Here is a 57,671-nt window from a genome sequence, read left to right as displayed (position 1 = left end):
CCGGCACCCTGGTGCAGGCGGGCACCGCGCTCTTCTCGCTGGTCTCGCCGGATGTCTGGGTCGTGGCGAACTTTAAAGAGTCGCAGCTTGAGCGCATGAAGCCGGGCGATAAGGTGACGATGTCGGTGGATGCCTGGCCAGATATGGCGCTGGAGGGTCACGTCGACAGCATCCAGCAGGGCAGTGGCGCACGTTTTTCTGCCTTCCCGGCGGAAAATGCGACCGGCAACTTTGTGAAGATTGTCCAGCGCGTTCCGGTAAAAATCGTCATTGATAAAGGTCTGGATCCGAACAGGCCGATGCCGCTGGGGCTTTCTGTCGCACCGAAGGTCACCGTCGAATGACCGATCACAGCCACGACAACTGGCGACCTGCCAGCAACCCGTGGGCGGTCGCTATCGTTGTGACCCTTGCGGTGTTTATGGAGATCCTCGACACCACCATTGTGAACGTGGCGCTGCCGCACGTCGCGGGTTCGCTCTCGTCAAGCTATGACGAATCGACCTGGGTGCTCACCAGCTATCTGGTGGCGAACGGTATTGTGCTGCCGATTTCGGCGTTTTTAAGCCGGGTGTTTGGCCGCAAGCAGTTTTTCCTGATTTGCATCGTGATGTTTACCGTCTGCTCATTCCTGTGCGGGATCGCCACAGAGCTGTGGCAGATCATTCTTTTCCGCATCATGCAGGGCTTCTTCGGCGGCGGGTTGCAGCCAACGCAACAGTCGGTGCTGCTGGATTACTTCAAACCCGAAGATCGGGGTAAAGCCTTTGGGCTCTCGTCTATCGCCATCATTGTGGCGCCGGTGCTGGGGCCGACACTGGGCGGCTGGATCACCGATAATTACTCCTGGCGCTGGGTCTTCTTTATCAACATTCCGGTCGGCATTGTCACGGTGCTGGCCATTTATCAGCTGCTGGAAGATCCGCCCTGGGAGCGCAAGTCGGAAGAAAAATTGTCTATCGACTGGAGCGGGATCGGCCTGATCGCGCTGGGGCTGGGTTGCCTGCAGGTGATGCTCGATCGCGGCGAAGATGAAGACTGGTTCTACTCAAACTTTATTCGCACCTTCGCGGTTCTGACGTTAATCGGCATCATTGGGGCGATCTACTGGCTGATGTATGCCAAAAAACCGGTGGTCGATCTGCACTGCATGAAGGATCGAAACTTTGCCGTCTCCAGCCTGCTGATGGCCGGTATGGCGATGATTCTGTACGGCAGTTCCGTGGTGATCCCTCAGCTGGCGCAGCAGGATCTGGGCTATACCGCCACCTGGTCCGGTATGGTGCTCTCACCCGGCGCCGTGCTGATCGTGCTGACCATTCCGCTGGTGCTGAAGCTGATGCCTGTGGTGCAAACGCGCTGGATTATCGCTTTTGGCTTTACCTGTCTGGCGGTGTCGTTCTTCTGGTCGCGCAATCTGACCCCGGATATCGATTTTGAAACGCTGGTGCTGTTCCGCAGCGCGCAGTCAATCGGCCTGGGCTTCCTGTTTGTGCCGCTGACGACCATTGCGTTTATCTCGATTCCCCGGCGGCTTAATGGCGATGCCGCCGCGCTGTTCACCATGTTCCGTAACGTGGCCGGATCGATAGGCATTTCCCTCTCCACGGCGGCGATTACCGAACGCGCTCAGGCGCACAGCGCGCATCTGGCTTACCACGCGTCGCCGTTTAACGAACAGTTCCAGCTGGCGATACGCGAGTCCGCGCAGGCGATTCAAAACTTCACGACGCAGGTCGGCGATCCCATGGGCATTGCGACCGGTCGGATGTACCAGACCATGATCGAGCAGTCGCGATTTTTGGCCTACATCGACGTATTTACGATATTGAGTGCGGTGGCGTTACTGCTTATACCGTTTTGTTTGTTGCTTTCGCCGGTGAAGAGTGAAGGCAGTGCAGGAGCACATTGATGATTGACCCTCGTTTGGCATCCCTGATTTTACTCACGACCCTGACAGGGTGTTCAGTGGGACCGGACTATCAGCCCCCCGCGCCGCAAACGCCTACGAACTGGAACGATCCGGGCGATAATGGCGTGGCGTCGAAAGTAAACACCACGGCCATCAATCCTCGCTGGTGGAAATCTTTTGGTTCGCCACAGCTCGACAGCCTGATTGAACGGGCGATTGCCGGCAACCTGTCGCTGCAACAAACCGTGCTGCGTATAGCGGGTGCCCGCGAACAGATTAACCAGGCGGGCGGGGCGTTTTACCCTTCGGTTAACGGTAATCTACAGGCCACACGTCAGCAGCTTGGGCTGGAAGGGGAGCTAAAATCCCATGGGGCGTATGACCAGCTCGATAACGTGGATCCGGAACTCAAAGGGGCGCTTGGCCCGCTCACGCAGCCTGTAAACCTCTATCAGGGCAGCTTTGATGCCCAGTGGGAAATTGACCTGTGGGGCAAGGTTCGTCGGCAGGTTGAAGCCGCCGAAGCGCAGCAAAAGGCCGCCATTGAGCAACGTAACGATGCGCTGGTGTCGCTCGAGGCCGAAGTCGCCCGCGCCTGGCTGCAGCTGCGCGGCGCGCAGAGCATTATCGCCACGCTGAACACGCAAATCGAAAGCGCGCAGCAAACCGTTGAACTGACCGAAAACCGCCAGCGCGGCGGCTTGTCGCCTCAGCTGGACGTGGAAAACGCCCGGGCGCAGCTCGGCAATCTGGAAGCGCAACTGCCGCAGTACCAGGCCCAGGAGCGCCAGGCGATGAACGGCCTGGCGATTTTGTTGGGTAAACCACCGGGGGCGCTCGACAGCGAGTTGCGCGAGGCTAAGCCGCTCCCGCCACTGCCGGATATTGTGCCGACGGGCATCCCGTCTACGCTCGCCAGGCGTCGTCCGGACGTGCGCGAGGCCGAGGCGAATCTTCACGCGGCTACCGCGCAAATTGGCGTGTCGGTGGCGCAACTCTTCCCCAGCCTGACGTTGTCCGGTCAGTTTGGCCTGCGGAACAGTGAAACCAACTGGCTCACAGACTGGAGCAGCCACTTCTACAGCGTAGGTCCCCAGGTCTCTATTCCTATTTTCCAGGGAGGCCGTCTGGTTTCCAGCGTCAAGGTCGCCCGTGCCCAACAGGGGGCGGCGGTGCTGGACTATCGCCAGACCGTGCTGACGGCGCTGGGAGACGTGGAGAACGCGCTGGTCAGTTACCGCACCGATCAGCAACGCGAAGCGGGATTAGGCAAAACCATCGACGCATTGCAAAACGCGTTTGATTTGGCCAGCGACAGCTACCGGCAGGGGATTGCCACCTTCATTGATGTGCTGGATGCCCAGCGCCAGCTTGCGCAGGCCGAGCAGCAGCGCTCTCAGGCAAAAGTGCAGAGTGCGCTCGATCTGGTGGCGCTTTACAAAGCCCTCGGCGGCGGCTGGGAGCCGTATCAACAGGTGCATCTGCCGGATTACAGCGTCTTTGGCGAGGCCCCGCGTGGCTAAGGTTCAGAGGATTGGGCAAGAAACGGACAGGAACAGCCCATTCGCAGAAGAGCGCGTGGGGGTATAACTGTCTGGCACCCAACACGAACATTGCGAGGAACGTCCCATGCGTTATCAAAAATTAGGCAACACCGGTCTGTTTGTTTCTGAGCTGTGCCTCGGCACCATGACCTTTGGCGGGGAAGACGGTATGTGGGGCAAGATTGGCCAGCTCCAGCAACACGACGCCGAGAAGCTGGTGGGGCGGGCGCTGGATGCCGGCATCAACTTTATTGATACCGCCAATGTCTACTCCGAAGGCCGTTCGGAAATCATCACCGGTCAGGCGCTGAAAAATCTGAAGATCCCGCGTGAAAACGTGGTCGTGGCGACCAAAGTGTTTGGCGAGACGGGCACCGCGGGTGTGAACTCACGCGGCAGTTCGCGCTATCACATCATTAACAGCGTGAAAGAGAGCCTGCAGCGCATGCAGCTCGATCATATCGATCTCTACCAGTTACACGGCTTTGATCCGGCAACGCCGATGGAAGAGATGCTCTATGCGCTGGATAATCTCGTGCAGCACGGTCACGTGCGGTATATCGGCGTCTCGAACTGGGCCGCTTGGCAAATCGCCAAAGCGCTGGGCATTTCCGAGCGTCTTGGGCTGGCACGTTTTGCCTCGCTTCAGGCTTATTACACAATTGCCGGGCGCGATCTGGAACGCGAACTGGTGCCGATGCTGCAAAGCGAAAACGTCGGGCTGATGGTCTGGAGCCCGCTGGCGGGCGGACTGCTGAGCGGTAAATATGGCCGCGACGGTCAGGCGGAGGCGGGCGGACGGCGTCTGGAATTTGATTTCCCGCCGGTGAATAAAGATCGCGCGTTCGACTGCGTGGACGTGATGCGGACCATCGCTGACCAAAAAGGCGTCTCGGTCGCGCAAATCGCCCTGGCATGGCTGCTTCACCAGAAGGTGGTCACCAGCGTGATCGTGGGCGCTAAACGCGTGGAGCAGCTCGATGACAACATTAACGCCACCGGCATCAGCTTGACCGACGACGAGCTGAAACAGCTGGATGCGGTCAGCGCCTTGCCGCGCGAATATCCCGGCTGGATGCTGGAGCGTCAGGGCGAATATCGCCGGAATCAACTGTCCTGATTTTCACGTAACACGTTGCGTTAAAGCCGGATCCGCACACAGCGATCCGGCTTTTTTATTTCCACACGCCTCACAAAAAACGATCCCTCTCTTTGCCTGATTTTTCATCTTTCGCTATATGACTAGTCATGAAATTTAAATGACTAGTCATATAGGGGGCAAGCATGAACCAATCATTACCAGCGAATTTTTTATGGGGTAACTCCGTTTCCAGCATGCAGACCGAAGGGGCATGGAACGAGGGCGGAAAAGGGATGTCGGTATACGACATCCGGGAAGCCGGGGAGAATGCCTCTGACTGGATGGTGGCAACGGATTCGTACCATCGCTACAGAGAAGACTTCGACCTGATGCAGGATCTGGGGATGAACTGTTATCGCTTTCAGATTTCCTGGAGCCGCGTTTGTCCTAAGGGCGATGGCGAATTTAACGACGAAGGCATCGCGTTTTACGACCGCTTTATTGACGATCTGATCGCCCGCGGTATCGAACCGATGGTGTGCCTGTATCACTTTGATATGCCGCTGGCTCTGGCGCAGGAATACAACGGCTTTACCGACCGTCGGGTGATGGAGGCGTTTGTCCGCTACGGTAAAAAGATGATCGACTGCTTCGGGGATCGGGTGAAATACTGGCTGACCTTCAACGAGCAGAATATTTTTCATATGCCGGAGGCGTTTCGCGTTTCAGGCTATATGAAAGGTGAGCAAACCCTGCGCGAACTCTACGAAATTCAGCATCACACCATGGTGGCGCATATGGCGCTGACGGAGTATCTGCATCAGGCCAAACCCGGGCAGATGATGGGGGGAATGTTGGCGCATCAGCTGATTTATCCCGCCACCTGCAAACCGCGCGATATCTTCTGTGCCCAACAGTATGACGAATTCCTGAATCAAAACCTGCTCCGCGTCTTTGCAGGACAGGGCTACAGCCCGGCAGTGATGGCGGTGGTTGAACAGCAGGGATTCAGTGATATTTACCGGGCGGAGGATTTAGCGCTGTTGGCCCGCACGCAAAACGACTTTATGGCCTTCAGCTATTACGCCAGCAAAACCCTCGACAGCGATCCGATCCCCGAAGGCACGCCGGTGAATTATTACCTCACTCACGGCGAGAAAAATAACCCCTACCTGAAAGCCACCGAATGGAACTGGCAGATCGATCCGCTGGGCTTTAGAACCATCATCACCCGCTATTACAACGACTGGCGCTTACCGGTCTTCCCGATTGAGAACGGGATTGGCGTGATCGAGTCCTGGGATGGCATAAACCCTGTCGAAGATGATTATCGTATCGACTATCACCGTCAGCATTTTATGGCGATGAAGGCCGCCATCTTTGAAGACGGCGCGCAGGTGATCGGCTACCTCGGATGGGGGTTAATCGACATCCTTAGCTCGCAGGGGGATATGCGTAAACGCTACGGCGTGGTGTATGTCAACCGCGAGAACCACGATCTAAAAGACCTGAAGCGCGTACCGAAAAAAAGCTACGCATGGTTAAAACAGGCTATTCATAGCAACGGGCGCGAGCTGTAAGCCGTACGCTGCCGGACCGTTTTTGTGACTGATTAATGGGAATCTCCGCTATGTCTGATACAAAAATCACACCTGCAATGCAGTCGTTTGTCGATAAATTTGTTGAGTTTTCAGCCCGCCTGGCGAATCAGGTGCACCTGCGTTCCCTGCGCGATGCCTTTGCCACGGTGATGCCCATTTTTATCCTCGCCGGTCTGGCGGTGCTGGTGAACAATGTGGTGTTCCCGTGGATACTGGACGGCGAAACGCTGGTGCGTTTCAAAGTCTGGGGGGATGCGATCATCAACGGCACGCTGAATATTGCGGCGCTGCTGCTGGCACCGATGATCGCCTGGTCACTGGCGCGCAATAAAGCGTTCGACAACCCGGTCTCGGCAGTGGTTATCGCCCTGAGCAGCTTTATCATCATGATGCCGATGCAGCTATCGATCCTGCCCGTCGGTAGCCAGAATCCGGTCAACGTGACGCAGGTTCTGACCTTTGCCAATATCGGTTCGACCGGAATTTTTGCCGGCGTGCTGATTGGTTTAGTGGCAACCGAAGTGTTCATCGCGATCTCTCGCCTGAAGGCGTTACGTATCTCGCTGGGGGAGAATGTCCCCCCGGCGGTAAGCCAATCCTTTACCGCGCTGATCCCAACAATCATCACCCTTTCGCTGTTTGCGATTCTGGCGGCGGTGCTTGCGAACGTCATGCACACGGATCTGATCCATTTGATCACTACCTTTATTCAGCAGCCGTTGCGGTTGATTAACACCAGCCTGCCGGGGACGATCTTTATCTACAGCTTCGGGAATTTCCTGTTTACGCTGGGTATTCACCAGTCGGTGGTCAACAGCGTCATTCTGGAACCGTTCCTGCTGATTAACACCAACGAGAACATGCTGGCGTTTGCCAACGGCCAGCCGATTCCGCATATCATCAATAACATTTTTGTCCCTACCTTCGGAATGGTGGGCGGCACGGGCAGCACGATCTCGCTGCTGATTGCGATTTTCATCTTCTCCCGTCAGCAGTCGGCCAAACAGGTGGCCCGTCTCTCTCTGGCGCCCGGGCTGTTTAATATCAACGAACCGGTGATTTTCGGTCTGCCGATTGTCTTTAACCTGCCGCTGATGATCCCGTTTGTTCTGCTGCCGGCCCTGGGGATTTACTTCGCGTGGCTGTGTACCACGCTGGGGCTGATGTCGCGCTGCGTGGTGATGATCCCCTGGACCACGCCGCCGATCCTGAGCGCCTGGCTGGCGACGGCAGGGGACTGGCGCGCCGTGGTGGTGCAGTTGGCAATCATCGTATTTGGTGTATTCTTCTACCTGCCTTTCCTCAAGATTGCGGAGCGAGTGGCGTTAAAAAACAGTGTGATAGCGGAATAACGATAAGGAACAGGCGATGGCGGCGAAGTACATCACCATAGCGCGGGAAATTAAAAAACGCATTATTAGTCAACAATATGCCGCCAACGAGCCGCTGCCAGACCAGTTTGCGCTGGCGGCGGAGTTCAGTACCAGCCGGATGACCATCCAGCAGGCGATGCGCCAGCTGATTGTCGAAGGGCTGGTCTATACCCGCCAGGGGCAGGGGACCTTTATCCGCAAAAACTTCCTGCAGCTGTCCCAGTGGGATCTCTCCGGCAGTGACTATTTTGGCGCAACCAAAACCTGGCAACATCTGGGCACCGTCAGCAGTCAGGTGGTGCATTTTGAGCTGCGTTTTCCCGACGAGAAAGAGCAGTCCTCATTGATGATCAGCGCCGATACGCCGATTTATGATTTCATCCGCCTGCGCTCCCTGAACGGCGAGCCGATGTCGCTGGATTCGACGGTGATGCCGCTGAATCTGGTGCCGGGCCTCAACAAAACCCACCTTGAAAGCTCGGTGTTCCAGTATGTGCAGGAGACGCTGGGTCTCAAAATTATGGGTTCATATCGCGTGGTGCGGGCCTTAAAACCGAACGCGCTGGATATGCAGCATCTTGTCTGCGAACAAACCGACCCGGTGCTGGAGGTGGAGCAGGTGATCTATCTGGAAGACGGTACGCCGCTGGAGTACGCCCACTGTCATTACCGCTATGACCACGGCGGGATCGTTATCGTGAATAACGGATAAAAAAAAGCGGGCTATCTGGCCCGCTTTTTGGTGGTTCAATGCTTACTATCAGTTCAGACGTACCGGCATACCGGAGCGATTCTGAATTGCCTGGTCAACAACGGTGGTTTCAACGTCAGGCTGGCTGGTGATAGCCTGCACGTTGCTACGCAGCGTAATTGGCACGATTTCGTTGTTGTTGATCTGATCTTCGCTGGTGGACAGCGGGTTGTGCACTTCGATGTAACGGCTGCCATCTGGCTCAGAGGTCGCTTTTACCGGCTCGTTAATGAACTGGACGCGGGTGCCGACCGGCACGTTATCGAACAGGAATTTGATGTCTTCATTACGCAGACGTACGCAGCCGTGGCTGACGCGCAGGCCGATACCGAAGTTAGCATTGGTACCATGAATAGCGTAGAGACGACCGATGTACAGCGCGTACAGGCCCATAGGGTTATCCGGACCGGCAGGGACTACGGCTGGAAGTGGTTCGCCAGCGGCAATGTATTCCGCATGCATTTTAGCGGTTGGCGTCCAGGTTGGACCGGCTTTCTTACGCTCAACTTTCGTCGTCCAGTTCAGCGGCGTGTCTTTACCCAACTGACCAATACCAATAGGCAGCACGATAACGGTGTTGGTGCCTTTCGGATAGTAGTACAGACGCATTTCAGCACTGTTGATCACGATGCCTTCATGAACGGTGTCCGGCAGAATCAGCTGCTGGGGAATGTTCAGCACGGTACCGGCCTTTGGCAGATAGGGATCAACGCCCGGGTTGGCTTCCAGCATGTTGGACAGGCCAAGCTGATACTGCGCGGCAAAATACTCCAGCGGCTGTGAGTTGCCTTCCGGAACAATAACCACCTGGTTTTCACCCACCAGACGGCTACCGTCGGTCGGCAGCGGATACGTCACCGCTGACGCGGTATTGCAAAAACCTACTACGGCTAACGCCGCCGCAAAAAGCGTTGATAATTTCATATTCATATTATGCGAGGTATCTTTGCCACTCTGGCGATTAGTTAATGAGTCTGAATCAGTGATGGGAGCGCATTATATGTGCATTCACCCCAACAAGGAATTCAGATGTGTACGAAATCACATTTTTTTCGATTTTGTTAAAGTTTAGCGGGAAGTCGCAACACGGGATCTCAATTCGGAATTGTGGCATAATGACGTGTTTATCACACTTTTTTGCAGGAATCCCCCGTGCTAGTTACCAGCAACATCACTATGCAGTTTGGCAGTAAGCCGCTGTTCGAAAACATTTCCGTCAAGTTTGGCGGCGGCAACCGTTACGGCCTGATTGGTGCCAACGGTAGCGGAAAATCCACCTTCATGAAGATCCTCGGCGGCGATTTGGAGCCAACGCTTGGCAACGTGTCGCTTGATCCTAACGAGCGCCTCGGCAAGCTGCGTCAGGATCAGTTCGCCTTTGAAGAGTTTACCGTACTGGACACGGTGATCATGGGGCACGGGGAGCTGTGGGAAGTTAAACAGGAACGTGACCGTATTTACAGCCTCGCTGAGATGAGCGAAGAAGACGGCTATAAAGTGGCCGATCTGGAAGTGCTGTACGGTGAAATGGACGGGTATTCTGCCGAATCCCGCGCGGGCGAACTGCTGCTGGGCGTGGGTATTCCGGTTGAGCAGCATTACGGCCTGATGAGCGAAGTGGCGCCGGGCTGGAAGCTGCGTGTGCTTCTGGCACAGGCGCTGTTCTCGAATCCCGAAATTCTGCTGCTCGATGAACCGACGAACAACCTGGACATCGATACCATTCGCTGGCTGGAGCAGGTGCTGAACGAACGTGGCAGCACCATGATCATCATTTCTCACGACCGTCACTTCCTGAACATGGTGTGTACGCACATGGCGGATCTGGACTACGGCGAGCTGCGCGTTTATCCGGGCAACTACGACGAATACATGACGGCAGCCACGCAGGCGCGTGAACGTCTGCTGTCCGATAACGCCAAGAAAAAAGCCCAGATTGCCGATCTGCAATCCTTTGTTAGCCGCTTCAGTGCAAACGCCTCTAAATCCCGCCAGGCAACCTCGCGTGCCCGTCAGATTGATAAGATCAAGCTGGACGAAGTGAAAGCGTCAAGCCGCCAGAACCCCTTCATTCGCTTCGAGCAGGACAAGAAACTGTTCCGTAACGCGCTGGAAGTGGAAGCCCTCACCAAAGGGTTTGATAACGGTCCGCTGTTCAAAAACTTCAATCTGCTGCTGGAAGTGGGTGAGAAGGTTGCCATTCTGGGCGCGAACGGCGTGGGTAAATCGACCCTGCTGAAAACCCTGGTGGGTGAATCTCAGCCGGATAACGGTACCGTTAAATGGTCTGAGAACGCGCAGATTGGCTATTACGCGCAGGATCACGAGTATGAATTCGAAAACGATCTGACCGTCTTCGACTGGATGAGCCAGTGGAAGCAGGAAGGCGATGACGAACAGGTGGTTCGCGGGATCTTAGGCCGTCTGCTGTTCAGCCAGGACGACATCAAAAAGCCTGCTAAGGTGCTGTCTGGTGGTGAAAAAGGTCGCATGCTGTTCGGTAAGCTGATGATGGAAAAACCGAATATTCTGGTGATGGACGAACCGACTAACCACCTGGATATGGAATCAATCGAATCGCTGAACATGGCGCTGGAAATGTATCAGGGCACCCTGATCTTTGTCTCTCACGACCGTGAGTTCGTCAGCTCGCTGGCGACCCGTGTGATCGAAATCACGCCTGAGCGCGTGGTGGACTTCACCGGTAACTACGAAGATTACCTGCGTACCAAAGGTATCGACAACTGATAGCCCGCTGTCTTTCGCGCGGCCGATGCGTTGACCGCACCCGCCGCGCGAAATGCTTAAGGTTAGGGGTCAAAACGATCCCCTCTCCCTGTCGGAAAGTGCTTGGGTCCAGATTGATCCCCTCTCCCTGTGGGAGAGGATTAGGGTCCAGATTGATCCCATCTCCCTGTGGGAGAGGATTAGGGTCCAGATTGATCCCCTCTCCCTGTGGGAGAGGATTAGGGTCCAGATTGATCCCCTCTCCCTGTGGGAGAGGTTAGGGTCCAGGTTGATCCCCTCTCCCTGTGGGAGAGGGTTAGGGTGAGGGCATCAGGCCGCACTACACCACCCATTCACTCCCTTCAATACCATTTACCCGCAGCGTGCGTCTCTCACCCGCCGGTAAGGTCACCTTCAGCGTTTTCCACGCCGGACGATAATCCCCACGCCCGTTAATCTTCAGGTCAATAGTTGCTCCCCCGCACACCATTTCCCATTCCACCCACAGCGCATTCCCGCTCTGGTACCCCCAGCTTTCACCATCGTCTTCAAACAGCAGGCCAGCGGTTGAACCAACCCCCTTCACCGGGAACAGTTTCAGCTCGCGGGTATCGTCCTTTTCGGCGCTGACATGCGTAATACGCTCGCTGAGCGGCAGACCGGCTCCGGCCCTGACCAGCAGCGGCAGTTTTTCCAGAGGTGCATCGCGCACGATCCATTGCCCGCCAGCGAACCACTCGTGAGTGTAAAAATCGTACCAGCCGGTAGGGTTATCCGGCAGCCAGACGCGGCGCTGACGCTGCCCGGCTTCCACCACGCTCGCCACCAGCACATCGCGTCCGAGAAGGAAATCATCGCACTCTTCGAAGGTTTGCGCGTCGTGCTCATGATCGAGGAACGTCGGGCGTAACATCGGCTCGTCGTCGGCATGTGCCTGCCAGAGCAGGGTGTAAAGATAGGGCAGAAGACGGTAGCGAAGCTCAATCGCGCTGCGGATCGCGGGGGTAACGCCCGGATACATCCACGGCTCGTTCACCGTGCGATCGTCATTCCACGAATGGATGGTAAAGCGCGGATGCATTACACCGTTTTGCACCCAGCGGACAAACAGCTCGGCATCGGGCTTATCGCCGGAGAAACCGCCCACGTCATGGCCGACGTTAAACAGTCCGGACAGGCTCATGCCCAGCCCCATGCGGGTGTTATAGCGCAGGGTGTCCCAGTTGGTACGGTTATCGCCGCTCCAGGTCTGCACGTAGCGCTGCATGCCGGCGCAGCCGGAGCGAGAGATCAGATACGGGCGTTTTTCCGGCGCGAAGCGTTGTTGCGCTTCCATGGAGGCGCGCATCATCAGCAGCGGCATCACCGGCCGGATATGCTTAATGGCAATTTCCTGGCCAAAGCCGTGACAGCGTGCTTCACCGTCCCACACTTCGAACTCGTTATTGTCATTCCACGTCGAATCGATCCCCTTTTCCAGCAGTTGGGTCGTTACGCCTTTCTGCCACCACGCCACGGTCTGCGGGTTGGTGAAGTCGAGATGGGACCCTTCATCATCCCAGAAGCTGGAACGTTCTGGCGTATCGGTTTCAGAATCACGTATGAACAACCCTTGTTCTGCCACTTCGCTATAGCGCGGGTGATCCTGTAACAGGCAAGGTTTGATATTGGCCGCCAGCTTCAGCCCCGCATCATGAAACGCCTGGCTCATCGCATTGGGCTGCGGCACTTTGTCGTGATTCCAGTTAAAGACGTAACGTTTGCCGTTGATGGAGGTATAACCCGATGAGAGCTGGAACGAATCGCACGGAATGGCGTGTTCTTCACACAGGCGAATAAAGTTCATCAGCTGGTTTTGCGCATCCGGCGCGTCGGTGTAATGCATCGTCGATCCGCTGTAGCCCAGGCTCCATTTCGGCCCAAACAGCGTTTTACCGGTCAGACGGACAAAGGCCTTTGTCACGTCCAGCACCTGCTTGCCGGTGAAGAGATAGTAATCAATATCACCCGCTTCCGCCTGCCAGCGACGGTAGGCGGTGTGGTAGTTGTCAATCTCGTTACCCAGATCCAGCCAGCTGCTGCTCAGGTTGTCATAGAAAAGACCGTAGCTCACGTCATCGCGACGGGTGAGGGTAAACGGAATATGCTTGTAGAGCGGGTCGGTGCTGACGGCGTTATAGCCCATCGCATCGAGGTTACGCATTTCATAGCGTTTGCCGTTGCGCTGTAAGTCGCCGGCTTTTTCCCCCAGACCATAAAAACGTTCGTCTTTGTGGCGGCTCAGGTAATGCGCCGCACCGTCACCGTGGGCATTCAGCAGATAGGCGCTGGTGGGTCGATCGCTTGCCAGCGCCTGCCAGATACCGGCTTCATCGCGGTGATGCCACTCGAGCCACAGCGGCTGGTGGACGGTCACACGCAGTTTTTCACTGGCGATAACCAGCGTATCGTCCTGCTGCGTGAGCGTCCATGACGGGCAGGTAAAGCCGCTAATGTCGTCGCGGTCACGTCCTTCCCACGGCACATCACTCGTCGGCGCGATGCTCCAGGTTTTGTTCAGCGCCAGCGTGCCTTTGCGCTTAATCAGCACGCGGAAGAGGTTCTCTTCCAGAACGTACAGGAACAGACGGTGCTGATTATCCACCAGCAGTTCGACATGGTGGGCTGACTGCTTATCAAGGGTCCAGTTTTTCAACGTTTTCATATGCGATACATCCACTATCAGGCGCGCTTGGCGCGACGTTCAGCAATAAATGCGACCAGGAAAAAAGCGCCAATCAGGTCAAAGAAACCCATGGCAATGAAAAGAGGGTTAAAGCCAATTTTGTCGGCAGTTACCCCGATCAACAGCGAGAAAAGGAAGCTGGCGATCCAGGCGGCTGAGCCGCGCATGCCGTTGACGGTAGCCATCTGGCCTTTATCAAACGACTCCACAACCAGCGCGCTGAGCATGCAGGAGATGATCTGGTGCCCGAATCCACCAATGGAGATCAGGGCAATGGTGACGTACGGATCGCGGGTGATTGCCACGGCCGCCAGCGAGATCATCAGAAACGCGCCCGTGACGGAACTTGCGACGACAGCGTTGACCCGCGTGCAGCCGAAGAAGCGGGTGTAGACGCGGGTGAGGTAGCCGCTGGCAACGCTGCCCAGATCGGCGGCTAGGAACGGTAGCCAGGCAAACATCGCGATCTGCTTCAGGTCCATACCGTGCTCTTTGGCGAGGTACAGCGGGACCCAGAAGCTCAGCACTGCCCAGGCGGGTTCCGCCATAAAGGCCGGGATGGCAATCCCGTAGAAGCGTTTGTTTTTAGAGACGGTTTTCAGCGCGGTCAGGAAAGGCAGCTTGATGGCCGGGGGTTCGTTGTCCTGCTTGATAAAGGCCAGTTCTTCTTGTCCCAGATTCGGGTGCTGCTCTGGGTTATGGTAAAACGCCCACCATAAAACAACCCACAGCAGCGCCAGCACGCCGGTAAACATAAACGCACCCTGCCAGCCAAACGAGGCGTGCGCGAAGTAGATGATTGGCGGAGCCAGCATTGCCCCAATCGAGAAGCCCACGCCTGCCCATCCGGCCGCGACAGGACGCTCTGATTTCGGGAACCACTCGCCAATCGTTTTGGCGTTTGCCGGCGTGGCGGCAGCTTCCGATGCCCCCATAAAGAAGCGCAGCACGGCGAGATGCAGCCAGCTACCAGCACCCGCGTGCAGGATACACATCAGCGCCCAGATGCCTGCACAAACCATAAAGCCAATCTTCAAACCGATGACATCGATCAGCCATCCGCACAGAGGCTGGAAAAGGGTGTAGGCAATCTGGAATGCCCCGACGATCCAGGAGTATTGCTCGGTGGTGATCCCCATGCTCTCTTTGAGTTCAGGGGCCAGGATGCCGAGCGAGTTACGGGTGATGTAGTTAACGGTGACGCCCAGTAAAAACAGCACCAGCACGTACCAGCGCAGGTTTTTGATGACGCGACGGGTTTTACTCCCCGTGAGGGTGTTATTGATGTCCTGACTCATTTTCAGTCTCCACAAGACGGACGATAAGAGGGTAGTTTCGGTTGTCCCACAGCGCCTTATGCCCTTGATTGATCTGTTTTTATTGCATCAAGTTGGCATACAACTAGTATGGAAGTTGTGTGACAAGTTCACCTTAAGGGAGAAAATGAGCAGGCAATAGCAGATTTTGTGCAAGCTTTCTCATAAATAAGCGACTGGCTTTGGCATGATAGCTTTCAGCACTGTTATCGCCTGATATGCATGCCGTGCAAAATTTTTCATTTAGCAAACGGAGCAAGATCACAAAATGGACAAAAGGCTCAGAATCGCGGAAATCGCCTCCCGCACTCAGCTCTCCATTAGTACCGTTTCACGCGTGCTGGCGGGGAAGGCGAATACCAGTGAAAAAGCGCGTATCAAGGTGCTGGAGTGCGCGCGAGAGCTGGGGGTGATGGAGGGAATTGCGGCGGGGCGATTGCTGCTGAACAGCCTGGTGGTGTTTGCGCCCCAGCGGGCCTTCGATGAGCGGTCCGACATCTTTTACTACCGTGTTATACAAAGTGTGAGTAAGGGACTGGCGTCACATGAGGTCAGGCTACGGTATTGCCCGCTTGAAGAGAACGACAGCGACGCCCAGCTGTTTCTGACGCGCATGAACGAGCCGGACACGCAGGCGGCTATTTTACTGGGCATCGACGACCCGCATATCCACGATCTGGCGGTGGACGTCGGCAAGCCGTGCATGCTCATCAACTGCCGCGACCGGAATATGCGCCTGCCTGCCGTCGCCCCGGATCATCGTTCCATTGGCGAAAGAGCGGCGGAATACCTCTTTGAGATGGGGCATCGTGAGATAATGACCGTGCTCTGTCTGCGGCGCTATACCATGGAGCTACGCCTGTCGGGGATCCGTGATGCGTGGCGGACGCATAACCTCAGGTTCAACGACAAACGCGATTTGCTGGAGGTGCAAAGCTTCAGTGCGAAAGAGACCGAGCGCGCGGTCAGCGAATGGCTCAAGCAGCGGCAGGGCAAAGCGCTTCCCACGGCATTTCTGGTGGGCGGCGATTTTATGGCGGCGGGCACCATCAGCGCGCTGCAAAGCCACGGATTGCGGGTTCCTCAGGACGTCTCGGTGATGAGCATCGACGGCTTTAACCTGGCGGCGATTCAGGATGTGCCGTTAACCGCGGTCCATGTTCCGCGCGATGAGCTGGGTACCGAGGCGGTGCATTTTCTCCAGCAGCGTCTGATGCGACCGGATGCGCCCGTGGGAACGCTGCTGCTCAACGGCACGCTGACGGTAAGGGAGTCGGTACGGCGGATACGTCAGGGAAAACGACGCACCGCCGTGGAACGGGAAGGGCTTTACGACAGTTAAACCATGCCCAGGGCGCGCTTGCCGTGGATGTTCAGATCGTCCAGGGTAAAACGATCCTGCCAGGTGGTTTCATAATCTTCGCGCGGGAAATCCCCCGGCGATGCGCCGGTTTCCAGTGCGGCTTTGACCTTCTTCGCGTAGGCGAGGTTCTTCTCGCACATCGGCGCGGCGGGAATATACATGACGTTACCCCAGCCTTGCTGGTCTTCAACCGGTGCGACAGAGTGGATCACATCGCAGTGCCACCAGACGGAGTCCCCGGCCTCAAGCGCCGGTATACTGGTCAGCGCTTCGGTTAACAGCGGATGCCATTTCTCAGAGATCGGCAGGACGCGTCCCGGCGCGACACCGCACAGTTCATCTTCCGGCACATCGTCCAGCAGCGGGCGCAGCAGGATATACGCCATCGCCTCAGGGATCGGCACCACGTGCAACAAACCCTGACCGGGGATCATATCGGATAACGCCGTCCAGCCCTGGAAGGTGCGGAAGACGGAACATTTGGTGGTGTTATCCACGGTGTACTCTTGCACCTCGGTCCGGTGTGCGGCGTCCCACGGATCGTACTTATCGATATTGCCATCAAAGACCCGGGCAAAGACCTGTTGATAGGCCGGTAACAGCCAGCGCTCCAGCGCGCCGGAATCCGTGTGTGCCCCCAGCCCTTTCGACGTGGTTCCCGGGGGACGACGGCGAATGCGATCCGGATAAATCACGCTGACATCCGGGTCGAACCACTGTTTGCCGTTACTTTCGAATGTCCATAACCGGTTGAGGAACGACTGCACCTGGGCCATCTCTTCGCTCTGACGCGCCTGCATCTGGGCCTGCGACCAGTAGATCGGGAAAATTTCCGGGCGGGAGGCGCTCAGGGTACCGAAGAAGTTATCCCCCGGGCCTTTATAGACGTCATCAAAGCGATTGAGATCGAGATAGTCGAGCATGGAATGATCCCACGCCAGCGCCTGCTCACGCGGGAAGTGACCCTTGATCACCGCACAGCCCCGGCGTTTTATCGCATCGCGCTGGGCAGGGGTGAGGGCACCGTCTTTAATATCCGCGTACGGGATCACTGGCCAGACAGGCTCGCCCTTATTTTTCAGGGCATTTATCTCCGCCACGCGGGTAGCGATTTTGTCACTGAGCGTGTCGAACACTGCCTGAACGTCGCCAATCTGTGCGCGTAACTCGCGTTTTAACTGACGAATTGCCGCTTTTGGATCCGCTGGCAAAGTTTCACTGCTAAACGTCATAACGGCCTCGCATCTTTCATTCGAAAGTAAAATTATCTACAAGTGATACTTTAAGTTAAAAAGAGGTTAATGCAAGTTTAAAAACTTGATGTTCGCCACAGGATGGGAAAAGAGTAGGGTGCCGGAGACGGGCTCCGGCTTAAAAGCGGGATCAGGCGTCGAACGGCGAGTGGCCGTCAAGCACGGCCTGAATGACGTTCAGTGCGCCCTGATGGTTGTTGTCGTCCGTGCCGTAACGGCTGATGGTTTTGATGCTCTCAGCGGCATTGCCCATGGCAAAAGAGTATTTCACCAGCTTGAGCATTTCCGCGTCGTTGCCGCTGTCGCCAATCGCCACGCACGCCTGCGGTGACAGCTCCCAACGCTTCAGCAGGCGGCTTATGCCGTTCGCTTTGTGCAGGCCTGGGATAATCAAATCAACAAAGCCAAACCCGCTGGTCACGGGCTTCATGATGCCGTCGAGCGACACGTGCAGTTGATCGATCAGGGCCGGGATATCGCTATCCGGCAGGTTGAGCGAAAATTTAAACAGCACGTCGTCGATGTCCTGATAGTCACTAATGCGTTTCAGGCGGTGGTAGTGTTTTGACATCAGCGCCACAAAGTCATCAGGGGCATTTTCGCTGACATAGGCGCTTTCCAGCCCACAGGCGACAAAGTTGAGCTGTTTGTCTTTCAGCAGTTCACCAATGACAATTTGCGATTCGTGGCGCGTCAGTTCCCCATGGAAAACCTGTTCCCCGTGATCGAACACCAGCGCGCCGTTCTCTGCGACGAAGGAGATCTGCTCTTTCAGCTCCGGGAAGAAGGAGATGAGCTGGTAATACTGATTGCCGCTGGCAACCACGAATTCAATATTGCGGGCCTTGAGTTGCTCGAATTGTGCCTGAAAGCGGTCGCGATCGTACTGCTTGGCATCATCAAGAAAAGTTCCGTCCATATCGGTGACGATAACTTTAACGGTCATACATTGCGCTCCTGGAGTCACTGCATTTTGAAACATTCTAATAACAAGGTGACGGGGAGCACAAATTTAATTTCATTCGAAAGTAAAACAAAACGGCAACCGAGGCTGCCGCTAAGTGGTTTCACCTTCTCCCCGTGGGAGAGGCGGGCATTAATGTTTTCTCCCTCTCCCCGTGGGAGAGGGTTGGGTCAGGGTATCGGTGTGTTCCCCCTCTCCCTGTGGGAGAGGGCTGGGGTGAGGGCATCGGTGTGTTCCCCCTCTCCCTGTGGGAGAGGGGTGGGGTGAGGGTATCGGTGTGTTCCCCCTCTCCCTGTGGAAGAGGGTCGGGGTGAGGGTATCGGTGTGTTCCCCCTCTCCCCGTGGAAGAGGGGCGGGGTAAGGGTATCGGTGTGTTCCCCCTCTCCCCGTGGAAGAGGGGCGGGGTGAGGGTATCGGTGTGTTCCCCCTCTCCCCGTGGAAGAGGGGTGGGGTGAGGCATCGGTGTGTTCCCCCTCTCCCCGTGGGAGAGGGCCGGGGTGAGGCATCGGTGTGTTCCCCCTCTCCCTGTGGGAGAGGGTTGGGGTGAGGGCACCAGCGCGCACATCCCCCCGACACGCCGCCTTACAGCGTATGCTCGGTACGCGCAATAATATCGTCCTGCGCGTCCGGCGACAGAGCGGTAAAGAACGCGGAGTATCCCGCGACACGCACCACCAGGTCGCGATACTGGTCGGGGTGTTTCTTCGCCTCGAGCAAGGTATCACGCGAGACGATGTTGTACTGAATATGCCAGCCTTTATGCACCTCGAAGAAGGTCCGCAGCAGGATCATCAGCTTCTGGCGGTCGCTGTCGTTTTCCAGCGTCGCCGGATTCAGCTTCTGATTGAGCAACACGCCGCCCAGAATCGCTTCGGTCGGCAGCTTACCGACAGAGCCAATCACCGCCGTCGGCCCGAGGTGGTCAGTTCCGGAGGCCGGGCTTGCCCCTTCCGCCAGCGGCGTATGCGCTTTACGCCCATCCGGCGTTGCCATGGTGGCTGCCCCGAACGGCACGTTTGCAGAAATAGACGACGTCCCCGCGTAATAATTCCCCCCAAACGGGCCGCGACCGTAGCGCGGGTTGTGATACTGCTTCAGCTCCTCGATATAGGTCTGGTAGGCCCGGGTCAGCAGCAGGTCAACGCTGTCGTCATCGTTACCGTATTTCGGTGCGCCGTTGATCAGACGCTGGCGCAGCTGCTCGTGGGTCAGCCCGTCGAAATCATCCGCCAGCGCGGCGGCCAGCTGCTGTTGACCGATGATCCCCTGATCAAACACCAGTTTTTTCACCGCGGCCAGGCTGTTGCCCAGATTAGCAATACCCACCTGCAGGCCTGATACCCAGTCATACTTCGCGCCGCCTTGTTTGATGCTTTTCGCGCGTTCTATGCAGTCATCCACCAGCGCGGAGCAGAGGATATCGTGGACGTTCTCTTCCAGCATGGTGTCGACCACGTACTCGATCTCGATAGATTTACGGGTGTAGTAGCGGATCTGCGTATCCCACGCCGCCATCACCTCCTCAAAGTTATCGAAGTTACCGGCAGAGAGCGCTTTTTCCTGCGGCAGGAACACCCTACCGCTGGTGGCGTCACGGCCGCCCTCCAGCGCTGCCAGCATCACGCGGGCAAAGTTGATAAAGCTCATCCCGGTGCAGCGATAGCCCCATTTGCCGCCGACGGCGGTTTCGATGCAGCCGATGGCGGCGTAGTCGTAGGCGTCTTCTTTCTCAACGCCGAGCTTGATGAATTCCGCAATCACGATCTCATCGTTGTTAAATGCGGGCATACCAAAGCCGCAGCGGATCACCTGCACGCAGGCGTCGAGGAAGTCATTGCTCATCCCCGCATGGTAACGCACGCTCAGGTTTGGCTGCGTGGAGCGCAGACGACCGCAGGATTCCAGAATCGCATAGCTGAGCGGGTTGACCGCGTCCATGGGCTCACCGTTCACCAGCGTCTGTCCGCCAATGGTGACGTTCTGATACAGCGGGCTGCCCGCAGAAGCTTTGGAGTGCGAGCCGGAGCGGATTTTGTTCACCTCTAGCAGCTTCAGCCAGCAGCTGTGCAGCAGTTCGATAGCCTGTTCGCGATCCAGGCTCTGATTCAGCTCCACGTCACGGCGGTAGTACGGATAGAGATACTGGTCCATGCGGGCAAACGACACGGAGTGACCGTTGGACTCAATCTGCAGAATCAGCTGGATGAAGTAGCACAGCTGCAGCGCCTGCCAGAAGGTTTTTGGCGGCTGGTGGGCAATCACATCACAGTTTTCGGCCATTGCCAGCAGCTCATCGCGGCGGCTTTCACGGGATTCAGTAGACGCCATTTCACGCGCCAGGGTGGCGAAACGCTCGATATGCAGGCTGACGGCTTCCAGCACAATATCGATCGCTTTCAGGAACTGTTCTCCGTGAAGGTCGTCGAGCACCGTCAGGTTAATACGCGAACGACGTTCGGCCACTTTGTCACGCATCCCGTCCAGGCCCTTCTCCAGCAGCAGCGGGAAGTTGACCGCCAGGTGCGCGTCGCCGGAGGTCATGTTGCCTTCCGCTTTAATAATACCGGTTTCCAGCAGGCCTTTTTGCTCATCGGTAAACATGCCGTAGCAGCGATCCTGCACCGTCTGGCCGCGCCACCACGGACAGAGTTCATGCAGTACGCGCTTGTTCTCTTCGCTCACCGCAAAGCCTGCACCCGGACGATCGGCCAGATCGTCGATCTCTTTTTCAATCCAGGAGACGGTGTATTCCGGGAAGATTGGCGCAGCGCGGACTTCACTGGCCTGATTACCGACGATCAGCTCATCATGTTTGATCCAGATGGTGCGTTGCGCCAGGTGATGCGCCAGGGCCAGTGCCCGACGCACCGGGATCGGTTTGTCCATATGCTGCTGGTACATTTCGGTGTAGTGACGGGCGCGCTCGGTGCAGACCGGCGGCTTAACAATGTGCACCAGAGCCGTTTTATGCGCTTTAATACGGTCGCTGAGGGTATTAAGATTCAGGGTCGTCATAGGTTTATCCTCGTAAGGTCGCGGTTAACCCTTTCTGGCGCGCGTAATGCTGGGCAAAGTCCAGAATCGCAGGATTATCCAGCGGTTTGTCAGGGGCAGAGTAGGGTTGGCCGAGCAGGGTGTATTTGTTCATGCCCAGCGTGTGATACGGCAGAAAATGAATGTCGTGAACTTTGAGTTCATCGGCGGCAAAATTGGTAATGGCAGTAATCGACGCTTCATCGGCGTTAAAGCCCTGAATCAGCGGGACGCGGATGGTGATCTGTTTCCCGGCAGCCGCCAGACGTTTCAGGTTATCCAGCACGCGTTTGGCCGAACCGTCGGTCCACTGTTTAAAGATGTCACTGTCGACGTGTTTCAGGTCGGCGAGGAACAGATCAACATAGGGTAAAGCGGGTTCGATATAATGCCACGGTACGTGCAGACAGGTTTCGACGGCAGTATGAATCCCTTGCTCGTGGCTGGCTTTGAAGAGGGCGAGGGCCAGCGTCGGGTTCATAAAAGGTTCGCCGCCGGACAGGGTAATGCCGCCGCCGCTGCGATCGTAGAAAGGTTTGTCGCGCAATACGGTCGTCATGATATCGGCGACCTGCTGCTCCTGCCCACAAACGGTCAGCGCCTGCGTCGGGCAGCAGTCGGTGAGGGCATCCAGCGTTTTTTCGCTCAGCTTTTCCCGATGGATAAGCAGCCCATTCTGCGCACGTTCGATGATGCCGTGCGCCGACTGCTGGCACAGGCCGCAGCCTTCCAGACAAAGGCGTGCGTCAAACAGCACATCCCGGGTGCGGGAGCGGCTTTCAGGATTCTGGCACCAGCGACAGCCCAGCGAGCAGCCTTTCAGGAACACCACGGTACGGATACCGGGGCCGTCGTGGGTGGAATAACGCTGAATATTGAAAATCATTTTTTCGCCCTCTTATTGCATATGAAGATTAAATGACTTTCGAATGAAAGTTATCTTGACGCAGGTCAACTCTTAAGCGGGTTTTACCGTGGTAGGGTATTTGCAGGCTAAATTTGAGGGCGACATCATGGAACTTTATCTCGACACATCTGACGTTGCGGCAGTAAAAAAGCTGGCGCGTATCTTCCCGCTGGCGGGCGTGACAACTAACCCCAGTATCGTGGCGGCAGGCAAAACGCCGCTGGACGTGCTGCTGCCCGCGCTGCACGATGCGCTTGACGGGAAAGGCCGCCTGTTTGCACAGGTTATGGCACCGACCGCTGAAGGCATGGTGGAAGAGGCGCGTAAACTGCGCACCATTATCAACGACCTGGTGGTAAAAGTGCCGGTCACGGCGGAAGGTCTGGCGGCAATCAAAATGCTGAAAGCGGAAGGAATTCCGACGCTGGGAACGGCGGTATACGGTGCAGCGCAAGGGTTGTTTTCCGCGCTGGCGGGGGCGGATTATGTGGCCCCTTACGTTAACCGCGTCGACGCGCAGGGCGGGGATGGCATCAAGACCGTGACGGAGCTTCAAACGTTACTGACGCTGCATGCTCCCCAGTCGAAAGTGCTGGCGGCAAGCTTTAAAACGCCACGTCAGGCGCTGGACTGTATGCTGGCGGGCTGCGAATCGATCACCCTGCCACTGGACGTTGCGCAGCAGTTTATTCACTCACCGGCGGTAGAGGCGGCGATAGTGAAGTTTGAGCAGGACTGGCAGGGGGCGTTCGGCAGGGCGTCTGTTTGATGGGTGCGGCCTGATGCCCTCACCCCGACCCTCTCCCACGGGAGAGGGAGAATTACAAATACCTCACCACGGGGTGCGGTCTGATGCCCTCACCCCGGCCCTCTCCCACGGGAGAGGGGGAAAGACGAATGCCCTCACCACGGGGTGCGGCCTGATGCCCTCACCCCGGCCCTCTCCCACGGGAGAGGGGGAAAGACGAATGCCCTCACCACGGGGTGCGGCCTGATGCCCTCACCCCGGCCCTCTCCCACGGGAGAGGGAGAATTACGAATAACCTCACCACGGGGTGCGGCCTGATGCCCTCACCCCCAACCCTCTCCCACGGGAGAGGGGGAAAGACGAATGCCCTCACCACGGGGTGCGGCCTGATGCCCTCACCCCGACCCTCTCCCACGGGAGAGGGGGAAAAGACGAATGCCCACACCACGGGAAGAGGGATTTACCCTCCGCACACCTCGCACCCGGGGTGACGCATCAGCTTCATCTCCCGGAACTGGCAGGTCATCGCGTCATACATAACGATTTTTCCCGCAGCGGGCGTGCCGTAGTGCGTTAGCACTTTAATCGCCTCCATCGCCTGCAACGAACCGATGACGCCAACGAGCGGGGCCATTACGCCAGCTTCCACGCAGGTGAGCGCGTTCTCACCAAACAGACGGCTCAGGCAGCGATAGCAGGGTTCGCCTTCGGCCCAGGTAAAGACGCTGATTTGGCCTTCCATACGAATGGCAGCACCGGACACCAGCGGCGTTTTATGAATAAAGCAGCCTGCATTGAGTTGATTGCGAATCGCCACGTTATCGGTGCAGTCCAGCACCAGATCGTGCTGTGCGATCAGCGCGGAGAGCGCAGCGTCATCCAGCAGGGCGTTGACCAGGGTAAACTGAACGTTGGGATTGATACGCGACAGCGCCGCGTGCGCGGATTCCACCTTAGGCTGACCGAGTGTCGCCTCGCTGTGCAGCGTCTGACGCTGTAAATTCGACACCGAAACGGTATCAAAATCGAGTAACGTCATATGACCGACACCAGCGGCCGCCAGATATTGCGCTGCCGCACAGCCTAACCCGCCCAGGCCCACAACCAGTACTCTGGCAGCCTTCAGCGCTTCCTGACCGTCGAAATCAAAGCCGCGCAGCACAATCTGGCGATTGTAGCGCATCATCTCCTGATCGCTCAGTTCAACCGTCATCATCAGCCTCCGAACAGGTGGTTGAACGCTTCGACCTCAACCCATTCACCTGCTTCAACGTTCCCGCGTTCACGTTCGAGCACAATGAAGCAGTTACCCTGGCTAAACGAGCTGAAAATATGCGAGCCCTGATGGCCGGTGGTGCTCACTTCAAGTGCGCCTTGCGCATTACGGGTGAGGATGCCGCGCTGGAAATCGAGGCGTCCAGGGGATTTCTTCAGGCGCGTAGCGGCACGTACGCGCTGGCGAACCGGCATAACGTTCGCCGTATTGCCAGAAAGTTTTGCCAGCAGCGGAATCACCAGCTGATAGAAGGTCAGGGCGGCGGAAACCGGGTTACCCGGCAGGCCGCAGAACCAGCTGTGCTGAAGCTTGCCAAAGGCGAAGGGTTTACCGGGTTTAATCGCCAGCTTCCAGAAGCCGATTTCGCCCAGCTCTTCCAGCATGGTTTTGGTGTAATCCGCTTCGCCCACGGAGACGCCGCCGGAGCTAATAACCACATCCGCAGACTGGTCTGCTTCAATAAACGCGGCGCGCAGTTTTTCCGGGTCGTCAGGAATGATACCGAGGTTGATCACCTCGCAGCCCAGCTGTTCCAGCATCAGATGCACGGCCAGACGGTTGGTGTCATAAATTTGACCTTCCCCAAGCGGCTGGCCCGGCAACTGAAGTTCGTCACCGGTCGAGAAGACCGCCACGCGGACTTTACGCACCACATCTACGCTGGCGATGCCGAGCGAGGCCAGGACCGGCAGCTCAGCCACGGTCAGTTGCTTACCGGCAGCGAACACGGTTGCGCCCCGCGCAATATCTTCTCCGGCGCGACGAATGTTCTGGTTCGCTTTAACGCTGGCGGTAAAACGCACGCCCGCATCCGTTTGTTCGGTCTCTTCCTGCATCTCCACCGCCTCGCAGCCTGCGGGAACCGGCGCGCCGGTCATAATGCGAATGCAGGTTCCCTGCGGCCACTCGCCCTGATAAGGCTGGCCCGCGAAGGCTTTGCCCGCGACCGGCAGCGGCTGACCCGCATGGATATCCGCAAGACGCACGGCGTAACCGTCCATCGCCGAATTATCAAACCCAGGAACATTTAGCGGAGAGATGATGTCGGTGGCAATCACGCGACCAAAACAGCGCAACAGCGGTAACGTTTCGCGATCGGTGAGCGGGGAAATGCGGTCGAGCATCTGCGTGAGTGCCGTCTCAAGCGGCATCAGTCCGGCGGTAAAATCCATGGGTTACTCCTGCGCGATAACAACGAAAGCGCCCATTATGGCAGAAAAGTGCCGCTAACTGTATGACCCGATGGGCTTACCCTTTACATCACCGTTGCGTCTTTCTATAGTCAAAAATCATCTGAAGTTCCGTCGACGATAATGATATTTATAGAAAAAGCAGCGCGCTTACGCTGATGGGTGATGGAAATGGGCAAGGCAGTTATCGCAATACATGGCGGGGCAGGGGCAATCACCCGTGCGTTATTAAACCCGGAGCAGGAAAAACGTTATATCGACGCGTTGTCTTCCATCGTGGAAAAGGGCCAGCAGATGCTGGAGAGCGGGGAGAGTGCGCTGGACGTCGTGACCGAGGCGGTGCGTCTTCTGGAAGAGTGTCCGCTGTTTAACGCAGGTATTGGCGCGGTGTTTACCCGCGACGAAACGCACGAGCTGGATGCCTGCGTGATGGACGGGAATACCCTGAAGGCGGGAGCCGTAGCGGGCGTGAGCCGTCTGCGTAATCCGATACTGGCGGCACGTCTGGTAATGGAACAAAGCCCGCACGTGTTGCTGGTGGGTAAGGGGGCCGAGCAGTTTGCCTTCGCACAGGGTGTTGAACCTGTTTCGCCCGATACCTTTTCTACGCCTGAGCGTCTCCAGCAGTTGCTGGATGCCAGAGCGGGAGGGGTAACGCAGTTAGATCACGCAGCGCCGCTGGACGAGCGCGCTAAAATGGGCACCGTTGGCGCCGTGGCGCTCGACAAAGAGGGTAACCTGGCGGCCGCCACCTCGACCGGGGGCATGACCAATAAGCTGCCGGGTCGCGTGGGTGACAGCCCGTTACCCGGCGCGGGCTGCTATGCCAATAACGCCAGCGCGGCGGTCTCCTGCACCGGAACGGGGGAAGTGTTTATCCGTACGCTGGCGGCGTATGACATTGCCGCCCTGATGGATTATGGCAATTTAAGCCTCGCGGAAGCCTGCGAGCGCGTGGTGATGGAAAAATTGCCCGCGCTGGGGGGAAGCGGCGGTTTGATTGCCGTGGATCGCGAGGGGAATGTTGCTTTGCCCTTTAACAGTGAAGGCATGTACCGCGCCTGGGGCTATGCGGGCGACGCGCCAACCACCGGAATTTATCGTGAATAAGGGGAGTGCGGGTGCCGCAACATAACGAACTGGATAGCCGGGAAGTCCTGGCGGTTCAAAACCTGAATATTGCGTTTCAGGAAGAGCGGCAACAGGTCCCGGCAGTCAAAAATCTGTCATTTTCGCTACAACGTGGCGAAACGCTGGCGATTGTCGGCGAATCGGGGTCCGGCAAATCGGTCACCGCGTTATCGCTGATGCGTCTTCTGGAGCAGGCGGGTGGAACGGTCGCGTGCGACAGCATGTTGCTGTGGCGGCACAACCAGGCTGCGATCGATCTGACCACGCTCAGCCAGTCGCAAATGCAAAAGGTGCGTGGCGCAGACATTGCGATGATTTTTCAGGAGCCGATGACCTCGCTGAATCCGGTCTTTCCGGTGGGCGAGCAGATCGCCGAGTCGATTCGTCTGCACCAGAAGTTAAACCATGAAGATGCGCTGGAAGAGGCCCGGCGCATGCTTGAACGGGTGCGCATTCCTGAGGCCCAGGCCATTTTGTCCCGCTTTCCGCACCAGCTGTCAGGCGGCATGCGTCAGCGCGTAATGATTGCCATGGCGCTCTCCTGTCGTCCGGCGGTGCTCATTGCGGATGAACCGACCACCGCCCTGGACGTCACTATTCAGGCGCAGATCCTGCAGCTGATTAAGGTCCTGCAGCAGGAGATGGAGATGGGGGTGATTTTTATCACCCACGATATGGGCGTCGTTGCCGATATTGCCGATCGCGTGCTGGTGATGTATCAGGGCGAGGCCGTGGAGACCGGCACCGTGGAGCAGATTTTTCATGCTCCTGCTCATCCTTATACCAAAGCGCTGCTGGCGGCCGTGCCGCGTCTGGGGTCGATGAGTGGCAGCGATCTGCCGCGCCGTTTTCCGCTGATTTCACTGAACGATCCCGGTCAGCAGGAGGCGGAAACGGAACAAGATACCGTGATCCCCGGCGAGCCTATTTTGCAGGTGCGCGATCTGGTCACCCGCTTTGCTTTGCGGGGCGGCATCCTTAACCGCGTAAAGCGCGAAGTGCATGCGGTTGAAAACGTGAGCTTCGATTTGTGGCCCGGCGAGACGCTCGCGCTGGTGGGCGAGTCGGGCTGCGGTAAATCCACCACCGGGCGTGCGTTGCTGCGGTTAGTGGAGTCACAGGAAGGGAGCATCATCTTTAACGGAGAGCGTATCGATACGCTGGCGCCCGGCCAGCTGCAACCGCTGCGCCGGGATATACAGATTATTTTTCAGGACCCTTACGCCTCGCTCGACCCGCGACAAACCGTGGGGTATTCGATTATGGAGCCGCTGCGGGTCCATGGTCTGCTGAACGGGGACGACGCGCAGCGCCGTGTCGCCTGGCTGCTGGAGCGAGTCGGACTCAAGCCTGAACACGCGTGGCGTTATCCACACGAATTTTCCGGCGGCCAGCGGCAACGCATCTGCATCGCCCGGGCGCTGGCGCTGAACCCGAAGGTGGTTATCGCCGATGAGTCGGTCTCCGCGCTGGATGTCTCGATACGGGCGCAAATCATCAATTTGCTGCTCGATTTACAGCGGGAAATGGGCATCGCCTTTTTGTTTATCTCACACGATATGGCGGTCGTTGAACGTATTAGCCATCGCGTGGCGGTGATGTATATGGGGCAGATTGTGGAGATCGGCCCGCGGCGGGCGGTGTTTGAAAATCCCCAGCATCCTTACACCCGCAAACTGATGGCCGCCGTCCCGGTCGCCGATCCGGCACATCGACATGGACAGCGCGTGCTGTTGCAGGACGAGATGCCAAGCAATATCCGTAAACGGGGTGAGTCAATGGAGCGCGTGGTTTTGCGCGAGGTTGGCCCGGGTCATTTCGTCGCCCCACCGCCGCAGGCTAATGCCTTTTCGCGGTTATAACAATTAACAGGCAGGAGAACACAATGACTCAATTTGTTGCTCGTCGATGGCTTCTCGCCGCGAGCGTCACCGCTGCCCTGGCGGCCACGCCCGCGTTTGCTGCCAAAGATGTGGTGGTGGCGGTTGCGTCCAATTTCACCACGCTCGACCCGTATGATGCGAATGATACCCTGTCGCAGGCGGTGGCGAAGTCGTTCTATCAGGGGCTGTTTGGCCTTGATAAAGACATGAAACTGCAGAATGTGCTGGCAGAAAGTTACACCGTGTCGGATGACGGACTGGTCTATACCCTGAAACTGCGCAGTGGCGTGAAGTTCCAGGACGGCACCGATTTCAATGCCGGGGCGGTGAAGGTTAACCTCGATCGCGCCAGCAATCCGGCCAATAGCCTGAAGCGCTACAACCTGTATAAAAACATTGCCAGCACCGAGGCTGTCGATCCGACGACGGTGAAAATCACCCTGAAAGAGCCGTTCTCGGCGTTTATTAATATTCTCGCGCACCCGGCGACGGCGATGATCTCTCCGGCGGCGCTGAAAAAGTACGGTAAAGAGATCGGCTTCCATCCGGTGGGCACGGGGCCGTACGCGCTGGACACCTGGAACCAGACCGATTTTGTGAAGGTGAAGAAGTTTGCGGGCTACTGGCAAAAAGGGTTGCCGAAGCTGGATACCATCACCTGGCGTCCGGTCGTGGATAACAATACCCGTGCGGCGATGTTACAAACCGGCGAAGCGCAGTTTGCTTTCCCGATCCCGTACGAGCAGGCGGCGATTCTGCAAAAAAACAGCAAGCTTGAACTGGTGGCGAGCCCTTCCATCATGCAGCGCTACATCAGTATGAATGTGACGCAAAAGCCGTTCGATAATCCGAAGGTCCGCGAAGCCATTAACTATGCCATCAATCGTCAGGCACTGGTGAAAGTGGCCTTTGCGGGCTATGCCACGCCGGCAACCGGTGTGGTCCCGCCGTCCATTCAGTATGCTCAGACGTATCAGCCGTGGCCGTACGATCCCGCCCGCGCGCGTGAGCTGTTAAAAGAAGCGGGCTTCCCGAACGGATTCAGCACCACGCTCTGGTCATCGCATAATCACAGTACGGCGCAGAAGGTGTTGCAATTTACCCAGCAGCAGCTGGCACAGGTGGGCATCAAGGTTCAGTTGACGGCGATGGATGCCGGGCAGCGTGCGGCAGAGGTGGAAGGCAAAGGGCAGAAAGAGAGCGGTGTACGGATGTTCTATACCGGCTGGACGGCGTCAACGGGTGAAGCGGACTGGGCGCTGTCGCCGCTGTTTGCCTCTCAGAACTGGCCGCCGACGCAGTTTAACACGGCGTTTTACAGCAATCCTCAGGTGGATAAGGATCTGACCGATGCCCTGAAAACGACCAAACCCGATGAGAAAGCGCGGCTGTATAAAGAGGCGCAGGATACGCTCTGGAAAGAGTCGCCGTGGGTACCGCTGGTGGTAGAAAAACTGGTCTCAGCGCATAACAAAGCGCTGACCGGGTTCTATATCATGCCGGATACGGGCTTCAGCTTTGATGATGCAGATTTAAAATAAGACTCATTCCCGCAGGTGTGATTCTGCGGGATGAGAGGGAAAGGCATGCTGAATTATGTGATTAAACGCCTTCTGGGGTTGATCCCGACGCTGTTCATTGTGGCAGTGCTGGTGTTTTTATTTGTCCATATGCTCCCGGGCGATCCGGCGCGACTCATTGCCGGCCCGGAGGCTGACGCCACCGTGATCGACATGGTGCGTAAGCAGTTAGGTCTCGATCGGCCGTTATATGTGCAGTTCTGGCACTATATGACCGATGTCCTGCAGGGCGATTTTGGGACCTCTATGGTCTCACGTCGCCCGGTTTCGGAAGAGATTGCCAGCCGCTTCATGCCCACCTTCTGGCTGACCATCGCCAGCATGACCTGGGCAATGCTGTTTGGGCTGGGGGCAGGAATTATCGCGGCCGTCTGGCGTAACCGCTGGCCGGACCGGCTGGGTATGGCGCTGGCCGTTACCGGGATTTCGTTCCCCGCCTTTGCGCTGGGGATGCTGCTGATGCAGATTTTCTCCGTTGAGCTGGGCTGGTTGCCCACGGTTGGGGCAGACACCTGGAAGCACTATGTGCTGCCGTCGATAACCCTGGGTGCCGCTGTGGCGGCGGTGATGGCGCGCTTTACGCGCGCGTCATTCGTCGACGTATTGAGCGAAGACTATATGCGAACGGCGCGGGCGAAAGGGGTCAGCGAAAAATGGGTCATCCTCAAGCATGGCCTGCGAAACGCCATGATCCCCGTCGTCACCATGATGGGGCTGCAATTTGGCTTCTTGCTCGGCGGGTCGATTGTCGTCGAGAAAGTCTTTAACTGGCCGGGGTTAGGTCGCCTGCTGGTCGACTCTGTCGACATGCGCGACTATCCGGTGATTCAGGCGGAAGTATTGCTGTTTTCACTGGAATTTATTCTTATCAACCTGGTGGTGGATGTGCTTTACGCCGCCATTAACCCGGCAATCAGGTACAAGTAAATGCGACTGTTTAACTGGCGCCGTCAGGCCATATTAAACGCAATGCCGGGGCTAAAACCGGACCATATCCGCACGCCGTGGATGGAGTTCTGGCGGCGATTTCGCCGCCAGCCAATCGCGATGACGGCGGGGCTTTTTGTCTTGCTCTTGATCATTGTGGCGGTTCTTGCGCCGTGGATTACCCCCTTCGATGCCGAGAATTATTTCGATTATGACCGGCTGAACGATGGCCCCTCCATGCTGCACTGGTTCGGCGTGGACTCTCTGGGGCGTGACATTTTTAGCCGCGTGCTTTTAGGCGCGCAAATATCGCTGACGGCGGGCGTATTCGCCGTTCTGATTGGGGCAATCATTGGCACCGTGTTGGGGCTGATTGCCGGGTTTTACGAAGGGTGGTGGGATCGCATTATCATGCGTATTTGCGATGTGCTGTTTGCCTTCCCCGGTATTCTTCTGGCGATTGCCGTCGTGGCGATAATGGGCAGCGGCATGGCGAACGTGATTATCGCCGTGGCGGTCTTTTCTATACCGGCCTTTGCCCGTCTGGTCCGCGGGAATACGCTGGTGTTAAAACAACAAACCTTTATTGAATCGGCGCGCAGCATTGGCGCCAGTGATGCGACCCTGCTCTTTAGCCACATCCTGCCGGGGACGGTCTCGTCGATTGTGGTGTACTTTACCATGCGCATTGGGGTGTCGATTATCTCCGCGGCCAGCCTGTCGTTTCTGGGATTGGGCGCGCAGCCGCCGACGCCGGAGTGGGGGGCGATGCTTAACGAGGCAAGGGCTGATATGGTCATTGCACCGCACGTGGCGATATTTCCGAGCCTGGCCATTTTTCTGACCGTACTGGCGTTTAACCTGTTAGGAGATGGGTTGCGCGACGCGCTGGATCCAAGAATTAAGGGATAATCAGGTCAAACCCTCTCCCGGCGGGAGAGGGTAAAAGGGAGGGCAAAACGTATTTACACCCGGCTTCCCCACAAATCATATTCGTCGGCGTTTTCGACTTTCACGCGAAGGATATCACCCGGCTTAACGCTGGTTTCGCCGTTCAGATACACTGCGCCATCGATTTCCGGCGCATCCGCCATGCTGCGGCCAATCGCGCCTTCTTCGTCCACTTCATCGATAATGACCAGAATTTCGCGGCCCACTTTCTCCTGCAGACGTTCAGCAGAGATCTGCTGTTGCAGCTGCATGAAGCGGTTCCAGCGCTCTTCTTTGACCTCCTCCGGCACCTGATCGGCCAGTTCGTTCGCCGTGGCGCCATCGACCGGGCTGTATTTGAAGCAGCCGACGCGATCCAGGCGGGCTTCTTTCAGGAAGTCGAGCAGCATCTGGAAATCTTCTTCGGTTTCACCCGGGAAGCCCACGATAAAGGTTGAACGCAGGGTCAGGTCCGGGCAGATTTCACGCCACTGCTTAATGCGTGCCAGCTGACGGTCGACGGAGCCTGGACGCTTCATCAACTTCAGAATGCGCGGGCTGGCGTGCTGCAGCGGGATATCCAGGTAGGGCAGGATCTTGCCTTCCGCCATCAATGGGATGACGTCGTCAACGTGCGGATACGGGTATACGTAGTGCAGACGCGTCCAGATACCCAGTTTCGCAAGCTGCTCACACAGGCCGACCATGCTGGTTTTCACCGGCTCACCGTTGTGGAAGCCAGCGCGGTGCTTCACGTCCACACCGTACGCCGACGTATCCTGGGAGATAACCAGCAGCTCTTTTACGCCTGCGTCCGCCAGACGTTTGGCTTCTGCCAGCACTTCACCAATCGGGCGGCTGACCAGATCGCCACGCATAGACGGGATAATGCAGAAGGTGCAGCGATGGTTGCAACCTTCAGAAATTTTCAAATACGCATAATGGCGCGGCGTCAGCTTCACGCCCTGTTCAGGCACCAGGCTCAGGAACGGGTTGTGTTTTGGTTTTGGCACGTAGTGGTGAACGTGCTCCAGTACCTGCTCATAGCTGTGCGGCCCGGTGATTTCGAGCACTTTAGGGTGCACTTCACGGATTTGATCGACTTTTGCTCCCAGGCAACCGGTCACAATCACTTTGCCGTTTTCGGTCAGCGCTTCGCCGATGGCTTCCAGGGACTCCTGAACGGCGCTGTCGATAAAGCCACAGGTGTTTACAATCACCATGTCAGCGTTGTCGTAGCTTGGCACCACGTCATAGCCTTCGGTGCGAAGTTCGGTCAGGATGCGTTCAGAATCCACCAGGTTTTTAGGACAGCCCAGGGAGACGAAGCCGATTTTAGGCTGGTGCGTAACATTGCTCATAGGTTAAAAAATCATCATTTATCGAATTATCAGGCGCGATTTTACAGCGTTCCGTGGCGGATTTATAGACTCAAAACGCGGAAGGTCAGTTCTGGTGAAGTTGTTACATTGTAAAAAATGTTAAACAGTTATCTTTTATTGATCCCGGGCAGTAAATCGAACAAAAAATGAACATATTCTGAAGGGGCACAATCATTGACAGAGGGAGGTAAAAGTATGTCCGTTGACAGACTGAAACGCGATCTTCTGAATAAGTTGATCAACGCCCGAATCGATATTGCTGCCTATCTTCAGTTGAGAACAGCAAAAGGGTATATGTCAGTCAGCGAAAGCGAGCATCTGGGTCAAAACTGCCTGGGTCTGTGTAATGAAATGCGCGACAGAGCGCCGGTCCTGCGGCAACATTATGATGTCGACGAACGGCAGATCTTACGGCAGGCGGCTCTGGCACTGTCACAGGTGGCTGTCTGTATGATGACGGGACACCATGATTGCCCGACCTTTGTTGCAGTTGATGCCCGGAAACTTGAAAACTGTCTGACAACATTAACGCTTTGTATTATGTCTTTGAAAGAACACCACGCGCTCGGTCAGGCGTAAACACGGGGGAGGCAGCTCCCCCGTCTGCTTAAGCTTTTGTAAAAGTTGCCGCGCTTTGATTCGATCTGGCTAGTCTTTAAGCCATACGTCGAAAAAGGAGTGCGTTATGCGTCGATCTTCGCTTATCCCCCTGTCTCTGCTGTTTCTCTCGGGTTCGCTTGTGGCGGCACCTGCGCCGGTGAAGGTCGAAGTTTTGCAGACCAAACTGGATCATCCCTGGTCGCTGGCTTTTTTACCGGAAAATCAGGGGCTGCTTGTGACATTAAAAGGAGGCCAGCTCAGGCACTGGCAGGCAGGAAAAGGATTATCCGATCCGATAGTGGGTATTCCAAAAGTGTGGGATAGCGGGCAGGGAGGACTGTTTGATGTGGTCCTGGCGCCGGACTTTGAGCACTCACGACGTCTCTGGCTGAGTTATGCCGAAGTGGGAACTGACGGAAAAGCCGGTACGGCGGTGGGGTATGGTCGTCTGAGCGAGGATCTGTCGCGCATTGAATCCTTCCAGGTGGTGTTCCGCCAGATGCCCAAACTTTCGACCGGCAATCACTTTGGCGGACGGCTGGTGTTCGATGGCAAAGGGCATCTGTTCATTAGTCTTGGGGAGAACAATCAGCGCCCGACGGCGCAGGACCTTGATAAATTGCAGGGCAAGGTGGTACGACTGACCGACCAGGGCAAAATCCCCGCCGATAATCCCTTCGTTGATAAAGCCGGCGCCCGCCCGGAAATCTGGTCCTACGGCATACGCAATCCGCAAGGTATGGCAATGAACCCGTGGAGCGACACGCTCTGGCTGAACGAACATGGCCCGCGCGGGGGCGATGAAATCAACATCCCGGAAAAAGGCAAAAACTATGGCTGGCCGCTGGCTACCCACGGCATTAACTACAGCGGGCTGAAGATCCCTGAAGCGAAGGGGGAACATCACGAAGGCACCGAACCGCCGCTCTTTGTCTGGAAAGTCTCACCCGCCGTGAGCGGGATGGCGTTCTACAACAGCGACGTTTTCCCGCAATGGAAAAACAAACTGTTTATAGGCGCACTGAAAGAGAAAAGCGTGATTGTGCTTAACGTGAACGGCAATAAAGTGACCGAAGAGGGGCGCATTCTGGAAGACAAAGACCAGCGTATCCGTGACGTCCGCGTGGGGCCGGATGGCTATCTGTATGTGTTAACCGATGAATCGGACGGACAACTGTGGAAAGTCAGTCCGTCCGGATCGTGATTAGCTAACCGGGATCATCACCGTGCTGCGATAAGCGGGACGCTCGCTAAGTTGCTTCAGCCAGCGTTCCAGATGCGGGCGCGGTGCCCACGTGATGCCAAGATTGGTCAGGTTCCAGACAAAGGGGGCGACGGCAATATCACCCACGCCAAACTCTTTGCCGGAGAACCACGGCTGGCTGGCGAGCGTGCTGTCCATTAATTCGAAGAGCGATTCACAGGCATCCTGCGCGGCATGAATAGCGGGGTAATTGCGCTCGGCTTCCGGCGTTCTCGCCAGCCCCATCAGGATCACGCGATGGGAGGGAGAGAGCGTCTGGTTGGCCCAATCCATCCATTTTTCACCGCTGGCCCGCTCGGCCGGGCTATCAATCCACAGGCGGCTTTGACCATACTGCGCGGCCAGATAACGCACGATGGTATTCGATTCCCACAGCGTGAGATCGGTCTCGTCATCACGCAGCAGGGGGACCAGACCATTCGGGTTCATCGCCAGATACTCTGCGTCTTTATTGACCCCAAATTCGAGCCCGGCCATGATTTGGTTGTACGGAAGCTCAAGCTCTTCCAGCGTCCAGAGCACCTTTTTAACATTGGTTGAATTATTCCTGCCCCACAGCGTAATCATAATGACTCCTGAATCGTTCAGTTTATCTGTCTGGTAAATGAAACAAGGCGTTTTTGACATCGTGAGATAAAGCTAACAAATACGCAACAGATGATAAAAAAAACCGCTGAATCAAAGCGTATATGAATGTTATTGCGTAAACTTTAAAAACTTTACCTGGTATAGGTTTCTTTAATAGTTCTAGTGCGCTATTACTCATCGCTTGTTGCGACACGGTGATGTGACGTAATTATTTGAATGGACACTCGGGTGGCATTTATGACGCAAAAAACTTCCTCTCTGCGCAGCCTGGCGGCAGGCTCTGCGCTGCTTTTCCTTTTTGCCCCAACGCTCTACGCGGCCGAGCAGGCCGCGCCAGAAGCGCCGCCGGTTGATGCGCGCGCCTGGATTTTGATGGATTACGCCAGCGGCAAAGTGCTGGCGGAAGGCAATGCCGACGAACAGCTTGACCCCGCCAGTCTGACCAAAATTATGACCAGCTACGTGGTTGGTCAGGCATTAAAAGCCGGGAAAATTAAGCTCGATGATATGGTCACCATCGGTAAAGACGCCTGGGCGACGGGTAATCCCGCGCTGCGTGGCTCTTCCGTCATGTTCCTGAAACCGGGCGATCAGGTCTCGGTTTCCGACCTGAACAAAGGTGTTATCATTCAGTCCGGAAATGATGCGTGTATTGCCCTGGCCGATTATGTGGCAGGCAGTCAGGATTCATTTATCGGTTTGATGAATGGTTACGCGCAAAGGCTGGGATTAACCAAGACCACCTTCAAGACCGTACACGGGCTGGATGCGCCTGGGCAATTCAGTACCGCACGTGATATGGCGCTGTTGGGCAAAGCCCTTATCCATGACGTGCCGGACGAATACGCCATCCACAAAGAGAAAGAGTTCACCTTTAACAAGATACGCCAGCCAAACCGCAACCGTCTGTTGTGGAGCAGCAACATTAACGTGGACGGCATGAAAACCGGCACGACGGCAGGCGCGGGCTACAACCTGGTGGCTTCGGCGACGCAGGGTGATATGCGCCTGATTTCCGTTGTGCTGGGCACAAAAACCGACCGTATTCGGTTTAACGAATCAGAAAAATTACTCACCTGGGGCTTCCGTTTCTTTGAAACCGTGACGCCGATTAAGCCGGACGCCACCTTTGTGAGCCAGCGCGTCTGGTTTGGTGATAAGAGCGAAGTGAATCTGGGTGCAGGGGAAGCGGGCTCGGTGACCATTCCACGTGGTCAACTCAAAAACCTTAAAGCAAGCTATACCCTCACCGACCCACAGCTGACCGCGCCGCTGAAGAAAGGCCAGGTGGTTGGCTCGATCGACTTCCAGCTCAATGGCAAATCTATCGAACAGCGTCCGCTGATCGTGATGGAAGCGGTGGAAGAGGGCGGATTCTTCAGCCGGATGTGGGACTTCGTCTTAATGAAATTCCACGGCTGGTTCGGCGGGTGGTTCTCGTAGATAAACGCAAAACGGCAACTCAGTTGCCGTTTTTAGTGTTTTCTCCCTCTCCCCGTGGGAGAGGGCCGGGGTGAGGGCATCAGGCCTGCAAGAACGTCACCCGCTTCCTCAATACATCAGCTTAATCTGCTGCGCCTTCGCATGCGCGACCAGCTCTTCATCCGGGCGACAATCGCTAACAATCGCGTCGAAGCGGGCCAGCTCACCCATTCTGGCCGAACGCACCTTGCCAAACTTACTGTGATCGACCACCAGCACGTGGTATTGCGCCGCATTCATCGCCCAGTGCTTCACCGTTAACTCTTCAAGATTAAAGCAGGTCGCCCCCTGACGTACGCTGACGCCAGCCGCAGAGTAAAAGGCAATGTCGGGGCAAAGATTCGTCAAGGTATCCTGAAGATCTAACGGCTTAAAAATCGCATTACTGGCGTGGAACTCTCCGCCGCACAGAATCACCCGGCACTCGGGCTTTTCCTGAAGGGCAAGGAAGGTGTTCAGGGAGTAACAAACGGCGGTAAACGGCAGGGCATTATCAATGGCTTCGATTATCCACGGCGTCGTGGTTCCACAGTCAAAAAATAACGTCTGATGAGGCTGCACAAGCGAGGCTGCAAGGCGTGCCGCCTTGCGCTTTTCTTCGACCAGACGCGTTTTCTGATCGTTAATCAGATAGTGGCTGGCGCTGCGAGGCTCCAGAACAATATAGCCCCCCAGCAGGACCACAGGCCCCGGTTCACTGTTTAAATCCCGACGGATGGTCATCTCCGATACGCCAAGCAACGCGGCGGCTTCTTTGAGATGCAGCTTATCGCTGCGCTTTAGCGCCTGCAGCAGCTGTGCAATGCGGTCATCGCGTCGTGTTTCCATAGTTCCTCGGGATGAAAAAGTGAACGCCCGCAGGGCGGGCGTTCAAGTGTAACCTGTCGGACTGGGGTTAGTCACGTATCCAGCCTTTGCGGATAGGGAAGGCAAAGCAGATGCGATAGAGACGCTGAAGTGCCTGATAAAGCGGTGTTCCGCAGAGATTCCAGAGAATCTGCGCGCTCAGGCAGCCAATCATCCCCACCAGCAGGCCGCCCAGCATATCCAGCGGCCAGTGAACGCCCAGATACACCCTGGACCAGGCGATGGACGTCGCGATAGCCATCAACACCACGCCAGACCACAGGCGATGCCATAACAGGAAGGCCAGCGCAAAGGTGAAGATCACCGTACCGTGATCGCTCGGGAAGGAATCATCGGCGGAGTGATGGAGGAAGTTATAGCCGACGTGGTCCACAAACGGACGATCGTGCGGGAACAGGTGGCCCAGCGTCCACGAGGCCGTCATGCTGATAACCAGCGCCATCGCCACTTTGATCACCAGTTGGCGCTGGGCGCTCACCTGTTTACGTGGCCCCCACAGCCACAGGATCACCACCAGCGCTGGCACGATATTGATCAGATCCCTGGCAATGAAGGTGGCAACGTCGATCGTCCACTCTGGCGAAGCAGGGGTGGCATTAATCAGATAAAACAGTCCGTAATTGAGATTCTCTAACATATCCTCGTTACTCTTTTGCAAACCAGGCAGAGATGAGGCCGTAGGCCACTACCTGAGAAAACCACACCCACCAACCTGCCCACAGGTTATGTGAGAAAAAATGCGCGCCGCGCATCACCTGACCAAATCCCATTATCAGGCCCATCGCGACGCCGAGCGCCACGCAACCCCAGGCCAGACGAGGCCGCTCGCGCCAGAATCCAAAAAACAGCCCCATCAACATAAAGCCGCTGGAGGCGTGTCCGCCGGGAAAACACCGCCCGGGACCGCTGTCTGCGGGGGGGTGACCAAAAAGGGGCCACGAGACCGCTTTGCCCCCGTATTCCACCAGATCCCAGGGGCAGCTGTGATGGCTAATGCTTTTCAGTGTGCCCACGACCAGCGTCCCCAGACCCACCAGTAATGCGGTGGTGACCCAGCGCGCGTGACGACAAACGACCCCGTAAATCAGTGCCGATACGGCAAGCGCAATCGCGAGATATTTCGCCAGCCGGTGGTTCAGCAGATCCAGCAACGGGTTTTGTTGCAGGGGGAAGCGGTGCAGAGCAGCGTCATACCAGAAACCCGTAATCCAGCGATCGAAGGTTTCATCGCGGGAGATCCAGGTAAAGAGCACCGCCAGGAGCGCCAGCGTTAAAAGTTGATAACCATAAAAGCGAACAGGCAAACGGTAAAGCGGTTTTGTCTTAGTTGTCTGCGACTTAGATAATTCTGATGGGGTTACAGTCTGTGTCATAATTACGTTCTGTGACGTGTCATCCGGGTATCATAAGGGTGTCAACTTAAGGAAACCTTAAACGACAACGATATGTGCTTTATTTCTGTTTCTCCTCGATAATTCACTATCTCAGGCTGCGGCATTTCATTAAAATCACCGCGATTTTGACACTATAAAGAGACCGCATGTTAAACCGTTCTTCCTCGGGTCACCGTCTGGGTCGCCAGGCGTTACTTTTCCCTCTCTGTCTGGTGCTTTACGAGTTCTCTACCTATATCGGCAACGATATGATCCAGCCGGGTATGCTGGCGGTAGTAGAGCAGTACAACGCCGGTATTGAGTGGGTCCCTACCTCCATGACCGCCTATCTGGCGGGCGGCATGTTTTTACAGTGGCTACTGGGGCCGCTGTCGGATCGTATTGGCCGCCGCCCGGTGATGCTGACCGGCGTGGTCTGGTTTATCGTGACCTGTCTGGCGACGCTGCTGGCACAAAATATCGAACAATTTACCTTGCTGCGTTTTTTGCAGGGGGTGAGCCTGTGCTTTATCGGCGCGGTAGGGTATGCCGCGATTCAGGAGTCATTCGAAGAGGCGGTGTGCATTAAGATCACCGCGTTAATGGCTAACGTGGCGCTTATCGCTCCCCTGCTGGGACCGCTGGTGGGCGCAGCCTGGGTGCATGTTGCCCCGTGGGAAGGCATGTTTGTGCTGTTTGCCGTGCTTGCCGCCGTCTCATTTTTCGGCCTCCACCGCGCCATGCCTGAAACGGCGACCCGACTCGGCGAAAAACTCTCGCTTAAGGAGCTGGGTCGCGACTACAAAGAAGTGCTGAAAAATAGCCGTTTTGTGGCGGGCGCGCTGGCAACGGGGTTTGTCAGTTTGCCATTGCTGGCGTGGATTGCTCAGTCTCCGGTAATTATTATCAGCGGCGAGCAGCTCAGTAGCTATGAGTACGGCCTGCTGCAGGTGCCGATTTTCGGCGCGTTGATCGTGGGGAACCTTGTCCTTGCCCGGTTGACATCCCGCCGCAGCGTGCGCTCGCTGATCATCATGGGCGGCTGGCCGATTGCGGCAGGGCTGCTGGTGGCGGCGGTGGCTACGGTTGCCTCTTCCCACGCGTATCTGTGGATGACAGCGGGGCTGAGCATCTATGCGTTTGGTATCGGGATTGCCAACGCGGGGCTGGTGCGCCTGACGTTGTTCGCCAGTGAAATGAGTAAGGGCACGGTTTCGGCTGCCATGGGCATGTTGCAAATGCTGATTTTTACCGTTGGGATCGAGATCAGCAAACACGCCTACGCGTTCGGCGGTAACGGTTTGTTCAGCCTGTTTAATCTGATCAATGGCGTGCTGTGGGTAGGATTAATGGTGATTTTCCTGCGTGACAAACGTGTCGGCAGTGCGCTTCAGTAACGGTCAGGCCCGGTGCGACCGGGCCATATACGCTCAGCGAAACGGCGGCTCTTTATTTAGCACTTTCTCAATCACGTCCAGAACGCCCCCCTGATTATTGTGCGGGGCTTCAAAACGGGCTGCTGCTTTAATAGGGGGTTTCGCATTCGCCATGGCAAAGCTAAAGCCCGCCTGACGGAGCATCTCCACATCGTTACCGCTGTCGCCAAAGGCAACGACTTCACTGTCCTCAATGCCCCAGCGCTGCTGCAAAATGCGCAAGCCGTTCGCCTTATGCACGCCCGGTATAATCAAATCAATATTACCGTGACCCGTTGTGACGGGCACCATGATGTCGCCGAGCTCAGCATGGATTAACGCCTGGACTTCCGGAATAGCGTCATCCGGCAGGTTCAGCCCAAATTTAAAGAAAATATCGTTGAGGTGGTCGAAGCTCTCCACCATTTCCAGACGGTGATAATATTTTGCCGCCATGATTTTTAATGCGTCATCATACGCTTTAAGCGTGTAGGCGCTGCTTTTACCGCAGGCAATCACTTCGACGCCGGGCAGGGCGCAGAGAAAGCGTGCCACGGTATCAAATTGCGCCTGGGTCAGTTCCCCGTTAAAGACATCTTCCCCGGCGTTGACCACCCATCCACCGTTTTCCGCCACGAACGCGATTTCATGAGCGATCTCCGGGAAAAATGAGATCAGCTGGTAATACTGGTTCCCGCTGGCGACCACAAAACGGATCCCCTGGGCTTTCATGCGGGCGTACTGTTCCAGAAAGCGTTCCCGATGATAGGTTTTTTCATCGCTCAGGAAGGTGCCATCCATATCAACGGCGATTAATTTAACGCTCATATCCCTTCTCCATGGTTGAATGTTTCCCTTCCGGTTTGGCCACGGCTTTGGCCACCAGAGCGGCAATAATAATCAGCCCTAATACCACCAGCATGGCGCTGCGTAAGCCGTAATGTTCCCCCAGGAACCCGAGCAGAGGCGGGCCGACCAGGAAGGCGAGGTAGCCCGTTGTGGCGACGACGCTGACGCGCGTTGGGGCATCCGGGCCCGTATCGCCTGCGGCCGATATCGTCAGCGGGAAACCAAGGGATGCGCCCAGGCCCCAGAGGATAACCGAGACACCGGCAATCCAGTCCACATCGATGAAGATAATCATCGCGATGCCCAGTCCGCCCAGCAGGGCGCTGGCGCGCACGACCGCCACGCGGCTATATCGGTCGATAAACCAGCCGCCGGTAAAGCGGCCTACCGTCATACCCAGCGTAAAGCCCGCGTAGATAAGCGAGCCGGATGTTGGACTAAAACCATGTCCATCAACCATGAGCAGCGGCAGCCAGTCGTTGGCCGAGCCTTCTGCGAAGGCCATCGCCAGCACGACCACGCCAATCAGCATCAGCTGCATATCGCGATAGAAGGGCAGCCCCTTCTCGGCGGTGGTGTGCTCTTCCGCCGTGTTTTTACCCGTGCCATCCGGTATCGCACGAATGCCGGTTAAGACAGGAATGATACAGACCAGCGCCGCCAGTAAAATATGCAGATTCGCGGCCAGGCCTAACGCAGTCAGCGCCATCCCTACGCCTGCGCCCGCCAGGGTGCCGAGGCTGTAAAAGCCGTGCATCATAGGCAGAACGGTTTTGTTCATCTCTTTTTCAACCGCCGCGCCTTCAACGTTGATCGCCACTTCTGCCGCGCCAAAGCTTCCGCCAAACACCGTCAGCCCGAGCGCAAAGATCACTGGCGAAGCCAGCCATAAGGCCAGGCTTAAAATCAGCATGCCAAACACCGCACAGCACATGGTGGTGCGGATCACTTTCCGTGTGCCAAAGCGCTTTACCAGCCAGGCAGAGCACAAAATCCCGCTCATCGATCCTATCGACAGGCCAAACAGCACAATGCCCATCTCGGCGGTCGAGACCGATAAAATATCGCGGATCGCGGGCGTACGCGTAGCCCAGGAGGCCATTAACAGCCCGGGAATAAAGAAGAACATAAAGAGCGCCCACATACGCAGCTGCAGGGCCTTACGAGAAGCGGTCAACGTCATCAGGGAAACACCAGAAGAACAATAATAGCGACAACACTAGCAAGTTTGTGTACATTTGTACACAAATGAGCTGAGGATTTTATGAACAGACGACCGAACGATCCGCAACGGCGGGAGAGGATACTTCAGGCGACGCTGGATACCATTGCAGAGCACGGTATCAACGCGGTGACGCACCGCAAAATCGCCACCTGCGCCGGGGTACCGCTGGGCTCCATGACCTATTATTTTGACGGCATGGAATCCCTGCTGGAGGAGGCGTTCGTCTGGTTCACGCAGCAAATGTCCTGCCAGTATCGTGATTACTTCGCGGGTGTCTCCGACCCGGAGATGGCCTGTGAAGCCATCGCGACCCTGATTTACAGTTCAGAAGTGACAACCCCGCGCAACATGGAGCTGATGTATCAGCTTTATGCCTCGATGAATCGCAGTACGGCTTTAAAAACCGTTATGCAGGACTGGATGAAGACCAGCCAGACCACGCTTGAACAGTGGTTCGACCCCGTCACCACCCGGGCGCTGGATGCTTTTATCGAAGGCATGACGCTGCATTTTGTCACCGACAGGCAGCCGCTGACGCGCGATGAGATCGTGCGAATGGTATGGCGAATTGCGGGTATTCAACGAGACAATGAAGAGTGCTGAGGCTTCATGAATTATGTCTGACCTGAAAAGAAAATTGCTTTAAGGTATCGTGAGTGAAGTCGTAAAGGAGTCGTACGAGGAGCGGCTGCATACGCATGAGTTGTGGTACAGTTGGATCACTTAAGCATCAGGAGCAGACTGGACAAAATGACCTATGCTTCATCATTGTCAACGATATAACATATTCTTTCAGGAAGCGTAAGGATGCCAGGGCAACACGTTTACCGTAACACCCATATCGATAATATTAAAGGTTTGCTTATTCTCCTTGCAGTTCTGGGACATGTAGTGGAACCTCTGACAGGCCCTCAGCCCTACCTGTATAAGTTTTATGCTTTCATATACATTTTTCATATGCCGGCTTTTTTATTTTTATCGGGATACCTTTCTAAAGGTGGAGAACATTTTAATCCCGGTAAGATAACTGTTCAATTAATCGTGCCATTTATAGTTTTTAATAGTATTTATGAGCTAGCGTTCTACATTCAGAATGATGAAGTATCGAATTATGTTAAGGGTATTGCGCCAAACTGGATATTGTGGTTTTTAGCCAGCCTGATATTCATGCGCATGATCTCACCTGCGATTATGAAGTTGAAGTATCCTGTTCTTTTTACAGTGATAATTGCTATTACCGCTTCTGCTTTCTCCTATAATGGTTTCATGTTAAATGCGTCGAGAACCTTTGTATTTATGCCATTTTATATTGCGGGTTGTGTGCTTTATAAGAAAACACAGGGTAATCAGTCTTTTACCGCACCACCTGCCAGTCTTTTAATGGCAATGCCATTTCTGATTTTTTGCTATGTCATAGCGGATCGTCTAAACCTCGTTGCTCTTTACGGTAGCATTCCCCTTGCCGCAACGGGAATGAGTTTATCAGACATTATCAGCACGCGATTACTTTACTTTGTATTGACTGCACTCGCTATTGCGAGCGTGTGTGTAGTTGCTTCGGGGTTTAGCTGGTTACGGTGCTTTGGTAAGCAGTCTTTATATATTTACTTATGGCATGGATTGGTCGTCAAATATTTAATTTGGCCCCATCTTACTTTTGTAAGTAGCCATATTATTGCTCAGGTTCTTACGTTTATCTTGCTGGCACTGTCGTTGACCCTTTTATTGTCCCGTGATGTTGTTGCACACTTTACCCAAAAACTCTTACTGCCTGTAGTGCGACTACTGAGGAAAAAGACAGCGTAACCAGCCGCTGATTTTGATAATCACAAAGTTCCGGTTGTGGCACATGAAATCTGTTCTGCCTACTGCATATCCGTAATGGGATAATCATGCAGGTGACCAGATTTTCAACAAGCAGAGTTTATGGTTAACGCAATGCGTGGGTGTTGTCCGTGAGTGGTAGAGAGAAGGATGAATTTCAGGCAACAAAAAACCCATTTATGTAAATGTGTTAGTGCAAACAGCGGCTTGCTGGATTATCAATGAGTTAAGTTGGTGGTGAGGAGTGGCGATTAGTTGCAATGCCAACCGCTGCCGCCACTTAGCTCATCGAGACTTATTTTAAACGCCATGGGCCTTTCTCTTCGACTTGCTCCACAGTTCCTTCTGACTCAAGTTCGCGGAGAAGGGCTACTACCCAGTATTGTTGCTGCGTACTTGGAGCTTTAGGGTAATCTCCCCAGTCGAGACCGCAGAGACGAAATACCTCTGCTTGCTTAACTCCCTTACCATCTCTGCGTCCATCTGGGTGCTTTGCCAAAGCAGAAAGAGCCAGTTCTTTTGCTTTGGTACGAAGCTCAACCCCCTGTTTATGTAGCTCATTCACAATCATACTCCCTGATAATCAAGACCGTTCTAATGATATTCCGCTAATGTCATGCGCGCACGTAAGCAACATCTAAGGAAGATTAAACCATGGTTGCCAAGGGGTTCAAGCGCAGTGCCGATTCCAAGTGATCAGGTGCCAGGTGGGCATAGCGCATGGTCATTATTATATTGTGATGGCCCAGAATTTCCTGGGGCGAAAGGATGTTCGCGCCAGACATCATAAAGTGTGCTGCAAATGTATGGCGTAGGACGTGGGTAAGCTGTTCGCGTGGAAGTACGTTCGAGATTTTCTCCATCACAGATAGAAACTGGAAGTAGCAGTCAGTAAAGAACTTGAAGCCGTCAGGGCAATGATTTCCTCGTGAAACTCTTTGTGATTGAAATACTGCGGTTATTTTGCCTTTAGTCCTGACGAACGTTATTCGATATATAGTGTCCTGAGAGCGCGTGAGGTCCACTGCTTCGCGCCAGCGTGGTCCGGTACTCCGGCGATTTAAACGATCAAAGCGAGCAGGGCATCCTCATCTACAGCATCTGATCCCCGATTGCTGATGGCCGGATTTGCATGCACGCGATTAAGTGGAAAATGGTTCGTAATGTTATTGATGTTCAGGAGGCGACAGCCGACCAGGGCGCTCGCGCCTCTTGGACTCGTTGCAATAATTGCCCCCTGTTGAAAAAACGTACCAAACAGGGGACGAACTACCGGGCAGCGAAGAACCTGCAGCGCTGCCGGACTTCAAAAACATGAGCAAAAAAGAACTTCGTGAGCTGACGGCAAGGCTGCGGCTGGTTAAACCGAAGCGCCGAAAAGGCTACAAACAGGAAATCACGGAACACCAACGGCTGCAGCTCGATGCGGAGCTGCGCCTGTTCTATCGTAATGAGCGACTCCAAGAGGATGACAAATGGGGTCAGTGTTACTGACAGCTCAAAGAAATGGCATATCTATTAATCAAAGAGTTAGCTAAGTAAAAAACTATTTCAGCTTTAAAATCATATGATGCGCTGTATATAAAACAGTAATATTAGGAGGGAGTTGTGAACGATTTGTTTATGGAGTCACTTGCACTGCAACGGATAGAACTTATGGCCCGGCTGGTTGCCAGCTCAGAATGTAGCAATGATGACAAGGAGGTGGCGATTTCGTGGCTGTCGGAGCTGACGAGCGATCTAGTTACCAGTTTGAATGAATACCGAGTTGGGCAGGACGAGAGTACGCATTAGCTATCTCCCTCTAAGCAGCATCTTAAATAACTGTGTGTTATAGCTGGATTTTTATACATTTTGTTGTGCTTAACACTTTTAGACGTTATTCTTTACGGACTGAATTTACGATTTTGGGGAGATAGAGGCGGCCCCCCGAAAGCTGATACCGCCTAGTTGGTAACTTCGTCGTTTGACTGGAACTCCAACCGTGCCGGCTGTGAGGTCGGCTCTACTTTTTAGGCTTAGGTAATTCATAAGTCAGATTCACATCTCTAGTCATAATATCTCTCGGACCTTTCGATCTATCAAAGAAAAGCCAAATATTGAACTTCCGTTCTGACGGCCACGTATCATACTTTAGTGAGTCCCAGCCTAGATACGATGCAACCCTATCTGAGACGGCAAGTTTTATTTCTGATGTAGCTTTGCCTTGATAAGCACACATCACTGCACCTAACAAAAAATCGGCTATTTGAATGTGTTCTGAAGACTTTGAGTCTTTTGTTACAACACTCTTGATAATATCTTTTCGTCCAAATTTCCTCGCTAAGGTGTGATTTGTGATTACTTCGAACTCTTCATCGGCTTTTTTATAGCGAGAAGGTAGAGGGTCAACCTCAACTCGAAACTCACACTCTCGGTTCGGGTGAGCCTTGATGACGTTTCCGATTTTGGTTTCAATCAATTTGCCAAAATGCTTGCGCATAGCAAGATCGTAATCACCGCCATGAAAGGATTTTTCAACCTTAGATTTTTCAACAATGATGCAATGAAAGGCCAACCATTTGTGTTTAAAGAAGGTCTCTAGTAAATCATGATAGAAGGCTGCATTGCGCTTTGAACTAGCTTTTTGCCATTTAATCTCATCATTACAACTGTGCTTTTCCCTTAGCTCACGAATGATGCGCACGAAGTCTCCACGCCTCTGATACTTCATCCATAGGCTGCCAAATCCATAAAATCGCTGACCATCTATACCTGATTCATCACAGGCAACATGCCATATCAGCTTTCCCGGATCATTCGCTTCCATGTTTTTCCTTAATGACTAAAGGTGAGATTTGAGATTATGATTTAATCACATCAGTAAGTGGTTGATAAGGATCACTTTTAATTTCTCTCAGGCTAGATTGCTTATCAATTCCTTGAGATTCTTGGGCGTCGGTGTGACCTGCGGCTAGTTGGGCTAGGAAGTTCCGCACAAAATGTGCATTTTTGCGCATGGTTTTGCATGATCACAATTGGATCTGTAATACGCATACCCAGCAGTGTTGGCGGGCTATTCCTCGGTTCATGCGGTGCATGAAAACCACTAGATAAAGCGGGCAGGCGTGGCGGGATACGAGCGCGGGCTCAGGCATTTACTATCAGAATTGAAGCAATTTATAGCCAAGAAATCGTTAACAGCTATAATGCGTAAATCAATTATTATTTCATCCAGTTTATTATTATGAATAGAGGGTTATATGTATAACGTGGTGTTAGATACTAATATTTTACATGAGGAAGGGCTTAACTCAGCTGGTATGGGGGTTGTTAACCGACTGGTAAATAATGGCATCGTTAATCTTCATATTCCAGAATTAGTAATTAAAGAATTTTCTACAAAAAAAACAGATGGGATTACTGAATCTCTTTCAAAAGCATCTAGTATATTAAAAAGCATGGATAGAGATATAAGAGCTACAGAAAAAACATTATCTCATGAAGTGGAAGGGATTAAGATAAATATTGATGAGCTATCGACTGACATTAAAAGCAGAGTCGATGGTGTCATGCAAAAATGGATAAATGAAAACAAAGTAAACATTCTTCCTTTGAAAGACGAGTATACTACCCCTGTTTTTGAAAATTATTTTGTCGGTGGAGGGGTTTTTAGATCGAAGAAAGAAAGAGGGGACTTACCCGATGCCTTTATTAATCTGAGTATTACGGAATTACATAGCTCTTTGGGACGATTGGTAATTATAATAAAAGATGGTGTTTTTAAAAAGTCCTTATTGCGTAATGAAGATTTCGTTATACTAGATAGTTTGCAGGATTTATTTGAGTTGCCTGATATCAAATCTTCTATCGAGAACTTAGATGTAACATCTTTTGTTTCCTCTCAAGCTTACTCTCAGGCAATGCAACGGTTGTTGCAAGCTAAACCGGGTTACTTTGAAAGTATCTACGTCGAGCCATTAGAAGGTAGAGAATTAATAGCTGACTGGATCTGCCATGTTGATGCTGAGGTTGATGATTTTAGTCAAATTGAAAATATAACCATCAGTCGTGTACATAAAATTTCTGACCAGCATTTTGCAGCGAAAATTTCATTTCAAATGGATGCGGGTATCTCATATGTAACAGACTATGGTGAGGTCCTAAAAATTGAGAGGGATAAGGAAAGAACTGCCGAGTGTTGGAGCATGAATGGTGAGGGCATGTGTGATGTGACTGAGAATGCGCGGTTAGAGTTTTATGGAGATTTGAATATATTCTTCGAGGTATCAATAGAATCATTAGAACAGGGCGAAATCGATTCTTATTTCGAAAGGGATGCTATTAGAATGACTATTGATATAAATGACGCGGGTGTTATCAAGCTACTATAAACGTAGAAGAGGCGCTTTGCGCGCCTCAATATTAATTTATTTTATACTCGTTGAAAGAAATGATGTCACTATCTAGCCAGTTGTTTAATTCCCCAAATCTTTTTGTAGTGGGATTAATTCATTTCTTACAAACACATTAGCCGCCTTCTCTACATCCCCAAACCTCCCAACATTACTCGGCATGATCCTCATCATCTGAGGCGGAACGCGGTGCGCTGCCATCATGTCGTCCCGGCTCACATTCTTGATGTTCAGAAATTCATCTTTAGCCGCTACCTCTGACAGCGGGATGATCTGAATCCCGTCCTTTTTGCCATTAGGCGAGTACATAAATAGGTTGCGGAAGTTGCCCGGACCTTTGGCGCTTTTCATGGCTTGGCGGATATTGTTCACATCCTCCTGGTTCTGTGCGGCGTCGGTCAGCCGCGCTGCTGCGTAACCGCCAGCACCGGATCGAGGAGTTAAAACGTGAGAACGACGATTTACGCCGCTGGGCTGACACTCCTTTGCCTGCTGACATTATCCGGCTGCGGGAGCGTACGGCCCTCGCCGGAGGTGCAGCTTACCGTCAATGGCTGTCCCAGAGTGACGCCGTGCAGCCTGAACCCATCAGCGCCGCGCACTTACGGCGACCTGAACGCGATACTGGATGATACCGAGGCCGCATGGGCGGTCTGTGCTGACAAAGTGGACACGATAGTGGCGTGCCAGGAGCGAAACAGTGAACAAGCCGTAGTCCTTACGCAGCGCCCTGAATAAGGCGGTACCCTATGTGCGCGATAACCCGGACAAGCTGCATCTTTTCGTGGATAACGGTTCCCTGGTGGCAACCGGCGCGCGGTCCATGTCATGGGGATACCGCTACACCCTGAACGTGGTGATCGAGGATTTCAGCGGCGACCAGAACCTGCTGATGGCCCCGGTGCTGCTGTGGCTGAAAGCCAATCAAACGGACGCCATCAACAACCCGGACCTGCGTGAAAAACTGCTTACCTTTGAGGTGGATATTCTGCGCAACGACGTGTGTGATATCAGCCTGAACCTTCAACTGACGGAGCGCGTGCTGGTCAACACAGACGGCGGTATTTCAACAGTTGAGGCTGAGCCGGAACCCGACGAGCCAGAAGAAATGTGGACGGTGAAACGTGGATAATTTGCATAAGGTGGACAAGTGGCTGGCGGCTCTACTGGCGAATCTGGAGCCTGCCGCACGTCAGCGCATGATGCGGGAACTGGCACAAGAGTTGCGCCGGAATCAGCAGAACAATATCCGGCTGCAGCGCAACCCTGACGGCAGCGGATACGAGCCGCGAAAGGTCACTGCGCGGACTAAAAAGGGGCGTATCAAACGGCAGATGTTTGCGAAGCTGCGCACCACTAAATACCTGAAAACTGCCGCCAGCGTGGATTCTGCCAGCGTGCAGTTTGCAGGGAAGGTGCAGCGTATTGCGCGGGTGCATCATTACGGCTTACGTGATCGCGTAAGCCGTAGTGGGCCAGTGGTACGATATGCTGAGCGGCGGTTGCTGGGATTGAACTCAGAAACCAATGATCTGGCAAAAACTATTTTCCTGAAATTATTGCAGGTTTAGTTGTTAAATGATTACTTAGGTGCTGTATTTATTAGTTTATCAATTCTAGCAATATGACTTTTCGTGGCGTTAGGGCATGTTTTTAAAACCTTTAGCCACATTTTATCTCTTGGTTCATACATAAATTCCTTGTCTTTCTCTAAGGTCGAAATTAAACCGTCGACTTCATTTTTATTGAGCCATTTTTGCGTGTTTTTAAATGTTTCCCATGTGGCCCAACATGTACCTATGTTTGATGGAGAAGACCAGCGCATAATGCCAATGACATGCCTCATTTTTCTATCAAAGTTTTTCGTACCTTTTTCTGGGCTTATTCTTATTATATTTGCAAAAGGCATTGCAGCGTGGTTGAAATCCCAAACTCCATTTGTATCAATGCACATATTTACTACGGCAGTATGAAATTCTGATCGACTCAATTCGTTAGGGTACCCGTGCTTATTGCATAAGACTATGACAACATCAACTAAGGCATCAAACTCACGGTAAGGAATGATGTTGTCAGGTGAAAGCAACTCCCCTCCGAATTGAATATATAGTATGGGTTTCTTTAAAATATCGATGATAGCTTTTACCAAAGCGTTGCTTGCATCCTTTTGCGGAAAGTTACCTTCAAGCTCAGTTTTTTTGAAACGTTTACCTTTAGTTACTACTTTCATTATAGGGTGTAGTTTAGGTAGAATGTTTTCGTATTCTAAATTAAAGCGCTGAGGAGAGTCCTTAAAGTCTTGGAACTCGGAAGCTAGGTCAGCTAAGAATTCTTCGATACTTGCTTTAATAAGGTGTATATTCTTGGATTTAAAAAGATATTTTGTTTCTTCAAAGGTCTTTTCATCAGCATCAGGATGTATGACCATGAATGCTGGCGGATTGTTCCCGTGTAGGTGAGCAAGAGCTTCTTCATATAAAAAACCGATATTTGGATCGGTGAGACTATAACCGATAAAGATTGGGGACATCTCGGAGAATAGAGTATAGATCTTACGGCTTAAGTAAGTATCTTCACGTTGAAATGAAAAATATTGGCTTTGGGTTATAACTATGGAGTTAGGCTTTCCTACATCACCATGTATTTTAAATATATTCCTACCTCTGGATGAAACTTTAGGATAAGGATCTTTTCGAATTATTTTATTAGGCATGTGATCGAAGATTTCTTCTAAGACTTCATCCCAATTAGTTGTCACAATCGTATTTGGTGAGAAAAGTTTGAATCTTTTCAGCCATCGAGGCTCTTTATGTTTTGATTTTAAGTCGGTGATTGATTTTGCAACTAAAGAGTTGAACTCGTATTCATCAATGTCTGATTCACTTAATGCATAGCTTAAAAGTAATTCAGCGGCACGTAATGGCTGAGTAACATTTAACTCAAGGGGGTATTTTATTTTATCTGAAACATCCTCCAGAACCTTTCCCCATGTTGGATATCCAAAGTTATAAGAAAACCCGGAGCCAATCCATAAAAAATAACTCTTAGAGAAAACAGAAGACAACAATGATTTTTTTTGTTCCTGGGGTAATTGCGCTAAACAGCTCATAAGTGTCCTTCCAAAAATATTAGATGCTCATCTTGTGTGGGTGACCATACATATATCTTTAATATCACCTTAGCTACCTTTAGGCAATGATTTCCATATGAACGCACAACTCACAGAAATCATGCGCCTTATCTCCAACCTGATCCGCACCGGCACCGTGACCGAAGTGGACCGGAAAAACTGGTTGTGCCGGGTAAAGGTGGGCGAACTTGAAACCAACTGGATTAACTGGCTTACGCTGCGTGCCGGTGGTGCGCGCACATGGTGGTGCCCGTCGCTGGATGAGCAGGTGGTGGTCCTGAGCATGGGCGGTAATCTCGAAACGGCATTTGCACTGCCCGCTATTTATTCCAGCGAGTTTTCACCGCCGTCGGATTCCGTGGACGGCTGCGTGACGCAGTACCCGGACGGCGGCTGGTTTGAGTACGAACCCGCCACCGGGCGCTGGCATGTCAAAGGTATCAAATCCATGGTGATCGAGGCGGCGGAAAATATCACCCTCAAAACCTCGGAGTTTGTGGTGGAGGCCGACAACACGAGCATCAACAGCGAGGTGGTGATCAACGGCGCAGTCACCCAGGGCGGCGGGGCGATGAGTTCCAACGGGATCGTGGTGGATGACCGTGGTGCGTATACCGGCGTGATTGCCAGCTGGCTGCATACCCGTGAACCGAAGAAGAAAGAGACGACGAAGGTGAAGCGACGCTGCAAGAAAACCGCCGCGCCCAAAGCGCCGGAGGAAAAGCAGGGTGATTATCTGGTAGGTACCGATGAAAAAATGCTGGTCCTGAGCCGGACCTATGCCAACCGGGGCAACGCGGAACGGGCGGCAAAGATGCAGTGGTAGCGCCTGCAGCGCGGGGTAGCATCGTTCTCCCTGCAGCTCGCAGAAGTCCGGGCCGATCTCTACACCGAAATGCCGTTAAGGGTCAGGGGCTTTAAGCAGCCGATTGATGATGCGGAGTGGACCATCACCACGCTGACGCATACGGTGAACCCGGACAGTGGATTTACCACCAGTCTGGATCTCGAAGTGAAAGTTGATGAGTTCGAAATTGAATGATTAGTTCAAGATTGAGAACAATGATGTATCATTATTGCGAACTGGTTAAAAGTGAGGGCTGAACGAAATGATGAATTGTCCGATGTGCGGTCAGGCCGCGCATACACGCAGTAGCTTTCAGGTTTCCAGTGAAACCAAAGAACGATAAAACCAGTGCACCAATATCGAATTCGGGCATACGTTCGTGACGCATGAAACGTTTGTCCGTTCTGTATGCCGTCCGCAAAAAATTAGCGCCGCACCACCTCACCCCAAAGGTATGCAGGAACAATTTGCTTACTGACTCTGACCCGCCGCTGGCGGGTTTTTACTGCTTTAATTCAGCGAATGGGATATGCAGTCAGTTACTCTTTTTGGTTCTTACTAGCATGAACCGTTTGCAAAAAATCAGCAGCCAACTAGTCCGTAGGTAGTAAACCGAGGAAGGCTGAGTTCCCATGACATGGTTGGATTGAATTTATGATCATGCAGATAGAAGAAATCTAGAGTGTCATCTTTTTCGCGATAACGTAATTTTGCAACTCCTACTGGTACTTGACGCCATCCGATAGCAGTGCATAGCGTTATTGATGCAGTTCCTTTATCGGTTAGCTTACCAATGATATGGAATGTTATTTTATCTAAATCCATAACATGACTTTGGCAGTTGATAATCTCACCTTCAAGTCTACCTGCGTTATCTACGGTGTTAATTCGTATGTCCAGCGATGGCTCAGGAAATCCATGGTTAACTCCAAGGTTATTCCAACTTTTACCTTTTAGAATTTGTGCATATCTTTCCCTACGTAATCTTTTTGCCTCTTTCCACTGTGGGATTAATGTTAAAAGTGTGGGCAGCCCCAAAACAATACTCAAAATTCCTACAATGATTCCAACGATTGTTACTGAGTCACTAAATGATAAGGACACGCTCTTTCTCGCTCTCTGTCGCCACTTTGTCGCCATTGCAGGGCGATAGGGCTAGTAAGTGATTATTTTATCGAGAGTAATCTAACAGGCAACAAAAAACCCATCAACCTTGAACCAAAACGGCGGGGTTGATGGGCTCCACAAATTGGGGGACATCAAAGAAAAGCAGTGGCAATAGTTATGACTGCACCCTGCGAGAAAAGTTCTGCGCAAAGCGAAAATAATTTCGACTGTGCGCAGTGCAGGCGTTATCCGAGTCCGGGCCAGATGATGATAATCAGCGTACCGGCGAGCGTCAGCAGGACGTTGGCGATAGCGTAGGTGCCCGCGTAGCCCAGCGCCGGGATGTTGCTGCGGGCCGTATCGCTGATGATTTCCATGGCGGGGGCGCAGGTGCGCGCACCCATCATGGCGCCGAACAGCAAGGCGCGGTTCATGCGCAAAACGTAAGCGCCGAACAGGAAACAAATCACCACGGGGACCAGGCTGACAACCAGACCGGCGACCAGCATCTGCCATCCCACCGCGCCCAGGCTGTGTCCGATGCCGCTGCCCGCGCTCAGGCCCACGCCCGCCATAAAGACCATCAGGCCAAACTCTTTCACCATGTTCAGCGCCCCTTGCGGGATATAGCCGAACGTCGGGTGGTTGGCGCGCAGGAAGCCGAGCATGATCCCGGCGAACAGCAGCCCGGCGGCGTTACCAATACCAAAGCTAAAGTTACTGAACTGGAAGGTGATCATGCCGATCATCAGGCCGACAATAAAGAAGGCGCAGAAGGCGAGCAGGTCGGTGACCTGGCTGTGGATAGAGATAAAGCCGATACGGTCGGCCACGGTTTTCACGCGGCGGGCATCACCGCTCACCTGTAACACGTCGCCTTTATTGAGTACCACGTTATCGTCGATAGGCATCTCAATCTGGCTGCGGATCACGCGGTTGAGGAAACAGCCGTGATCGGTCAGCTTCAGCTGAGCCAGACGGCGGCCCACGGCGTTATGGTTTTTCACCACAATCTCTTCAGTCACGATACGCATGTCGAGCAGGTCGCGGTCGAAAACCTCTTTCCCGTTACGGAAGCTCGGGTCAAGACGGGCATGCGCATCCGGGTAGCCGACCAGGGCGATATCATCGCCCATCTGCAGCACCGCGTCGCCGTCGGGGTTCGCCAGAATGCCGTTACGGCGAATACGCTCGATATAGCAGCCGGTCTGGCGATAGATCCCCAGCTCGCGCAGGTTCTTGCCATCGGCCCAGGCGACCAGCTCCTGGCCCACGCGATAAGCGCGAATGACCGGTAAATAGACTTTACGTTTTGAATCGGTATCCAGCCCGCGCTCACGGGCGATTTGCTGGGCGCTGGTCTGTAAATCCTGATGCTGCAACTTTGGCAGATAGCGTGCGCCGACGATTAAGCTTACCAGCCCAATCAGGTAGGTCAGGGCATAACCCAGGCTCAGATGGTCCAGCGCCAGGGAGAGCTGGCTGCCCTCCATACCGGAGTGGCGTAAGGTGTCTCCGGCGCCAACCAATACCGGCGTAGAGGTCATCGAGCCTGCAAGCATCCCCGCCGTTAACCCGATATCCCAGCCAAACATTTTGCCCAGGCCTAAGGCCAGCAACATCGCACTGCCGACCATCACCAGCGCCAGCATCAGATAATTTTTGCCGTCACGGAAGAAAATCGAAAAAAAGTTCGGCCCCGCTTCCACGCCCACGCAAAAAATAAACAGCATAAAACCTAAGTTGAGCGCATCCGTGTTAATGCTGAAATGCTGCTGACCTAATAATAATGAGACGACTAAAACGCCAATAGAATTACCAAGTTGAACTGAACCCAGGCGCAATTTGCCAAGACAAAGGCCCAATGCCAGTACCACAAATAATAACAGGATGTAATTCCCATTTAACAAGTCTGCGACGTTTATATTCACGGAGGCTAACTTCTTGTTTACCAGTAAGTTGTTGAATGAACGGACTATTTGGGCTACTGTTTTGGAATGAGAAAGAGGATGTCATCATTTCTTACCCTCTGATTGAATTCCATAAAACAATAGCAGGCAGCTAGTTTAATCGTATTACATATCAACGGCTACTCATTATCGCATTATCGTATGCGGGGTTTGGCAAGGATTGCCACGCGGCTTTATCTGACTGGGCGTCCACTGGACGAGTGTGTATTCGATAGAGAAGGATCAGGAGGATTTTTGAACATCAAACGAAACTGGGCAGGCGTGGCCTGCTGTTTTTTACTGTTTATCGTCGTTTGTGTCTCGCTCAAGTTTGATATGACCGGGGCGTTTCGCTCGGCGGGTCGTCCGGAACTGGGTCTGCTGTTCTTTATACTGCCTGGTGCCGTGGCAAGCTTTGTCTCTCGCGGGGGGGAAGTGGTTAAACCGCTGATTGGCGCAATGCTCGCCGCTCCCTTGTGCCTGTTGGTGATGCGTCTGCTGTTCGTGACGTCCCGGACCTTCTGGCAAGAGCTGGCATGGTTACTGAGCGGGGTGTTCTGGTGTGCGCTGGGCGCGCTCTGTTTTCTGTTTGCGCGAAGCCTCGTTCACTACCGCCGCCGGCACAAATAAAAACGCCCTCATTCGAGGGCGTCATGACATTACTGAGCGGCAAAAAGGCCCAGATTTTCTTTGGCGTAGGCTTCAAAATCGGTGCAGCCGCCAATGTGTTTCTGATCGAGGAAAATCTGCGGAACGGTTTCAACCGGTTTACCCACGGTTTTTTCCAGGTCAGCTTTGCTGATCCCTTCCGCGTGGATATCCACATAACGGAAGTTAAAGTCATCACGCTCAGCGGTCAGTTTTTCTGCCAGTTCTTTAGCGCGTACGCAAAAAGGGCATCCCGGGCGTCCAAAAATTACTGCAAACATATTTCTCTCCTGAAACGTCAGCCAGACGGCGAATAACGCCTATAGTGCACGATAACGCCTGCTCATGAAAAGCAGGTTTTACCTGTCGCATTAATACCTGTTGGCTATGTTTCGCCAATTACATCCGCGATTTCTTTGCCTATACTGGCTGCCATTACGTGTATAGCCCAAGTAAAGAGAGACCAAATGACGCCTACCATTGACCTGTTACGTTCACATCGCTCGATTCGC

The 57,671-nt window shown here is 54.2% G+C and carries 49 protein-coding genes and 7 pseudogenes (2 of these 56 only partly in view); 32 read left to right on the top strand and 24 right to left on the bottom strand.

All coding sequences use genetic code 11. From position 1 onward, the window contains the following. The 7 genes from LZP96_RS03040 to LZP96_RS03010 all read left to right on the top strand — a co-directional run. Positions 1 to 344 carry the 3' portion of an HlyD family secretion protein gene (locus LZP96_RS03040; protein ID WP_064325438.1) on the top strand. The gene continues 754 nt to the left of window position 1, outside the view, so 344 of the gene's 1,098 nt are visible here — the last part of the coding sequence; its start codon lies off the left edge, out of view; it ends in the stop codon at positions 342 to 344. Then, positions 341 to 1,912 (top strand): DHA2 family efflux MFS transporter permease subunit, encoded by a 1,572-nt coding sequence (locus tag LZP96_RS03035; protein WP_064325439.1) that lies wholly within the window; start codon positions 341 to 343, stop codon positions 1,910 to 1,912. Before LZP96_RS03040 ends, LZP96_RS03035 begins: the two co-directional genes overlap by 4 nt. Then, positions 1,912 to 3,435 (top strand): efflux transporter outer membrane subunit, encoded by a 1,524-nt coding sequence (locus tag LZP96_RS03030; protein ID WP_064325440.1) that lies wholly within the window; start codon positions 1,912 to 1,914, stop codon positions 3,433 to 3,435. Before LZP96_RS03035 ends, LZP96_RS03030 begins: the two co-directional genes overlap by 1 nt. Positions 3,436 to 3,541: 106 nt before the next feature. Continuing rightward, positions 3,542 to 4,576 (top strand): aldo/keto reductase, encoded by a 1,035-nt coding sequence (locus LZP96_RS03025; protein ID WP_064325441.1) that lies wholly within the window; start codon positions 3,542 to 3,544, stop codon positions 4,574 to 4,576. Between the two features lie 164 nt (positions 4,577 to 4,740). Then, a complete protein-coding gene (locus tag LZP96_RS03020; protein WP_064325442.1) occupies positions 4,741 to 6,117 on the top strand; it encodes a glycoside hydrolase family 1 protein in 1,377 nt (458 codons plus the stop codon). A 50-nt stretch (positions 6,118 to 6,167) separates the two neighbouring features. Further along, positions 6,168 to 7,490: a PTS sugar transporter subunit IIC gene (locus LZP96_RS03015; RefSeq protein WP_064325443.1), complete on the top strand. Its 1,323-nt coding sequence runs from the start codon at positions 6,168 to 6,170 to the stop codon at positions 7,488 to 7,490. Positions 7,491 to 7,506: 16 nt separating this feature from the next. Further along, a complete protein-coding gene (locus tag LZP96_RS03010) occupies positions 7,507 to 8,223 on the top strand; it encodes a GntR family transcriptional regulator (RefSeq protein WP_064325444.1) in 717 nt (238 codons plus the stop codon). A gap of 48 nt (positions 8,224 to 8,271) precedes the next feature. Here the strand turns inward: LZP96_RS03010 and ldtB are convergent, their stop codons facing one another. Next, positions 8,272 to 9,192, bottom strand: a complete 921-nt coding sequence (gene ldtB / locus LZP96_RS03005) for a L,D-transpeptidase (RefSeq protein ID WP_064325445.1) — start codon at positions 9,190 to 9,192, stop codon at positions 8,272 to 8,274. 222 nt (positions 9,193 to 9,414) lie between these two features. Between ldtB and LZP96_RS03000 the strand changes: the two genes are divergently transcribed. After that, positions 9,415 to 11,010, top strand: coding sequence for an ABC-F family ATPase (locus LZP96_RS03000; protein WP_064325446.1), 1,596 nt, complete (start codon positions 9,415 to 9,417; stop codon positions 11,008 to 11,010). 319 nt (positions 11,011 to 11,329) lie between these two features. Here LZP96_RS03000 and LZP96_RS02995 read toward each other — a convergent pair whose 3' ends face one another. Together LZP96_RS02995 and LZP96_RS02990 are read right to left on the bottom strand one after the other, a co-directional pair. Continuing rightward, positions 11,330 to 13,693 carry a glycoside hydrolase family 31 protein gene (locus tag LZP96_RS02995; RefSeq protein WP_064325448.1) on the bottom strand — a complete coding sequence of 788 codons (2,364 nt, stop codon included), beginning with the start codon at positions 13,691 to 13,693 and terminating at the stop codon, positions 11,330 to 11,332. 17 nt (positions 13,694 to 13,710) lie between these two features. Beyond that, positions 13,711 to 15,012 (bottom strand): MFS transporter, encoded by a 1,302-nt coding sequence (locus LZP96_RS02990; protein WP_064325449.1) that lies wholly within the window; start codon positions 15,010 to 15,012, stop codon positions 13,711 to 13,713. 286 nt (positions 15,013 to 15,298) lie between these two features. On the opposite strand from LZP96_RS02990, the gene LZP96_RS02985 reads away from it, so the two are divergent. Continuing rightward, a complete protein-coding gene (locus LZP96_RS02985; RefSeq protein ID WP_064325450.1) occupies positions 15,299 to 16,372 on the top strand; it encodes a LacI family DNA-binding transcriptional regulator in 1,074 nt (357 codons plus the stop codon). On the opposite strand, the gene LZP96_RS02980 is transcribed toward LZP96_RS02985, so the two are convergent. The 4 genes from LZP96_RS02980 to LZP96_RS02965 all read right to left on the bottom strand — a co-directional run bounded on the left by LZP96_RS02980 (position 16,369) and on the right by LZP96_RS02965 (position 22,529). After that, positions 16,369 to 17,625 carry a DUF1479 domain-containing protein gene (locus tag LZP96_RS02980; protein WP_064325451.1) on the bottom strand — a complete coding sequence of 419 codons (1,257 nt, stop codon included), beginning with the start codon at positions 17,623 to 17,625 and terminating at the stop codon, positions 16,369 to 16,371. The two genes, LZP96_RS02985 and LZP96_RS02980, sit on opposite strands and share 4 nt — an antisense overlap. 151 nt (positions 17,626 to 17,776) lie before the next feature. Further along, a complete protein-coding gene (locus LZP96_RS02975; protein ID WP_064325452.1) occupies positions 17,777 to 18,592 on the bottom strand; it encodes a Cof-type HAD-IIB family hydrolase in 816 nt (271 codons plus the stop codon). Positions 18,593 to 19,192: 600 nt separating this feature from the next. Then, positions 19,193 to 21,625 carry a formate C-acetyltransferase/glycerol dehydratase family glycyl radical enzyme gene (locus LZP96_RS02970; protein ID WP_064325453.1) on the bottom strand — a complete coding sequence of 811 codons (2,433 nt, stop codon included), beginning with the start codon at positions 21,623 to 21,625 and terminating at the stop codon, positions 19,193 to 19,195. Positions 21,626 to 21,629: 4 nt separating this feature from the next. Next, positions 21,630 to 22,529 carry a glycyl-radical enzyme activating protein gene (locus tag LZP96_RS02965; protein ID WP_064325454.1) on the bottom strand — a complete coding sequence of 300 codons (900 nt, stop codon included), beginning with the start codon at positions 22,527 to 22,529 and terminating at the stop codon, positions 21,630 to 21,632. 127 nt (positions 22,530 to 22,656) lie between these two features. Between LZP96_RS02965 and fsa the strand changes: the two genes are divergently transcribed. Beyond that, positions 22,657 to 23,319, top strand: coding sequence for a fructose-6-phosphate aldolase (gene fsa, locus LZP96_RS02960; RefSeq protein WP_064328091.1), 663 nt, complete (start codon positions 22,657 to 22,659; stop codon positions 23,317 to 23,319). A gap of 439 nt (positions 23,320 to 23,758) precedes the next feature. On the opposite strand, the gene moeB is transcribed toward fsa, so the two are convergent. Then, complete coding sequence (moeB, locus tag LZP96_RS02955; RefSeq protein ID WP_064325455.1) at positions 23,759 to 24,511, bottom strand: molybdopterin-synthase adenylyltransferase MoeB; 753 nt, start codon at positions 24,509 to 24,511, stop codon at positions 23,759 to 23,761. A gap of 2 nt (positions 24,512 to 24,513) precedes the next feature. Further along, positions 24,514 to 25,746, bottom strand: coding sequence for a molybdopterin molybdotransferase MoeA (gene moeA, locus LZP96_RS02950; protein WP_064325456.1), 1,233 nt, complete (start codon positions 25,744 to 25,746; stop codon positions 24,514 to 24,516). A 189-nt stretch (positions 25,747 to 25,935) separates the two neighbouring features. Here moeA and iaaA point away from each other — a divergent pair, with 189 nt between their 5' ends. Genes iaaA through gsiD form a run of 5 tightly spaced genes read left to right on the top strand, consistent with a single transcriptional unit; the run spans position 25,936 to position 32,197 of the window. Then, positions 25,936 to 26,874 carry a beta-aspartyl-peptidase gene (iaaA, locus tag LZP96_RS02945; protein ID WP_064325457.1) on the top strand — a complete coding sequence of 313 codons (939 nt, stop codon included), beginning with the start codon at positions 25,936 to 25,938 and terminating at the stop codon, positions 26,872 to 26,874. 11 nt (positions 26,875 to 26,885) lie between these two features. Then, entirely contained in the window at positions 26,886 to 28,757 is a 1,872-nt protein-coding gene (gene gsiA / locus LZP96_RS02940) for a glutathione ABC transporter ATP-binding protein GsiA (protein WP_258925686.1), read from the top strand. Between the two features lie 23 nt (positions 28,758 to 28,780). Continuing rightward, positions 28,781 to 30,319, top strand: a complete 1,539-nt coding sequence (gene gsiB / locus LZP96_RS02935; RefSeq protein ID WP_258925685.1) for a glutathione ABC transporter substrate-binding protein GsiB — start codon at positions 28,781 to 28,783, stop codon at positions 30,317 to 30,319. Positions 30,320 to 30,364: 45 nt separating this feature from the next. After that, positions 30,365 to 31,285, top strand: a complete 921-nt coding sequence (gene gsiC / locus LZP96_RS02930; protein WP_064325460.1) for a glutathione ABC transporter permease GsiC — start codon at positions 30,365 to 30,367, stop codon at positions 31,283 to 31,285. Beyond that, positions 31,286 to 32,197, top strand: coding sequence for a glutathione ABC transporter permease GsiD (gene gsiD / locus LZP96_RS02925; RefSeq protein WP_258925684.1), 912 nt, complete (start codon positions 31,286 to 31,288; stop codon positions 32,195 to 32,197). Positions 32,198 to 32,250: 53 nt separating this feature from the next. Here the strand turns inward: gsiD and rimO are convergent, their stop codons facing one another. Then, positions 32,251 to 33,576 (bottom strand): 30S ribosomal protein S12 methylthiotransferase RimO, encoded by a 1,326-nt coding sequence (gene rimO, locus LZP96_RS02920; RefSeq protein WP_064325462.1) that lies wholly within the window; start codon positions 33,574 to 33,576, stop codon positions 32,251 to 32,253. A 216-nt stretch (positions 33,577 to 33,792) separates the two neighbouring features. On the opposite strand from rimO, the gene bssR reads away from it, so the two are divergent. Further along, positions 33,793 to 34,176 carry a biofilm formation regulator BssR gene (bssR, locus tag LZP96_RS02915; protein WP_064325463.1) on the top strand — a complete coding sequence of 128 codons (384 nt, stop codon included), beginning with the start codon at positions 33,793 to 33,795 and terminating at the stop codon, positions 34,174 to 34,176. 106 nt (positions 34,177 to 34,282) lie between these two features. Further along, positions 34,283 to 35,401, top strand: coding sequence for a PQQ-dependent sugar dehydrogenase (locus tag LZP96_RS02910; RefSeq protein WP_064325464.1), 1,119 nt, complete (start codon positions 34,283 to 34,285; stop codon positions 35,399 to 35,401). On the opposite strand, the gene LZP96_RS02905 is transcribed toward LZP96_RS02910, so the two are convergent. Then, complete coding sequence (locus LZP96_RS02905) at positions 35,402 to 36,028, bottom strand: glutathione S-transferase family protein (protein ID WP_064325465.1); 627 nt, start codon at positions 36,026 to 36,028, stop codon at positions 35,402 to 35,404. A 258-nt stretch (positions 36,029 to 36,286) separates the two neighbouring features. On the opposite strand from LZP96_RS02905, the gene dacC reads away from it, so the two are divergent. Next, complete coding sequence (gene dacC / locus LZP96_RS02900; protein WP_064325466.1) at positions 36,287 to 37,492, top strand: serine-type D-Ala-D-Ala carboxypeptidase; 1,206 nt, start codon at positions 36,287 to 36,289, stop codon at positions 37,490 to 37,492. 108 nt (positions 37,493 to 37,600) lie between these two features. On the opposite strand, the gene deoR is transcribed toward dacC, so the two are convergent. From deoR to LZP96_RS02885, 3 genes are all read right to left on the bottom strand, one after another. Then, complete coding sequence (gene deoR, locus LZP96_RS02895; RefSeq protein WP_064325467.1) at positions 37,601 to 38,359, bottom strand: DNA-binding transcriptional repressor DeoR; 759 nt, start codon at positions 38,357 to 38,359, stop codon at positions 37,601 to 37,603. 67 nt (positions 38,360 to 38,426) lie between these two features. Next, positions 38,427 to 39,035, bottom strand: a complete 609-nt coding sequence (ybjG, locus tag LZP96_RS02890; protein ID WP_064325468.1) for an undecaprenyl-diphosphate phosphatase — start codon at positions 39,033 to 39,035, stop codon at positions 38,427 to 38,429. A 7-nt stretch (positions 39,036 to 39,042) separates the two neighbouring features. Next, positions 39,043 to 39,771, bottom strand: coding sequence for a phosphatase PAP2 family protein (locus LZP96_RS02885; RefSeq protein ID WP_064325469.1), 729 nt, complete (start codon positions 39,769 to 39,771; stop codon positions 39,043 to 39,045). Positions 39,772 to 39,938: 167 nt separating this feature from the next. Between LZP96_RS02885 and LZP96_RS02880 the strand changes: the two genes are divergently transcribed. Continuing rightward, complete coding sequence (locus tag LZP96_RS02880) at positions 39,939 to 41,168, top strand: MFS transporter (protein WP_064325470.1); 1,230 nt, start codon at positions 39,939 to 39,941, stop codon at positions 41,166 to 41,168. A 33-nt stretch (positions 41,169 to 41,201) separates the two neighbouring features. Here the strand turns inward: LZP96_RS02880 and LZP96_RS02875 are convergent, their stop codons facing one another. Both LZP96_RS02875 and LZP96_RS02870 read right to left on the bottom strand, forming a co-directional pair. Further along, positions 41,202 to 42,014, bottom strand: coding sequence for a Cof-type HAD-IIB family hydrolase (locus tag LZP96_RS02875; protein ID WP_064325471.1), 813 nt, complete (start codon positions 42,012 to 42,014; stop codon positions 41,202 to 41,204). Continuing rightward, positions 42,004 to 43,218: an MFS transporter gene (locus tag LZP96_RS02870; protein ID WP_064325472.1), complete on the bottom strand. Its 1,215-nt coding sequence runs from the start codon at positions 43,216 to 43,218 to the stop codon at positions 42,004 to 42,006. The genes LZP96_RS02875 and LZP96_RS02870 overlap by 11 nt, the downstream gene beginning before the upstream one ends. Before the next feature lie 81 nt (positions 43,219 to 43,299). Between LZP96_RS02870 and LZP96_RS02865 the strand changes: the two genes are divergently transcribed. Both LZP96_RS02865 and LZP96_RS02860 read left to right on the top strand, forming a co-directional pair. Next, the gene (locus tag LZP96_RS02865; RefSeq protein ID WP_064325473.1) at positions 43,300 to 43,863 is read left to right on the top strand and encodes a TetR/AcrR family transcriptional regulator; all 564 of its coding nucleotides are present in this window, start codon (positions 43,300 to 43,302) and stop codon (positions 43,861 to 43,863) included. Between the two features lie 204 nt (positions 43,864 to 44,067). After that, the gene (locus LZP96_RS02860; protein ID WP_258925683.1) at positions 44,068 to 45,066 is read left to right on the top strand and encodes an acyltransferase family protein; all 999 of its coding nucleotides are present in this window, start codon (positions 44,068 to 44,070) and stop codon (positions 45,064 to 45,066) included. Between the two features lie 313 nt (positions 45,067 to 45,379). Here the strand turns inward: LZP96_RS02860 and LZP96_RS02855 are convergent, their stop codons facing one another. After that, complete coding sequence (locus LZP96_RS02855; RefSeq protein WP_232462959.1) at positions 45,380 to 45,655, bottom strand: hypothetical protein; 276 nt, start codon at positions 45,653 to 45,655, stop codon at positions 45,380 to 45,382. 76 nt (positions 45,656 to 45,731) lie between these two features. Then, a pseudogene (locus tag LZP96_RS02850) lies at positions 45,732 to 46,136 on the bottom strand (tyrosine-type recombinase/integrase); the annotation flags it as partial. On the opposite strand from LZP96_RS02850, the pseudogene LZP96_RS24185 reads away from it, so the two are divergent. Then, positions 46,124 to 46,578: pseudogene (locus LZP96_RS24185) on the top strand (replication endonuclease); the annotation flags it as partial. The pseudogenes LZP96_RS02850 and LZP96_RS24185 overlap by 13 nt on opposite strands. 511 nt (positions 46,579 to 47,089) lie before the next feature. Here LZP96_RS24185 and LZP96_RS02840 read toward each other — a convergent pair. Continuing rightward, positions 47,090 to 47,893, bottom strand: coding sequence for a DUF3800 domain-containing protein (locus LZP96_RS02840; RefSeq protein ID WP_064325479.1), 804 nt, complete (start codon positions 47,891 to 47,893; stop codon positions 47,090 to 47,092). A gap of 433 nt (positions 47,894 to 48,326) precedes the next feature. Here LZP96_RS02840 and LZP96_RS02835 point away from each other — a divergent pair, with 433 nt between their 5' ends. Beyond that, positions 48,327 to 49,457 carry a PIN domain-containing protein gene (locus LZP96_RS02835; protein WP_064325480.1) on the top strand — a complete coding sequence of 377 codons (1,131 nt, stop codon included), beginning with the start codon at positions 48,327 to 48,329 and terminating at the stop codon, positions 49,455 to 49,457. Positions 49,458 to 49,488: 31 nt separating this feature from the next. On the opposite strand, the pseudogene LZP96_RS02830 reads toward LZP96_RS02835, so the two are convergent. Further along, positions 49,489 to 49,880 (bottom strand): annotated as a pseudogene (locus LZP96_RS02830) (phage portal protein); the annotation flags it as partial. Here LZP96_RS02830 and LZP96_RS02825 point away from each other — a divergent pair. The 4 genes and pseudogenes from LZP96_RS02825 to LZP96_RS02810 all read left to right on the top strand — a co-directional run. Then, positions 49,865 to 49,999 (top strand): annotated as a pseudogene (locus LZP96_RS02825) (Rz-like lysis system protein LysB); the annotation flags it as partial. The pseudogenes LZP96_RS02830 and LZP96_RS02825 overlap by 16 nt on opposite strands. Beyond that, positions 49,938 to 50,216: an Rz1-like lysis system protein LysC gene (gene lysC / locus LZP96_RS02820; protein WP_232462976.1), complete on the top strand. Its 279-nt coding sequence runs from the start codon at positions 49,938 to 49,940 to the stop codon at positions 50,214 to 50,216. The pseudogene LZP96_RS02825 and the gene lysC, both read left to right, overlap by 62 nt. Continuing rightward, positions 50,209 to 50,610 (top strand): phage tail protein, encoded by a 402-nt coding sequence (locus LZP96_RS02815; protein ID WP_232462977.1) that lies wholly within the window; start codon positions 50,209 to 50,211, stop codon positions 50,608 to 50,610. The genes lysC and LZP96_RS02815 overlap by 8 nt, the downstream gene beginning before the upstream one ends. After that, complete coding sequence (locus LZP96_RS02810) at positions 50,603 to 51,049, top strand: phage virion morphogenesis protein (protein ID WP_064325481.1); 447 nt, start codon at positions 50,603 to 50,605, stop codon at positions 51,047 to 51,049. Before LZP96_RS02815 ends, LZP96_RS02810 begins: the two co-directional genes overlap by 8 nt. An 11-nt stretch (positions 51,050 to 51,060) precedes the next feature. Here LZP96_RS02810 and LZP96_RS02805 read toward each other — a convergent pair whose 3' ends face one another. After that, positions 51,061 to 52,587: an SIR2 family protein gene (locus LZP96_RS02805; protein ID WP_064325482.1), complete on the bottom strand. Its 1,527-nt coding sequence runs from the start codon at positions 52,585 to 52,587 to the stop codon at positions 51,061 to 51,063. Positions 52,588 to 52,684: 97 nt separating this feature from the next. Here LZP96_RS02805 and LZP96_RS02800 point away from each other — a divergent pair. The 3 pseudogenes from LZP96_RS02800 to LZP96_RS02790 form a co-directional block, all read left to right on the top strand. Then, positions 52,685 to 53,230 (top strand): annotated as a pseudogene (locus tag LZP96_RS02800) (phage baseplate assembly protein V); the annotation flags it as partial. Continuing rightward, a pseudogene (locus LZP96_RS24180) lies at positions 53,204 to 53,650 on the top strand (phage late control D family protein); the annotation flags it as partial. The pseudogenes LZP96_RS02800 and LZP96_RS24180, both read left to right, overlap by 27 nt. Before the next feature lie 67 nt (positions 53,651 to 53,717). Next, positions 53,718 to 53,933: pseudogene (locus LZP96_RS02790) on the top strand (ogr/Delta-like zinc finger family protein). Positions 53,934 to 54,037: 104 nt separating this feature from the next. Here LZP96_RS02790 and LZP96_RS02785 read toward each other — a convergent pair. Further along, positions 54,038 to 54,559 carry a hypothetical protein gene (locus LZP96_RS02785; protein WP_157685351.1) on the bottom strand — a complete coding sequence of 174 codons (522 nt, stop codon included), beginning with the start codon at positions 54,557 to 54,559 and terminating at the stop codon, positions 54,038 to 54,040. 248 nt (positions 54,560 to 54,807) lie between these two features. Continuing rightward, positions 54,808 to 56,493 (bottom strand): aspartate:alanine antiporter, encoded by a 1,686-nt coding sequence (locus tag LZP96_RS02780; RefSeq protein ID WP_064325483.1) that lies wholly within the window; start codon positions 56,491 to 56,493, stop codon positions 54,808 to 54,810. A gap of 273 nt (positions 56,494 to 56,766) precedes the next feature. Here LZP96_RS02780 and LZP96_RS02775 point away from each other — a divergent pair, with 273 nt between their 5' ends. Beyond that, the gene (locus LZP96_RS02775) at positions 56,767 to 57,141 is read left to right on the top strand and encodes an inner membrane protein YbjM (protein ID WP_064325484.1); all 375 of its coding nucleotides are present in this window, start codon (positions 56,767 to 56,769) and stop codon (positions 57,139 to 57,141) included. Between the two features lie 29 nt (positions 57,142 to 57,170). Here the strand turns inward: LZP96_RS02775 and LZP96_RS02770 are convergent, their stop codons facing one another. Next, entirely contained in the window at positions 57,171 to 57,440 is a 270-nt protein-coding gene (locus LZP96_RS02770) for a GrxA family glutaredoxin (protein ID WP_064325485.1), read from the bottom strand. Positions 57,441 to 57,626: 186 nt separating this feature from the next. Between LZP96_RS02770 and nfsA the strand changes: the two genes are divergently transcribed. Next, positions 57,627 to 57,671 carry the start of a nitroreductase NfsA gene (gene nfsA, locus LZP96_RS02765; RefSeq protein WP_064325486.1) on the top strand. 678 nt of this gene lie beyond the right edge of the window, so the window shows 45 of its 723 coding nt (coding positions 1-45); its start codon is at positions 57,627 to 57,629; the stop codon falls past the right edge of the window.

Origin of the sequence: Huaxiibacter chinensis (genome assembly GCF_022171985.1) — a bacterium.
Taxonomy (GTDB): Bacteria; Pseudomonadota; Gammaproteobacteria; order Enterobacterales; family Enterobacteriaceae; genus Enterobacter; species Enterobacter chinensis_A.
Note: the sequence above shows the minus strand (reverse complement) of the source record. Positions and strands in the feature narration are given on the sequence as shown.

Bases quoted from the DNA above. Each gene is read 5' to 3' on its own strand.
- LZP96_RS03035 (WP_064325439.1), top strand. From the start codon at position 341: ATGACCGATCACAGCCACGACAACTGGCGACCTGCCAGCAACCCGTGG.
- LZP96_RS03030 (WP_064325440.1), top strand. From the start codon at position 1,912: ATGATTGACCCTCGTTTGGCATCCCTGATTTTACTCACGACCCTGACA.
- LZP96_RS03025 (WP_064325441.1), top strand. From the start codon at position 3,542: ATGCGTTATCAAAAATTAGGCAACACCGGTCTGTTTGTTTCTGAGCTG.
- LZP96_RS03020 (WP_064325442.1), top strand. From the start codon at position 4,741: ATGAACCAATCATTACCAGCGAATTTTTTATGGGGTAACTCCGTTTCC.
- LZP96_RS03015 (WP_064325443.1), top strand. From the start codon at position 6,168: ATGTCTGATACAAAAATCACACCTGCAATGCAGTCGTTTGTCGATAAA.
- LZP96_RS03010 (WP_064325444.1), top strand. From the start codon at position 7,507: ATGGCGGCGAAGTACATCACCATAGCGCGGGAAATTAAAAAACGCATT.
- ldtB (WP_064325445.1), bottom strand. From the start codon at position 9,192: ATGAATATGAAATTATCAACGCTTTTTGCGGCGGCGTTAGCCGTAGTA.
- LZP96_RS02995 (WP_064325448.1), bottom strand. From the start codon at position 13,693: ATGAAAACGTTGAAAAACTGGACCCTTGATAAGCAGTCAGCCCACCAT.
- LZP96_RS02990 (WP_064325449.1), bottom strand. From the start codon at position 15,012: ATGAGTCAGGACATCAATAACACCCTCACGGGGAGTAAAACCCGTCGC.
- LZP96_RS02985 (WP_064325450.1), top strand. From the start codon at position 15,299: ATGGACAAAAGGCTCAGAATCGCGGAAATCGCCTCCCGCACTCAGCTC.
- LZP96_RS02980 (WP_064325451.1), bottom strand. From the start codon at position 17,625: ATGACGTTTAGCAGTGAAACTTTGCCAGCGGATCCAAAAGCGGCAATT.
- LZP96_RS02975 (WP_064325452.1), bottom strand. From the start codon at position 18,592: ATGACCGTTAAAGTTATCGTCACCGATATGGACGGAACTTTTCTTGAT.
- LZP96_RS02970 (WP_064325453.1), bottom strand. From the start codon at position 21,625: ATGACGACCCTGAATCTTAATACCCTCAGCGACCGTATTAAAGCGCAT.
- LZP96_RS02965 (WP_064325454.1), bottom strand. From the start codon at position 22,529: ATGATTTTCAATATTCAGCGTTATTCCACCCACGACGGCCCCGGTATC.
- fsa (WP_064328091.1), top strand. From the start codon at position 22,657: ATGGAACTTTATCTCGACACATCTGACGTTGCGGCAGTAAAAAAGCTG.
- moeB (WP_064325455.1), bottom strand. From the start codon at position 24,511: ATGACGGTTGAACTGAGCGATCAGGAGATGATGCGCTACAATCGCCAG.
- moeA (WP_064325456.1), bottom strand. From the start codon at position 25,746: ATGGATTTTACCGCCGGACTGATGCCGCTTGAGACGGCACTCACGCAG.
- iaaA (WP_064325457.1), top strand. From the start codon at position 25,936: ATGGGCAAGGCAGTTATCGCAATACATGGCGGGGCAGGGGCAATCACC.
- gsiB (WP_258925685.1), top strand. From the start codon at position 28,781: ATGACTCAATTTGTTGCTCGTCGATGGCTTCTCGCCGCGAGCGTCACC.
- gsiC (WP_064325460.1), top strand. From the start codon at position 30,365: ATGCTGAATTATGTGATTAAACGCCTTCTGGGGTTGATCCCGACGCTG.
- gsiD (WP_258925684.1), top strand. From the start codon at position 31,286: ATGCGACTGTTTAACTGGCGCCGTCAGGCCATATTAAACGCAATGCCG.
- rimO (WP_064325462.1), bottom strand. From the start codon at position 33,576: ATGAGCAATGTTACGCACCAGCCTAAAATCGGCTTCGTCTCCCTGGGC.
- bssR (WP_064325463.1), top strand. From the start codon at position 33,793: ATGTCCGTTGACAGACTGAAACGCGATCTTCTGAATAAGTTGATCAAC.
- LZP96_RS02910 (WP_064325464.1), top strand. From the start codon at position 34,283: ATGCGTCGATCTTCGCTTATCCCCCTGTCTCTGCTGTTTCTCTCGGGT.
- LZP96_RS02905 (WP_064325465.1), bottom strand. From the start codon at position 36,028: ATGATTACGCTGTGGGGCAGGAATAATTCAACCAATGTTAAAAAGGTG.
- dacC (WP_064325466.1), top strand. From the start codon at position 36,287: ATGACGCAAAAAACTTCCTCTCTGCGCAGCCTGGCGGCAGGCTCTGCG.
- deoR (WP_064325467.1), bottom strand. From the start codon at position 38,359: ATGGAAACACGACGCGATGACCGCATTGCACAGCTGCTGCAGGCGCTA.
- ybjG (WP_064325468.1), bottom strand. From the start codon at position 39,035: ATGTTAGAGAATCTCAATTACGGACTGTTTTATCTGATTAATGCCACC.
- LZP96_RS02885 (WP_064325469.1), bottom strand. From the start codon at position 39,771: ATGACACAGACTGTAACCCCATCAGAATTATCTAAGTCGCAGACAACT.
- LZP96_RS02880 (WP_064325470.1), top strand. From the start codon at position 39,939: ATGTTAAACCGTTCTTCCTCGGGTCACCGTCTGGGTCGCCAGGCGTTA.
- LZP96_RS02875 (WP_064325471.1), bottom strand. From the start codon at position 42,014: ATGAGCGTTAAATTAATCGCCGTTGATATGGATGGCACCTTCCTGAGC.
- LZP96_RS02870 (WP_064325472.1), bottom strand. From the start codon at position 43,218: ATGACGTTGACCGCTTCTCGTAAGGCCCTGCAGCTGCGTATGTGGGCG.
- LZP96_RS02865 (WP_064325473.1), top strand. From the start codon at position 43,300: ATGAACAGACGACCGAACGATCCGCAACGGCGGGAGAGGATACTTCAG.
- LZP96_RS02860 (WP_258925683.1), top strand. From the start codon at position 44,068: ATGCCAGGGCAACACGTTTACCGTAACACCCATATCGATAATATTAAA.
- LZP96_RS02855 (WP_232462959.1), bottom strand. From the start codon at position 45,655: ATGATTGTGAATGAGCTACATAAACAGGGGGTTGAGCTTCGTACCAAA.
- LZP96_RS02840 (WP_064325479.1), bottom strand. From the start codon at position 47,893: ATGGAAGCGAATGATCCGGGAAAGCTGATATGGCATGTTGCCTGTGAT.
- LZP96_RS02835 (WP_064325480.1), top strand. From the start codon at position 48,327: ATGTATAACGTGGTGTTAGATACTAATATTTTACATGAGGAAGGGCTT.
- LZP96_RS02805 (WP_064325482.1), bottom strand. From the start codon at position 52,587: ATGAGCTGTTTAGCGCAATTACCCCAGGAACAAAAAAAATCATTGTTG.
- LZP96_RS02770 (WP_064325485.1), bottom strand. From the start codon at position 57,440: ATGTTTGCAGTAATTTTTGGACGCCCGGGATGCCCTTTTTGCGTACGC.